A 57,671-nucleotide genomic window follows, 5' to 3' on the forward strand; every position below is an offset into this window, starting at 1 on the left:
TCCCTAAAATAACGGAAGCAAGAAGTAACGCAATAAATGGGTGCCATTTCGTTTAAGCTATGATAACGATTAAGAAAATAATTGAAATTAGCGCATAAACCAACAAACTATTATTATATCTTAGTCCAAATAAACTAGACATCTTGCATCTCTTTATGTAGTTAAAAAAAAGATTGGATCGATTGCGAAGATTGTTTGGTACTTCCCTTCCAGCTGAAATCTTTTAAATTCCTTCTATTCTTTCTATTTATATAAACTAACTGAAAATAATATTTTATATAAAATATAACAATACAGTAAATAATTATATTTTTAATACAAATAGCTCATTACTTAAATTATTGCTATGTTAATGGACATTGTTGATTTTTTCTTATTCAACTTACTACTAGGATCCCCAAATGGAATCCTTCCCTTGAAATAGGAATCAAATTTGAAAAAACCGACCAATAAAGGTCAGCTTTTTGCATACTATTTTTATCAGATGGCGCCCTATCCGGAACGCTGCCACAACTACATCCAACAATGATTAAGAGTAAAAACAAAACGACTATAAAGGCGAAACCTCCACTACCACCGTCACAACCTGAAATATAGAAACATTCACTCAATCACATTAAACCATAACGGAGATTTATCTTCAGGGTCACCATTATAATTTATGGTGATTTCCTCCCCCGCCTTAATATTAGTTATTGCATAAAAGTCTATTGATAAATGATCTTCATTATTATTAAACGTCGCATTCGGAGTGTATGAATGATTAAATAGTGCTCCATATCCTAATGCAATGGCTATGTCATTATGATCCCCCCAAAAGAAGCAGTAATTAAAGAGTATAGTCTTCTCTAGATATTTCCATTCATTTTCAGGTGATATTACAACAGGTGATGCCTCAATGAGTTCATCCTTTTTAATATCACGTGTAGAATATACCCCTCTACCATACTTTCCAGTATTTTTAATACATATTGGTGCCACAGTAGTAGCTCCTTTCTGAAATTATTAATAACTTTTCAAGTATAAAGTCTAGTATTAAGGTACTCTTTTAATCTAAATTCCCTAGGTGCTTTATAAATATAGGGACGCAAGTGTTGTACTCCATGATTCCCACCGTTGACTTACTTTACCCAAGCATCATTGTCCCAAGGAATAATTTCGAACAAACTCACTATTGCGGATACAGGGAATGGATGTGAGTAAACCCGTCATTCTTCATTGTACAAACTGTTCCAACTAGCCAGCGTAGGTATTTACCAATATTAATATGCTATTAGGCTTCATCAGGGAATTAATTAATGGGGTAATATTGATTTTTTTTGATCAAATCATAAATGAAATCATCGTCGGATTGTTTTCCAAACGCTTGTTGATAACCATACAGAAAAATCTCCCATAGCTGACTTCCATTCGCAATGTTGGTCATGTGAAAATGAAACTTTTCGAAAAATAAAAGATATATTAATCTAATTTTATTTTAGCTCGATTTTGTTAACTAACGTACATGTTAGAGCTATTTTGCATATTATATTTTATTCTTTTATAAAGGAGGGGTCTGCATGCCGAAAGGGAAAAAAGCTAGTGGCAAGTCAAATGAAGGTAAGTCAAATGAAGGTAAGTCAAATGAAGGAAAGTCTGATGGAAAATAGTCCTGATTTAGCGCGCTTTTGAAGATCCTCAATCATGATTGACGGCTGCTGGAGCGATTGCGAAGAAATCAGCTATAGAGAAAGAAATCCTAAATCAAACTTTACAGGAAGAAACCGTGAAAAACTGTTTCCTGAGTTAATCATTTACTTTGCTGAAGATCTACAAAGGGTGGTTTTATACACATAAAAAAGGAACTGCATTCCCTTACATAGGGGAAATCAGTTCATTTTTCCATTTGTTGCCTTAGCGCGGGTTTGACAAAATTTTGACGGCACCTTATGTTTTCATCGAAATATTGGCTGGACCCACGCTAAGAAATAGCAATTCACAGTGTTTCTAAAGAAGTTTAGCATAAAGATATACAAAGTGTGACCCGTACAAACCTAAATTGCAAAAAAAAGCATCTAACCAGCATTATGAACTAAACTCGATGCCTAATTAATTCAGAAAATAATCATTCACCCATAAAAAAAGAACCGGATTGGAGCTTGATTTCATCCTCCAGATGTTCAGGATAAGCAATAAGAAAGCAAGTAGATGGTCCTGACGATTTTTCGATATCGACTTGACTCCTTATATGTGCAGAAACACCTTCCCCATTTGGGTCCAGATGCTTCCATTCATTTGCTATCCCTTTTGAGCCAACAGGAAGTACCTGAACTTCTTCAAGCTCACAAAGGCTTTTATATAAAGATAACGGCGCGATCCACTCTTGTTGTTTCATAACTTCTTCCCCAACAAGTGGCCTGCCAATAAGGGCCATTTTCCGTTGAAGAATTGGCTTCATTACACGTTCATTCCTGCGTTTTCCAATCACCATAAGACCAAGTGCGGATTGAAGAAGCGGCATGTTACTTTCGGTGCTACCTGTAATAGAGAGATCCAGACCGATTTCATCCATTCCCTTCATGACGCCTATTTTCAAGGCATCCCAGGCTTCATCGCCGCAGAAATTATGAAGGACAACGGTCATTGGACTTCCGCCAGCAGCCAGGCACTCCATAACGGCAACCCGGAACGAAAAATATCCAACAACTTCGTATGGGACCTGAACGAGATCTTTTTCCTTCAACCCAATTCCGCCACTATTATCACAAGAAACGACTAATGATTGTGACTCCGTAAACGGTAAGATCAATGAATCATTCATTCTACGAATCCATCTTTTAAAATCACTTTTTTCAAAACTGGTTCTAGACGTGGAAGTAAAAGGGCCGCCAACACTACATTTATTGCTGTAGCACCTGTTAACCCCGGAACTAGCATCGTGTAAAATTCAAGGCTAACCAGAAATATGAAAGGTAGAGCTAAGATGAAGGCATTACCGATAAAAAAGAGGAAAAATGCGCCTATTTTCTTTCCATGTACATATAAAACGCCAAACATCCATACGAGGACCGCCATTTCTACCATGATCAAAAAATGGAAAGGGCCTAGTGTCATGCCACCGATGAAAGCTGAAATAATATGACCAAGTCCAGCTACTATAGCTCCGGACACCGGGCCAAGTATGACAGCCGCCAAAAGGGCCGGAAAACTGTCTAAAGCCATACTGCCTATAGGGGAAGGGACTTTAATCATTGCCCCAACCGCCGATAAAGCAATAAAAATAGCAATTGTACTAATTTTTCTTACGTTCATGTTTACTCTTTTTCCTTTCTTTTTCCTCCACTGAATACATTTGCGCTGCGGATATACTCCACATCTTTTACGCCAAGGCGGAAGTTAATCACACGTGCTACAGCAAAAAAGTAATCAGACAAACGATTTAAATATTGAAGAGATAGTGGTGAAACTGCCGCACCCGACTTAATCAAAGAAACAACCAACCGCTCCGCCCTGCGTGTAACCGTCCGGGCAATATGAATGGTTGCAGACGCTTTTGAGCCTCCTGGAAGGATAAACTTTTCTAATTCCGGTGCTTCGACGATAAAGGCATCAATTCGTTCTTCCAAATAGGTAATCGCCTCATCCGTTAGCTTCTGCGGGGCTTTCTCAGAAACTGTCGCCAAATCACCGCCACAGTCAAATAACTCATGCTGAATTTTTTCCAAGTCCGTTAGTACGTCTGCAAAAATCGCTGAGTCCAATTCAGTTACTGCAAGGCCGATATAACTGTTCACTTCATCCACTGTTCCGTAAGATTCGACACGGATGTCATCCTTGTCCAGACGTCCTCCGATTACGCTAGTTTGTCCCTTATCCCCAGTACGTGTATAAATTTTCATCTCTATTTCCTCCTCTATTTAATTTGCTGATTGATACCGTACCAAATGACATCCACACGGTTTGATAAGGAGGCTACATCTTGAAAGACCCAGCCGCAGGCATCGCGCCATTTGCGATCTTGTGCCTCCATCGGAACAATTCCTTTGGAAATATCTGATCCGATTACAATACAGTTGTGATCATCCTTTTCCTTCTCCCATATTCGCCAGTCAGCCATGATTTCCTTCCACCGTTTTCGAATCGACTCTGCATCCATCTTTTCTGCATCTTGTTGGATCCATGCATCCAAGCCATGCAATACCACTGTATTACCTTGAAAATCCGTCATAGTCGGCTGTTCTTTTTGATAACCGGATAGCCAAAGAGTCTCACTTTCCAACCCATAAAAGTGCTTTACCCATTTTGTTTTCCCATTATAGGCGCCACCTGTAACAAAGTGCAACGTTCACCCCTCCTTAAGCTGTTCCGGTCCTCCCAAATCAGCTCATATCCCATACCGTGGGAAATTCCCCAATCAAAAAAAGACTTTTCCATCGGTGCATAGCGGACAAGTAATTCACGTACTACACCCCCATGAGTCATTAATACATATTGGCTTTCCTCACCGGAAATCAATTGGCTCCAGCCATTTTGAATACGTTTGGAAAATGCCGGATAGCTTTCACCACCAGGAACCATTGCCTCCATAGGACGCTCTAGCCATTTTTGATAATCGCCATCAGTCTTCAACTCTTCATAAGTTCGCCCTTCCCAACTGCCGAAGTTCAGTTCACGGAACGCAGGGTGTTTTATCGGAACAACATCTGGAAACAACAGTCTTGCGGTTTCAATACAACGAGGCAAATCACTCGTGTGAATCTTTTCATACTGTGGGTAAGAGCCCCTTAAGTCTAGAATTTCCTTTTCTCCTTTCAGACTTAATGGAGAATCTGTCCAGCCTAAATAGGATCTTCGCTCATTTGCTTCTGTCAGCCCATGGCGAAGTAGTGTAATAGCCACAGAATCAGCCATAACCAGAGCTCAACTCCTTCCACGGATGCTCCCAATACATCCCCCGTTATCCCACCGAACCAACTAACGATTTTCCGCTTTATATACAATAGGAAGAGTAGAGCAGCCAGACACATGATAAAAAATAAAGTGACCAGCTTGAAATCGATGCTCCATGCAACCGCAAAACTCACAATAAAATACAACAAATAAATATATAAACTGTTTTTCCTTACTGCACTTTGAAAGAAAGCACCAAGTCCCTCTTTTTTTGCCAGTGGCATCCGGCTAAGTAAATAGCCCATCACACATTTACTTAAAAGTGGAAGACTAATAATTAAAAAGTATGTCCACTCATTGACTCTATCGACGATTTCATAAATAAATATAAACCGGGCGGCCAAAAGTACGATGACGGAGATGACACCGAATGCTCCTGTCCTGGAATCCTTCATGATTTCTAGACGCCTCTCTTTATCCTGATAGGAAAAGAAGGCATCACTTGCATCAATCCAACCATCGAGGTGCAAACCGCCTGTTAATGCCATCGTTAAAAACCAAACCACAAACGCAATCGAAAGGGATGACAATGGGGTCCATTCTACTAACGCGTATAAAACACCTCCCAATATCAAGCCTAGGAAAAGCCCGACTAAAGGAAAGGTTTGAATCGCACGGTGGATATATTTCTTATCCATCGGTAGCTGTTTCTTTATTGGGAACACGGTAAAGAACTGCAGGTTAATCAAGAATCCAATCCATCCGTTCATTCCTGCATGCACCCTTTCATCAATAACGGAATCCCTGATTCAACAAGATAAGCCTCATCTGCCTGTTCGACGACCGCTTGATGAAGCAGGCCAAGTATTTTTCCGTATATATGGAGGAACTCATTTTGAAAAATCGGCTCCTGTACCACTTCGTTGCTTACGATTATCAAACAGCTGGCTTGTTTTCTTATCTCATTAATTCCGCTGATTATTTTTGTGAAAACACTATGTAAAAACTCCTTTTCAAGCGGTATATTGGGACCGAATAATTCATTATCGAGTAGGGTTGTCAGGCAATCGAGTAGGATTATTGAATCTTGATTTAGATCTGCACCTATCCGTGTAATATTCGTCGAGTATTCCCAAGTCCTCCAAGCAATTGGACTACTTTTGCGATCCCTTTGGTGCCGGCGGATGCGTTCTTCCATTTCAGCATCACTGACTCGGCCACAAGCGAGGTAATGCAAGTTCCCACTCAATTGGATTGCATATTCTATTGCCTTTTTTTCTGCAAAACGGCTTTTACCGCTCCGGACACCACCGGTTATAAAACAGAGCCTAGAGTTCTCCACTGTCTTACCCCCTCCATCAGCATGGCATTATCACGCTCACTCTTCACTGCGAACCGGAGCCACATTCCATCTAACCCTGGAAAATTATACGTATGACGTGGTACGATGCCCTTTTTTAATAAAAAAGGCAAAAGGGATAAGGATTCATCTTTCACTAAATAAAAATTGACCGTGCTATTTGAGACAATCAACTCATGCTCTTCATAAAACCGGAAAAGTTTCTGCTTTTGGAATTGAATATACGCTCTTGTTTTTTCTATATATTCTTCTTCAGCAAGGCAGATTTTCCCGACTTCTAATGCCACATGATTGACGCTCCAATGCGATTTATAGGTTTTTGCCTGATTTATGATATCTGGTGCCGCCAGCAAATAACCCAACCTCAAGCCTGGAATTGCAAAAATTTTCGTCATTGATCGTAGAATCAGTAAATGAGGGAATTGCGTAATTAAAGAAGCATAAGTAAAGGCGTTTTCCGTAAAATCATAAAAAGCCTCATCCAAAACAACCAGACAATTTGCTTTTCCGCATTCTTTGATTAATTCCCTAACTGCTTCTTGCTTAAATGAAATCCCTGTCGGATTATTAGGCGTACATAAAAAAATCGCGTCATATTCAGGTAATTGAGGAATCAATCGATCGAGATCTAGTTGCCACTCAGGTGCATCAAGTTGATGAAAGTCTACCTCGCATTCGGCTGCTAAACTAGCTTCTGCATATTCCGCAAATGCAGGCTGAATGATTAAGACCTTTTTATTGGCTAACCTGTTCGCTACCAACATTATTATTTCCGCACCACCGTTACCTACCAAAACGGATTGCTCAGGAAGCGCTTCTTTTTTTGCAATTAATTTTGTCAATTCAACGGCATGCGGATCTGGGTAATTTAAGATTCCTTCGAAGAATTCGGACCACCGTTCCTTTATACATAAAGGAGGACCCAATGGGTTGATATTAGCACTAAAATCGAGAACCGATTCAGGCATTTCAATTTCCAGCGCTTCGTAAAGATAATGCGGATTAGAGCCATGAGAAGGTAATGCCAAGCGTAAGTCCCCCTAACCAAAGCATCAGTAAAAATATAAAAGATGTCCGATGCATGATGGTAATCGTTTTTTGTATATGTATTGCTTCTAATGGAACAAGTGGAACGCCCATCCTAGCACGGTCAGAAACTACTCCTTTGTACATATTCCGGCCGCCAAGCTGTACACCCAAAATTGCAGCAACGCCTGCTTCACACCACCCACTATTCGGGCTTGGGTGCTTTTTCGCATCATTGAACAAAATCTTCCATCTAGCCCCCAAGCTATGATAGCTGGATTTCGAGCTTAGCAGCATCAAGAAACCAGTGAGGCGACTAGGAATCCAGTTCACGATATCATCGAGCTTAGCTGAAGCCCAGCCAAATTGTCCATATTTATCATTTTTGTAACCAACCATTGAATCGCAGGTATTAATTGCCCTGTACATCATCGCGAGTGGAGCACCGCCGATTGCTGCCCAAAACAGTGGAGCCGTAACTCCATCACTCGTATTTTCAGCTACGGTTTCTACAGTGCCTCTGACTATTTCGGATTCATCAAGATCAGCAGTATCACGACCGACAATATAGGAAAGCTTTAGCCTCGCTTCACGAAAAGCTTGTTCATTCAGTGGATGACACACATCCATTCCTGCCTGCTTTAAGCCCTTCTGAGCAATCGTCGTAGAAATAACAACAGCTTCCCATAAAATTCCCGCAAGCGGATGGATAAGATAAGCTAAATAGACAGTTAGACCTGTTGCCAATAACACCAGTGTTAAAACAATTACCAGCATGAAGAGGCCATTTCGTTTTTTATGTGTACCTCTATTGAATGAATGATCCAACTTGCTTATCAACGTTCCAATCCATTTAACGGGATGTGGCCAATTTGGTGGATCACCTATTAATAGATCAAAGAAAAAAGCCAGTGTAACAGCAAAAAGGTGATGGTAAATCATAGTTCCTCAATCCGTTTCCGATTTTTCTTTATTGCTTCTACGGTACAATCATATACACCGCGACTGATCAACTTCCCTAGCGGAGTAATGGTGCCTGCATATTGAAGTCCCTTCCCTCTTTGGGTTGCGGCAATCAAAATACTGTCTGTCGATGTTCCTGTCGCCACTGTATTTGTCACCTTATCCAAAACACGCAAATCATGAAGCGCTTTTACTTTTGCCTCGGTCGCGGTGACAATGCTGTGGATAAAGGCCTCTTCTGCCAAGTGCCCATTTACAAAGATCCATGTATTTATGGTTCCTGGAGTGGAAATCCAAGAATGTTGGTCAGCTAAAGAGGCGTCGATGGCATTCCCTACTCCTGCCGTCACGATGATAAAAACCGAGAAATCATCATCTCTTAGAAACTTGAAGGCCACCGTATCGAGAAAGACAGCTGTCATCATTCCGACCGTTTCCTGCGGTTCAAAACCGTGTGTTTTTAAAAAGTCAGCCATTTCAGCAAAATGATCCTCGTAATTATAATCACGATGGACATGCCTATTCACGAAATATTGGTGCCAGCCCGTTCCTGAACCGGTCACACCAGAAGACATCGTTCTAAGCGGAATTGGTGAATTCAATTGAATTATTTCGGTGCCAACCGTCAAATAGGTTTCATTAATTTCCAAAGGTGCGAAATCACAGACATGCTTTTCCGGGACAATGAACATTTGCGGCTTCGGAAGGGCAGGATGCGGATGTTTTTCAATCGTCGTCCGGTATACCTCCTGGATCCGTTCCTGTTGGAGCACTTCATTCGGCACATTAATGACTTGAATTTGTCCTTTTTCAAGCAACATCAGCCGATCACAGTACAAGCCGGCCAAATTCAAGTCATGGAAGATTGAGATAACTGTTAGCTCCAGCTCCTTGGCCATTTTCCTCATTAAATCAAGAAGCTCCTTTTGATAGGAAAGATCCAAGTGGTTCGTTGGTTCATCTAAAAAAAGAATTTCCGGTTCTTGGGCAAGTGCTTGTGCCAATAAGACCCGCTGTCTCTCACCGCCTGATAATCGTTCAAAATGAAGATCCTGAAAATCCGCGACTCCCGTTTGCTTCATCACACGTTGGACAATCACCTCATCCTCAGAAGTCCAACTATGAAACCAGCCTGTTTGGTGAGCATAACGGCCAAGAGAAACAGTCTCTTTTACCGTATAAGAAAAGGCTAATGAGGAATGTTGAGGCAACACGGCTATAACTTGTGCAAGTTGTTTGGCCGAATACTCCTTCAAGTCTCTTCCCCTTATTCGTATGCTTCCTACCTTATAATCGAGAACCCCGCTAAGCATACTTAATAGCGTCGTTTTTCCGCTGCCATTTGGACCGAGAATCCCAAATAATTCCCCTTTATGTACGTCAAAAGAGACAGAGTCCAAAACAGCTTTATTGCCATATCCACCTGTTAACCCTTTAACTTCAAGCATGAATTCTACCCTTCTCTCCGTCTCTTTAATAAAATCAGGGCAAATGCCGGGGCCCCGATTAGTGAGGTAATTACACCAATCGGCAGTTCCGAAGGTGCAATGATCGTCCTTGCTACAAGGTCAGCCAAAATTAAAAATCCGCTTCCTACGAGCAAAGATAACGGCAATAAATGCTTATGATCTGGCCCCCAAATCCTACGAACCAAATGAGGAATAACCAATCCTACAAAGCCAATCGTTCCCGAAACAGCAACGGCTGCCCCAGTTAATATCGAACCAGCTATCAGAATCCACATTTTTCTCCGCTGAACATTCACACCCAAATGCTTTGCACGATCTTCCCCAAACGTCATCGCATTCAATTCTTGGGTATTCATAATCAAGATCAACGAACCAATGATAAAAAACGGCAAAATAATCGCGATATAATTCCAGCCGCGCATTGAAACGCTTCCCATCAGCCATCCGATGATTTGTCTTAATTCCTCGCCCGTCAACGCAATCATTAATGAGATGAAGGCACTTAAAAACGAGCTGAAAATGATTCCGGTTAAAATAATTGTTTCTACTTTCATCGATCGATCCATTTTTCTCGCAAAAGTTAGCACACAGAAAATCGTAAGCAATGAAAACATAATACTTAACGTCGGTAGGGTATATAAACCGATCAACGGCAATGATATATTCAAAAACAATGTCAATACAGCGCCTACTGATGCTCCTGATGAAATCCCTAATGTGTAGGGGTCAGCAAGCGGGTTCCTGAGCAGTCCCTGAAAGGCTGCCCCGGCAATCGCAAGCGAAGCCCCAACCAAACCTGCAAGTAATACACGTGGCAGGCGGATGTTCATTACGATATTCGTCAGCATCACATCTGGCTCAACTGAGATTGGTAAATGAAAAAATTCCTTGCCGATAATTTGTATAAGCGCTGGAATCGGTACTGACACCGAACCAAAGGAAATGCCAAACGTCATTGCGAAAAGCAAAAACAATAACGCAATCAAATAAGCAAACGCCCACTTAGTTGTCAAATAGGTTCGGATAGACTGATTTGGCAAGTTCCTCTACTCCCTCTATTAAGCGTGGACCAGAACGGGTCACTAAGTCAGAATGGACATCAAAGACTTGACCATCCTTAACAGCAGCTACATCTTCCCATCCTTTTCGGCCCGTCACTTCACTGACTGGATCTTTTGTATAATAACCATATGTTGTAATAATGACATCCGGATTTGCAGCAATCATAGACTCTTCGTCAATTTTCGCCCACCCGTCCAATTCGGCTGCTGCATTTTTCGCTGAAATTATGTTAAGCATTTCATTCATGAATGTATTTTTTCCAGGTGTATAAATATCCGGTGATGGCGAAACCTCTACTAGAACGGTTTTTCTTTCCTCATCCTTAACGGATTTAGCTTTTTCCTGAATTTTCTTCAGTTTCGTTTTCATATTCGCAACGATTTCTTTTGCCTTATCATGTTCTCCCGTTGCCTGTCCAATCATATCAATAGACTCATACACTTCGTCAAAGCTTTGTGCATCATTGACTACAAGGACATCTATTCCAGCATCCTTAAGCTGCTGCAATCCCTCATTCGAATTATGGGCACTGGATGCATGAGCAAGAACAAGATCAGGCTTTAAGGAAACGATTAACTCCGTGTTCATTTCCATTCCGCCAACTTTTTCAATTTCTTTCGTTTCTTCCGGGTAATTATCAATGTCGGATACACCAACAACCTTTTTACCCAAACCAAGTGCAAAGACCACTTCTGTATTACTTGGTATCAATGTAACAATTTTCTTTGGTTGTTCTTCTATCGTTACTTTTTCACCCGTTGCATCTTTTATCGTAATCGGGAAAGCTTGGTTTTCAGTATGATTCGTTTGTTGCTTTTCTTTCGTTCCTTCTTTTGATGTATCATTGCAACCAACCATAATACCTGCAGTTAGTAACATCACTAGAATCAGACCATAGATTTTCTTCATTTTACATCCCCCACAATCTTTTAATTCAATTTCCGACCACCTAAAGAAAACGCATCCTGAAGTGAAGAAGCGAATTTCAAAACAAAAGCATCTCCCGTCAAACGGAAGATGCTTGTATGGCAACAATATAATTACGGACTCAGAAGGTCTGCCACACACCTTCCCATCCGCGTAGGTTACAGGTGTACGAATCTTGGCAGGTCTCCTGGCTAATGGTCATCGTCAACGGCACCTTCCCATATCTCACATACAGTGGTACACAGCCGCTAACTCCCATTTACAGTGGCGGGACCGCGTTGGTATTTCACCAACTTCCCTTTTAAGTCATTAAGACACCAAATCGTTCATATGTATATAATTTTCACTGCTTTTCATTATACACTATGTAAGAAATGATTATTATATGATTTTTCAGACTGATTCCGAAATACCTTGTCTTCAATTAATAACGTGATGCATTTTCAATCAGCGCTGCAAATCCATCGACTGACAATCCGGGTGAAATCCGAACTCGGTGTAGTGCATGCATCCCTTGGTCCCTTGAAGCTCCACCAGCTTCGGTGGTTACTGCCATCTTGTATCCAGCTTCTTCTGACAACCTAAGGCTCTCCTCGTTATACCGACCAACAGGATATGAAAGTACTGTCGTGTCCTGTTGGAGAATACGATCGAATAAATCCTTTGACTGTACCATTTCAGCTTCCTGCTGCCCTACCGTCATACGGTTAAGCTCAAGATGGTTGATAGTATGACTTTCAATAGAAATCCCATTCTCGCTCATCTCCACCATTTGTTCTTCCGTCAGGTGATGACTTTTTTCAATAGATTTCCCGATCATAAAAACAGTAGCTTTCATATTATATTCTTTTAATATAGGAAAAGCCTCCGTGTAATTATCTGTATAGCCATCATCAAAAGTAAGCCAGACACACTTTTCACTTGGCATCCGATTTTCCGTTAAAACAAGAAATGCTTCCCTAGGGGATAATGTATAGTAATCATTCTCCCGAAGCCAGTTCATTTGTGATTGAAATTCCTCTCTTGGTACCCGAAGGTTATTACCTTCAGAAATACTATGATACATCAATATTGGAAGTTGAACCGTGGACTCGGCTCTTATCCAGTTTCTCGTATCGATCTGTTCAGGATATAATCTGTCCTCCGAATTCTGCCCGACGTCATTCTCCGCTGCTGCAACCACTTCAATGTTATCTTCCGCAATCGGTGCAGCCGTCTTTGTACCTATATTCTCTAAAACCCCTTGTGAGCATGAAGGCAAAATTAAAATTCCCAGCAATGCTACCATCAATAAAACTCTGTATTTCCTCACTATCATTCTCCTAATTTTTTCTAGCATAATAGTACCAGAAAACTAGTAAATAATAAAGTATTCCATTTAGCGAAAAAAAAGGCAACCCGGTGGCTGCCTTTTTTTAACTAGTAAATCGACAAGTACTTTGATCACGCGGAATGCCTAAATCTTTCGGCACCATCGTTTCAATCAAAAAGTTCTCATCTTCTTCATAAATAATCTTCTTCATTTCAATTCCGAAGTATTCCTTCATCCGGGATTCTGTCATTACTTCCTGGACTTCCCCGTAAACGACCGGCTTTTGTTTGGCTGTCATTAACACATGGTCAGCAAGGAAAAACGCATGGTTTGGGTAATGCGTGTTTATGATACAAGAGATTTTCTTTTCTTGTGACAAACGCTTTAATGTCTGTAAAATCACAACCTGCTTTTGAACATCAAGATGGGATTCCGGTTCATCGAGAATGAGCACTTCCGGGTCTGATACCAGCGTACGTGCAATCAACGCTAGTTGCAACTCACCACCACTGACTGTATTGCAGGACTTCCCAGCAAGATGGCCAATCCCTACAGTTTCCAGGGCTAGGTGAGCGGCTTCACGGTCCTTCACGGAAGGCTGGGCAAGCGCACTGATGTATGGGGCTCTTCCCATAATGACCAATTCTTCGAGTGTAAAACCAAATACCATTTTATGCGCCTGCGGAACATAACCAATCCGTTTCCAGACGGTTTTGCGTGAAAGCGAAGGAAGCGGCTTTCCATCAATGAGCGTTTGACCTTTTTTCCAGTCCAGAAGACCTGTGATGCATTTTAACATCGTTGTCTTTCCTGCACCGTTTGGTCCTAGTATCGCCATTATCTCTCCGTCATTCAGCGAAAAGTTAATGTCTGTTTGGTAAAGGTAAGGAACTTCTTCTTTTTTCCGAGCATAAAAGTAATTTCCTCCCTGCACCTCAATTCTCATGACCAGCCACCTCCTGTTTTTCTAAGCAATATTGCGAAAAATGGTGCACCTATAATTGCCGTCAAGATTGAGAGTGGAATTTCTGTAGCCGTTACCGAGCGAGCCAGATTATCAATCAACAATAAATAGGCTCCACCGATTGAAAGAGATACTGGTAAGACTAGTTGATTGTTATTACCAACTAGCATTCTTGCAACGTGAGGAATAATTAACCCAACCCAGCCAATGATACCGCCTATCGCAACGGAAGCAGCAGTAATAAGTGTTGCGCCAAAAATAACTGTCCACTTCAAACGTGTTACTGGAATACCAAGTGTTTTAGCTTCATCCTCAGGCAACGTCAATAAATTTATTCTCCAACGAAGGGAATATAGAATCAGAATGCCCACAAGGATAATCGGTCCCCCGATATACAAGTCCTTATATGTTGCCGTACCAAGACTTCCCATCAGCCAGTAAGTAATCGCTGGCAGTTTTGCTTCCGGGTCAGCGACGAATTTAATCAAGGAAATCAACGCCTGGAATAATGCCGATGTAACGACACCAGCCAGAACAAGCATGAAAACGGGTGAATCTTTTTTTCCGCTAATCACGAAGGTAAAGACGATTGCCGCTAGGCCGAAACCAAGTGCCATCACTTGTGTAGCGAAGCCATGACCTAGTAATAGAATCCCAAGGGAAGCGCCAAACCCGGCACCAGCCGAAACCCCAAGGATATCCGGACTAACCAACGGGTTGCCAAACATACCTTGGAATGAGGCACCTGCGATTGAAAGACCAGCACCTATTAACAAGGCAAGCAAAATACGCGGCAGGCGTATTTGCAGGACCACTGTTTCTTCCATCTGCGTCCAAGTTTGGTCAATTGGAAACACAGTTGATAGCAATATCTTGATTTGAGTCCCTAAATCCATTCCGTAACGTCCAATGCTTAGAGACAAAATAACCATGGCAATTGGTAAAATCCAGAACAGGAGCGTTTTCCATTTTTTCATATTCATTCCCTACTTTACTGTTTTGCAGCATCAGAAGAAGGGTGCAGAATATTCTCTACTTGTTCTTCCGTTACATCGTAATCATAGAATTCTGAATAATAGTCTGTGATTTCTTTCTTCATATCATAGTCAAATAGTTCAGGATGATTTTTCTGTGCCATCCACTCCAACATAAGCGGTGCATCCCCACTTGGTGGGAACCATCTGTAAATACCCAGAGGGATTTTATAAACATTTCCTGCTTGCACAGCCTTTACCTGACTCCAGTCTTGACCTTCAAATACATTGTTTGTTAGGTCTTCAGGTTGTGTAGTTGAAAAGTTTGTAATGTAAATAATATCGGGATTCCACTTATAAATTTGCTCCATATTCACTTCTTTTGTTCCGGTAACTTCTTCTGCCGTAACGTCGTATGCTCCTGTTGCGTTTAGCCATTGATTACTAAAGAAGTTTTTACCGCCAACCATAATGCTTTTATCGCTGTGTTGGTATAGTATTAATGCTCTTGGCTTATCTTTCTCTTTGATACCATCCAATTTTTCATCCAACTCAGCTTGGACCTTTTTGCCTTTTTTCAAGAACATGTCCGTTCTCTCAGTTGTTCCAGTAATGTCACTCGTCACTTTCAACCAACTGTTAAAAGTCGCTAATGGTTCAGCTGCCGCTACATCAATAGCACTTAAGGCCACCACAGAAACGCCTGCATCCTCTAATTTATCAATAGATTTTTGATTCTGTGAGTTTTCAAAATAAAGCTGCGGATTGATTTTCATTAATTCTTCTACGTTCACTTCACCATTTTTAATAAACGACGTATCCGCTTTTAAAATATCCGGCGACATGTCAGCAAGGATGGAATTCTCCGCCGCATTATAAGCATTCGGATGTAATCCAACAACCTCCTTTGTTGAGTTTGTAGCCACATACCATGTAGAAAAGTATGGAAGAATCCCACCAACCGCAATACGCTCGACTTTACCCGGTACAGTTACGTCACGGCCAAGCTGATCTTGAATGACTTTCTCCTCAGCCGTCGTTTGTTTTTCAGCTGTATCTCCTTTTGTTTCTTCCGCTGTATTGCCGCAGCCTGTAATCAAGGCTGCCACCACAGTTGTTGCCGCTAACATTGTCCATTTTTTCTTCATGATGTTCTCTCCCGTACTTCTTTTCTAAGCCATTTCGCCATCCCATGTAAAAATGGTTTGGATTGATCTATGAATCCTAATCCGATATGAAAGATTGGATCTAGTGTAGTAATAACTAATTCTCCGTTATATGACACGTCATCTGTATAAATAATTGAGCGGCCGTCCGGTGTATCCACTAGTGATTTTGCACCTTCCGGAACTTTGAACGTTCCATGATAATGCCATTTCATATCTGACAGACATACATACTGATACAACGGATGATCTATATTATTAGCTGTTAACGGCAGGTCTCCGTGCTCTTTCACCCACCAACTAAAATTCACTTCTGAATTCTCCCAATATACTCCCGGAAGCCAATTGTCCAGTACTTCGCCGAAAACGACTAATCGTTTTCCTTCCTGAAGGAATTTAATGAAATACGATTGGTATCGTTTTAAAAGTAGTAGCGACATCCGATCATTAACAATTAGCGTGTCATATTGACTTAAGTCATAGGTATGTAGCTGCCGAATTTGGAGCACATCGTCATACATATAAGCGAACTCTTCCATTTGAAAGAAGCGATGATGAAAGCTGTAACCGTTATCTAAAATTGCTACTTTCATTTCTGTTCCTCCTTGTTTGCTTCATATTCTTGACGAATCCAATTTAGCATCTGAGTGCTTAAAACGCGTGAACTATTTTCTTCAATACCGAAACGGTAAAGGTCTGTTCCAGCTCCAGCAACAATCGTGCCACCCGTCGTTTTCCGATCGATATAAATGATCGCTTTCCCATCTTGATCCTCAACAATGACTTCCGAATGTTCAGGAGCCTCTAAGTATCCTCTTGAGAAAAAGCCCCGAACTCCTTTTTTATGATTCAAATCATAAGGATCAATTCCATAGAACATTGGATGCACGGGCTCGGTAAGACGGATTTCACGGTCTCGCAAGGAAACAGGAGAACGCTTCCAATTCTCACAACCAGGTAGCCAAGGAAGGAAATTTTCAGCTTGTGAAAAAATGACGCCACCATCATTTAAATAGTCTTCAAGGATGTTTTTATGATCAAGTAAGAAGGCCTCTTCTACAAAATTCGTGATTAGGATTCCCGCATATGCAGATAAATCAGCGTATGGAATATCATATAATTGCAGAAATACTAACCCTCTTTTGTAGTCAATCTCCTGAAGCCTTGTAAATTGAATATCCGTACTTATATATGCAATAGGTTTCATAACTCACTCACTTTTCTTATATTAATATAATATATTCATTTGGTAATAATTGAAAAATCGCCACTCTTCTAATGTCTATTACTAATTTTATTTTCTTGAAATAGAGTATTTACTATGGGTTCAGTATAGTTGATAATGATTATCAATGTCAATGAATATATTATGAATCTTCAGGAAACATAGTCTCTTTTTGCTTTAATAAATGGCTTGCTTCCCCTTCTGAACTCAAGCAAGGTTCTTATATTAGACACCATCATTACCAAGCTTTCTCCGACTATTAACACTGAACATCATCACTTGTTAAGCTATTATGATGAATATTTTCATAAGTATAAGCTATTAACTTGAAAAGTTTGCCTATAAGAAATATAATGAATAGGTCGTTGAACTTTTTATATGTCCCAGTAGCTCAGTAGGATAGAGCGACAGCCTCCTAAGCTGTAGGTCGTAGGTTCGATTCCTATCTGGGACGCTAATTTTAAAACCCTGTTACAATGCGGTTCTTCTGCGTCGTAACAGGGTTTTTTCTTTTGGTATGGCTCTATCCAAATTTTAGTTATCGATCGTGCAGCCTCTCATGGTTTTACATTTCAAGTGATCTTTCTTTTTGAAATTATCAAAGATATGCAAAAAATCGACTATTTTATGGTAATGTAAAGCAAAAAGGTTAGGGGAATCATTTTATGGAAATGGTAAATTTCATTGAGTTAAAGCATTTTTCAGATGAATATTCCGAAAAACTAAATCATTTTGAACTCCCTGAAGAACAAGGCCTATTTACTACCTTGCCCAACAATTTTACTGAAGTAACAAAAGGACAGCATCGTATCGTCATTTTAAGTGATGATGAACCTGTAGGTTTCTTTTTACTGCATTCAACAGATCGCGTAATTGAATATTCGACTAATCCGAATGCCATGTTGCTGACTGCATTATCAGTTGATCATGCTAAGCAGGGAAAGGGCTATGCAAAACAAGGCATGCTCCTACTGGCCGAGTTTGTTAAATCAGAATTTCCTAATTGTGATGAAATTGTATTAGCTGTTAATCATAAGAACATCCCCGCACAAAAACTATATATAAAGGTTGGATTTCAAGATACCGGTATGAGAAGGGTCGGAATGATTGGCGAACAATACATTATGAAATTGACCATTTAATTCATCTTTACCTTTTTGAATATATATCTGCTGAAAATTAATGGATATACCTTACATCGAATATATAATTACACCTTTTTTTGAAAATAAATGTTTTAACCTGTCCTAGCCGGGTATACAAATACTGTAAGACATTCTCACCAAAGGAGATGATGTGCACGATGAGTACAATCAGAAGCCAATGGAACAAAGAGAATGACGCAGCGGTGTTTAGTCCCGGTGATCAGCGTTAGAGTTAATTGAAAAGTTAGATGATAATCAAGAAGGGAATTACTAGTCTTCTCACCCAAAGGAGGATACAGATTATGAGTATTTACAGCCTATGGAATCCAGAGAATGATGAAGCGATTTTCAGTCCAGGTGATCAGCAGCCATTCAGTACGCTCATACGAGTAGATTCGGATAAACACACACAAAAAATGGACAACACACTTGAATATGAATTACATGGCACCGTACTGAATGAAATTTAGTCGAAGCAGTAATATAAAGAAAAAGGATGGAGCGATTGCTCCATCCTTTTTCTTTTATTTATCGAATTTCAGTTTAGCCAGGGCATCCGCCAGGGCTGTGTTGATCGGTTCTTCTTTATTTTGCTTTTTCATATAATTGGAGACTTCATTTTTCGATACCCGCTGGTTTTTATTTTGCCCTCTCCGTTTATTGTACGAAGAAAGTTTTTCGTGAAAACCGCATTTACAGGTGAATGTTTGTGCTTCTCCTTGACCGCGCATTTCCATCTTTTTGTGACATTGCGGGCATCTGGCATTTGTTACACGTGAAACACCTTTTTTGTGTCCACATTCACGATCCTGACAGACAAGCATTTTCCCCTTTTTACTATTCACTTCAAGCATCAGCTTGCCGCAATCCGGGCATTTCGTTCCTGAAACATTATCATGCTTGAATTTTTGATCACTATTTTTGATTTCATGAACGATATTTTTGGCATAGGTACGCATATCGCCGATGAAAGCTTGTTTTGGCAGCTTTCCTTTTGCGATGGCCGTTAGCTTTTGTTCCCATTGTGCTGTTAATGCCGGAGAACGTAAGTCTTCAGGAGCCAACTCGAGGAGCTGCTTCCCTTTCGACGTAACATGAAGACCCTTCCCTCTCTTTTCAATCAGGAAGCTATTGAACAATTTTTCAATAACGTCAGCCCGGGTCGCAACGGTACCAATCCCGCCTGTTTCTCCCAAAGTCCTGATGAGTTCCTTGCTTTCCCCTGCCATGAAGCGAGCAGGGTTTTCCATTGCTGATAGCAATGATCCTTCATTGAATGGTTCCGGTGGTTTTGTTTCTCCATCTGTTTGTTTCACAGTTAAGATAACTAAATTGTCACCTTTTTGAACGGCAGGAAGCAGTTGCTCAACAAGGCCATCCTTAGCCTCTTCTTCATCGAAGTGATGATCATAGACTTCCTTCCAACCTGATTTCAAGACGACCTTCCCTTTAGCAATGAACGTTTCTTGACCTATCTTAGCGGTGATAGTCGTTTGTTCATATTCAAACGGAGGCATTAATACAGCCAGGAATCTTTTGACAACCAAGTCATAGATCTTCGATTCTTTGTCACTCAGTTTCCCCGGAAGCGGCGTTTGCTCAGTCGGGATGATTGCGTGGTGATCGGAAACCTTGCTATCATCCACAAACGATTTATTGGCCTTGATCGGGCTGCGCAGAATTCTCGAAGCATACTGGGCATACGGCTTGATGCTGACCGCCTGCAATCGTTCTTTTAGCGTATCAACCAAATCCGTTGATAAAAAGCGTGAATCCGTCCTTGGATAAGTCAAGACCTTATGGCTCTCATATAAGCGCTGCATGATCGATAACGTTTCTTTCGCCGAATAGCCGAATTTCTTATTGGCTTCCCGTTGAAGCTCCGTTAAATCATATAAAGAAGGCGCAAAGCTTTTCTTATGGGATTTGTTCACTTCCACCACTTCCGCCTGTTTCCCTTTAACAGCTGTAAGAACCTTTTCTGCCTTCGCTTTATCAAATGTGCGGACATCTTTTGATTGAGCATCCTGCCAAACGAGTCGCAACTTAGACTCTGCTGTTGCCGAAACACCATAATATTTCTTAGGCTGGAATTGTTTGATTTCCTCTTCTCTTTTGGCAATCATCGCAAGCGTTGGCGTTTGAACCCGACCGCAGGATAGCTGGGCATTATGCTTGGTTGTGAGCGCCCGTGTTGCATTCATACCTACGATCCAATCTGCTTCCGCTCTAGCTACCGCAGAGGCGAATAGGTTTTCATACTCTTTTCCCTCTTTGAGCTTTTTAAAGCCATCTTTAATAGCTTTATCCGTTACAGAGGAGATCCAAAGCCGCTTGATGGGCTTCTTCACATTCGCTTTCTCGAGAATCCAGCGTGCAACAAGTTCTCCTTCACGACCTGCATCAGTCGCAATGATGACATCCTTGACATCATTACGGTTCAATTGCGTTTTAACCGATTGAAATTGCTTGCCTGATTGTTTGATCACGACTAATTTTAAGGAAGGAGGCAGCATAGGCAGGTCCTCAAGACGCCACGTTTTATATTTTTCATCATAAGTTTCCGGGTCGGCATGGGTCACCAAATGACCGAGTGCCCAAGTAACGATATACTGATCGCCTTCAAAAAAGCCATTACCCTTTCTTCCGCAATTCAGCACTTTTGCTATATCTCTTCCGACCGATGGTTTCTCGGCCAGTACGACTGTTTTACTCATAATAACATCCTTTCCCTTTTAAACTGCTTCCCTCATTATCTCATATAATTTATGCAGGAGCGATAAAGTACAAAGACATAAGACGCAAAAAACATGATTCCCAATACTGTTTCATGTTCATTATTAAGAAACAATTATTCCTCAGCCACTGTTTGCCTGAAGATTCGTAACCCGTTTTTCGATTGGTCAAGAGTCAGTAGTTATAAGCCAATCTATATAAGTTTTCGAACATGATCCTTTCACTCACTCCGTTTAATAGAGGGCTCATATGTAAATAAGATTAGATAGCAATCTAGTACAGATTTTAGTATGATGAAACGTAGAGATTTTTTCAAATTAATTGGGAGGTTCAATATAAATGAGCTTACTTTCTATAGATAAATTAGCACACAGCTTTGGCGATCGTACCTTATTCAAGGATGTTTCCTTCCGTCTAATGGCTGGCGAGCATGTAGGTCTAGTCGGGGCAAATGGTGTTGGGAAGTCAACAATGATGAATATCATTACAGGACAACTGATTCACGATGAAGGACGGGTTGAGTGGACACCTGGTGTCGAATACGGCTATCTTGATCAACATACGATTCTTTCAAAAGGTAAATCGATTCGCGACGTCTTAAGGGATGCGTACTTACCGTTATTCGAGCAAGAAAAAGCATTGAATGAAGTAACAGAGAAAATGGGGACAGCTACTCCTGAAGAACTTGAAGAACTTTTAGAACAAATGGGTGAAATCCAGGACAAGCTTGAAGCCGGTGGTTTTTACAATCTAGATATTAAAATTGAAGAGGCAGCACGCGGTTTGGGATTAGATGCAATCGGATTGGACCGTGACGTTTCTGCCCTAAGCGGTGGACAACGGACAAAAGTTTTACTTGCCAAGTTACTTTTAGAACAGCCTGAAGTACTGCTCCTTGACGAACCGACGAACTACTTGGATGTGGAGCATATCCGCTGGTTGAGCAGCTACTTAAAGGAATATCCTAATGCATTCTTATTAATTTCACATGATACCGAGTTCATGAACGGGGTCGTCGACGTCATTTTCCATCTTGAATTTTCAAAATTGACTCGTTACACGGCAACTTATGAAAAATTCCTGGAGCTTGCCGAATTGAATAAAAATCAGCACATCAATGCATATGAAAAACAGCGTGAATTCATTAAAAAGCAGGAAGATTTCATTGCAAAAAATAAAGCCCGCTACTCAACGACCGGTCGGGCAAAGAGTCGTCAGAAGCAATTGAACCGCATGGAACGCATCGATCGTCCGGAGACTGCAATGAAACCGACTTTTGACTTCAAAGAATCACGTGCGAGCAGCCGTTATGTATTTGAAGGGGAGGATTTGGAAATTGGCTACGACCGTCCATTGCTTCCAAAGCTATCGATGACCATCGAACGAGGGGAAAAAATTGCCGTAGTCGGCTGTAACGGAGTAGGAAAATCTACGCTGTTAAAAACGATTCTTGGTAAAATTGATCCTCTAAGCGGAAAAAGATCCCTTGGCGATTTCCTTTTCTCTTCTTATTTTGAGCAAGAAGTGAAAGCAGGCAACACGACACCGATCGATGAAGTATGGAATGCATTCCCACATCTCGATCAACCACAGGTACGCGCCATCCTTGCTCGAGTTGGTTTGAAAAACGAGCACATTACACGTCCAATGAGCCACTTAAGTGGTGGTGAACAATCGAAGGTCCGCTTGTGTAAGCTCATGCTTACAGAAAGTAACTGGCTGCTTTTTGATGAACCGACGAACCATTTGGATGTTGTCGCGAAAGAAGAACTAAAACGTGCATTAAAAGAGTATAAGGGAACGATTATCCTTGTCTGTCATGAACCTGATTTCTATGAAGATTGGATTACCAAAGTATGGGATGTAGAAGAATGGTCGAACCAAAATTAATTTTTTTTAGAGGGTGCCCGCTTGAGAAGGGGCACCTTCTTTGTATGTCAAAAAAAAGACTGAAATGGTTATAAAATCCCCTTTCAGTCAGCATCACTTTTTATTATTTATTTTTGTTCATGTTTTGTTTCGCCAATTCGGATCCTAGAAACTTCGCTAATTCAAGCATGCCATATTGGCCTGCTGCTTCCTCAGCGTCATTGTTATAATTCGTATTGGTATTGATGTCATAAGTATAGATTTCACCATCGCTGTTACGAATGAATTCAATTCCTGCAATCGAAATTTCATTTGCTTGTAAAAACGCTTCATATTTTTCAATAATCGGATCATGAAAATCTTGCACAATTTGAAATTTTGGTTTTTCTACTACCTCTTCACCGATCGGGCAGAACAAGTCACCAATTTGGCAGGCATCTGCCGGACAAAGCTCGAAACCTTCGGATGTATCAACCTCTACCGCATACATAAACTTGCCACCCACGAATTCACAACGGGTGATGAATGGCTCCGGTGCTTTTATGTATTCCTGAATTAATGTAATCCCATCAACTGGCTCATCGAATTCTGGACCTTCCACATAATGTTTCAATGCTTCTACTGAGTGAAATAATTGAACACCGAGTCCCTTACCTGCACGGTTATGTTTCGTGATAAACGAAGCGGCATTTAATTTCTCTGCTGCTTTCATGATATTTTCCTTGCCTACAGCTGCGATCGTTTGCGGAGTCTTAATTCCAGCCTTTGTCAGTGCCGTATATTGATTGACTTTGCTGACCTCCAAACGAAGCGCTCGTGTCCCATTGAAGACTGTACGATTATGCTGTTCAAGCCACGCTAGCACAGATTCTGTCATTTCAGGAGCAAATCGGTGCCCACGAGTATGTGAGCTTGCACTCATACGGCTATAAAAAACGCCCTCTGGCGGTTCCTCTGTTAAATCCACCACACCCTGATCAAGATGCCATTCTTCATAGGGAAGTTCTAACTCATTCATTCTTTTGGTTAAATGGGCAGTCCATTCCTCATTTTCATGAATGATATAAATTTTACTCATAAAAGGTTCCTCCTGATTGTTTAAAATTTAATGTTTTTATCTGAGGGCATAGAGACATTAATACAAACATCCTTTTTATATGCATAACACTTTTAACTGCATCCTTACACTCGTTCCGCTACCAAGGTATATGTTTTCGGAAGACCGATATCGTGGATCTTATGGTTTGGTTCTTCCTCAAGCACCTTGATTGCAAGCCCTGATTGACCTACTGCCGTTATAAGTTCTCCTATTGTCCATTTACGCTGAACCACTTTTGAAAGGCTCTCTTTTTCTTCATCCGGCATATGCTTGGAAAAAGCGACCTCGTTGTTTTCAATTGCTGGAGCAAAATAGTTGCCTGCCACCTTATGCTTTTTACCATTAGAGGTAATGAGTTTTGTTGAAATCGGGTGGAATTCATGTAAAATGAATCGTCCACCTGGCTTTAAAATCATTTTAATTTTTTCGAATAATGGTTGAAGATCAATTAGGTAGTGAAGCACACCCAGCTCCATTAAAACCAAATCCTGTTTCTCAGATACATGTTCTGATGATAATGACAGCACATCAGAGATGATATACTCAATCGAAACATCGGCCTCTTTTGCCAATTCATTTGCAAAAGTCGCGTTTTCCTGAGAAAAATCAACTACCTTGACATTGGCCCCTATGATGGCCATGGCAACCGCTTTAACGCCATTTGACCCCATTAAATGAGTGATTTTTTTGCCTGTTACATCTCCCATATATTTATAAAATGGATGCAGTCTCCATTTGGGATTTTGTCTGATTTTAGATGCCAGTTCTTTGGGTTTTCCGTAACGATTGACAAGCGCTAAATAATTATTCTGGTTCCATGCCTGTTCATTTTCAGCTGTGAAGCCCTGCTGCTCGGCAGATAAGTAGGCATGAATTTCAGCACTGTACTTCTTCATTTCCTCGTCGTATAAATAACTGTACAATGACCGGCACCAAATCTCCATTTCTCCAATCTTTATAGACAATCGATAAGGATCTGTTTTAATAGTCATGTTAAACAAACAGCGAACTGTGACTGTAACCCCATCAATCTCCAATAGAAAAGAAGAACTCTCAGGATTTTTTTCAGGCTGCGTAGGGGCGAATTTGGAAAACAGCTCAAAAACCTCATTAAAGACATCCCATTGCACATCAATGGTGATGTTCTTATACTCATCAACCTCCACTCCTTGCACAAACAGAGCAGATTGACCTGTATATTGATAAGGAACGTTAGATTTATCCAACATTTTCCCAATTAACGTAATTGTATGAAAATAACTTGCTTTCATATTAACCTCCCAATCATTAAAAGAAAGTAACAATTATTCTTCTATAGCAAATTTCAAACCAGTGCTCGTTATAGCAATCAGCTTTTCATCCTGACGATCAATGCCATAAACGAGTAAAGTAACAAGCATATATATTGCTCTGAACCGGGCCAAGCACTCCATCTCTTTATCGATGTCACCATAAATCCCAAAAAATACTTGGCGTGCTTCTTTTGGAAAATAGCTGTATAAAAAGGAAAAATCAATAGCTGGGTTTCCGATATGAACATCTCCCCAATCAATAATTCCAGCGAGAACACCTTTTTTATCGAGTAAAACGTTCCGGATATGAATGTCTCCATGAACGAGTGAGATTGGATGATGAACATTCAATGGTTTGAGTTTTTCAAAAAAATCCTTAACGGCATACGCCTGCTCAGAGTAACCTAGTTTTAATAGAGTTGAGACATTTTCCATTAGCATTTTCTGGCGAAAGGATATATCGAGCCTCATCATTCCATCAGGCTTTACACCTAATCGCTTCGCTTTTTCAACAGGAAAACTATGAAGTTCTTTTAAAAAATGGGCAAATCTTTTTGCCGATATAATCTTATTTTCAACTGATTCTTCCACAGGCAAGTATCCCTTTACCATTTTATAACCTGTAAAGGGATATGGATAAATGCTACTTGGTTTTCCAAAAAAAATCGGCTCAGGTATAGCAAGTGGAAAGTTACCTGCTATCGAGGGCAGAAGTTGATTTTCCACTTGGATTAACGTAACTGCAATAGGGCGTCGAGGGAAACGGAATACATATTGCTCATTAATTTGAATGACCGTGTTATCAAACCCCTCCCCAAGTTGGTTTATCTCTTTCAACTCAATTTCTGGAAACTGCAGCCTGATTAATTTCTCTGCTAGCTCTAAGGAAACTGGATATTCCGCCAACCAAGGCTTTTCCACTTCCATCGCCTCCTTTTACCGGTTTCTTCCTCTATTTGAAAAGCCCCCAGACCCGCCTCTCCTATTACTTGGCCCTTGGGTATTTCCCCCTTTTGCTCCCCGGCTGTCTCCTTGGCGGTCACCACGGGTATTATCACGCTTCTGTCCACGGCTGTCTTCTGGGCGTCCTCCCCTTGAATTCTCACGTTTCGGCCCGCGACTGTTTTCCGTACGACCTCCACTTGGATTCTCACGTTTCGGTCCACGACTATTTTCCGTACGACCTCCGCGTGGTTTCTCTAGCTCTAATTCACGGTTGTCTGCTTGATTAGCAGAACGGTGACTTCCTCGATTAGGCCCTCTTGTATCTATACGCTCTCTGTGGCGGCGACCTCCTCCTGTACGTGGGCGACGAGTTCCCTCTTCTGAAGATTCTTCATAACGCTTCTTTTTATGACCCGTCTCATCAGGTTGGAACATTTTGACGCCTTCAATTGTTCTTCGTTCAATTTTCATTGAAATTCCTTTTTCGATATCACTTAACAGCTGCAAATCCTTAGTGGCAATAAAGGTTACGGCTAGACCATTCTCACCCGCTCGTCCTGTACGACCAATTCGGTGGATATAACTTTCCGCATCCTCAGGGACATCATAGTTAAATACATGGGTCACTCCTTCTACATCCAGCCCCCGCGCCGCAACGTCCGTTGCCACTAAATATTGGAGCTTTGCATCTCTGAAGTTTTTCATAACACGTTCTCGTTTAGCCTGTGAAAGGTCCCCATGAAGTTCCTCAGAATTAAAACCAGCGGATTTTAGAGCATCATTCAAGACTGAAACACGGCGTTTAGTGCGGCAAAAAATAATGGCTAGGTAAGGCTGTTCTTCTTTTATTATGGTAATTAATGAAGACTGTTTGGCACGATCTGTCGTCTCGATAACAAGTTGACGGATTTGCTCGACTGTAACTTGATCAGCCTTTACTGCCGCAGTTAATGGTTTATTCATGTAGCGTTTAGCTAGCTGATGAACTTGTTCAGGCATTGTGGCAGAAAAGAGCAATGTCTGCCGTTCTTCTGGAAGCTGCCCCATAATCTCTTCTACTTCCGGTAAAAAGCCAATATGAAGCATTTGGTCAGCTTCATCCAGAACGAGTGTCTGTGTTTGCGATAAATCAATGGTGCCTCTTCGTAAATGATCTAAAAGCCGCCCTGGCGTGGCAACCACGACAGAAATATTTCGTGTCAACTTTTTCATTTGCTGTTCGACATCCTGTCCACCATATACAGCAAGCACCTGCAGCTCCTCAATTTCATTAGCAAACTTTTTCAGTTCCGCTGTGATTTGCAAAGCTAATTCCCTAGTTGGTGTAACAATTAACGATTGGATGTGGGATGCTGTCGGATCTACTTTTTCTAAAATCGGCAACAAAAACGCCAAGGTCTTCCCAGTCCCTGTCTGTGCCTTCGCGATGACGTCCCTTCCCGCAAGAATATCTGGTATGGATTTCTCCTGGATAGGTGTCGGGTTAGAAATTCCTATTTGTTTTAATATCGCGTTAATCGCCGGGCTAACGCCCAAGTCGATGAAATTTGTCATATATAAACCTACTCTCTAAATTTGTCATTCCCTTGTTTTTCCCATTAAAAAACTTGTAAATCGTCTTAAGGAACGTTGCGGAGTTATACTCTAAGGGAAACTTCCTTAATCTAAGCTATTTGTTAGTATATCATTATCTAATTTCGAGAAAACCTGTCACTGTAAATTTTACACGCTATTGTACTTTAGTTGTTTTTCTAATATAATTTATAAGATTTTATTATCAAATAAATTATACTACCGAGCTACTTACTTGAAAAAAGGGTAAGCACCTCCTCCTTGTAATGATTAGTACAAGGATTTTTTGTATATAAAAAGAGGAGTAACCGCATGTTTAAATTAAAAGAACGGAATTCAAATATTAAGACGGAAGTACTTGCGGGGCTTACAACCTTTTTAACATTAGCTTATATCATAGTTGTAAACCCAATGATTCTTTCTGATGCCGGGGTCCCCTTTGACCAGGCCTTCACAGCAACCATCATCGCAATCATAGTAGGTACTCTTTGCATGGCTCTTTTAGCCAATTATCCAATTGTCATAGCACCTGCGATGGGGTTGAATGCCTATTTTGCGTACTCAGTGCTAGGCACTCATAATATCTCATATACAGTTGCCTTTTCGGCAGTCTTTGTTACAGGGATTATTTTTATCTTTTTATCACTTACCTCTTTCCGATCAAGATTGATTGAAGCCATCCCCAATAATTTGAAGCACGCAATCAGTGCTGGAATTGGACTTTTCATCACCTTTATTGGACTTCGTTTGTCAGGCGTTGTTACAAGTCATGAATCCAATCTAGTTACCCTTGGAAGTTTTAGAGACCCTAGTGTGGCACTTACGTTAATTGGTTTGGTTATAACGATTGTGTTAATTGTACGTAATGTGCAGGGAGCAATATTCATTGGAATGATCGTCACAGCCATTATCGCCTTCTTTACTGGACAGTTAAAAATTGATGGCTTTGTTTCGACACCGTCATTACCTGAGGGAATAATCGTCGCTAATCCAATCACATCTATTGCAGATGTCATTAACTACGGGCTATATGGAGTTGTCTTCTCAATCTTACTTGTCATGCTATTTGATACAACCGGAGCGTTACTTGGAATTGTACGTCAAGCTGGATTGTTGAAAAATGGGAAGCTTGAGAAATCTGGGAGTGCCTTCTTTGCAGACTCCATTGGTACAACTGTTGGTGCCATGTTCGGTACAAGCCCTACCGCTGCCTCAGTTGAGTCTTCTGCTGGCGTAGGTGCAGGCGGTAAAACAGGATTAACAGCTCTTGTCGTAGCTATTCTTTTCTTAATAACCGCCTTCTTCAGCCCCCTTATCGGAGCTGTCTCAAATGTAGCGGCAATCACCGCACCAAGCCTGATTATTGTAGGAAGTATGATGATTAAAAGCATTAACGAGATTGACTGGACGCATTTTGATGAATCTTTCCCAGCCTTTTTGGTCATTGTCGCAATGCCGTTAACATCAAGTATCGCCAATGGGATAGCACTTGGATTCATCACTTATCCTATTTTAAAAATGGCTAGAGGAAAGTTCCGAGAAGTGCATCCGTTAGTGTACATGTTTGCAATTCTTTTCCTCTATCAATTAATTTTCCTAGCTTAATTCATTCAAGAGGGGGCCCTGAGGTCCTTCTTTTTTTGAAAGTCCCCGTTAATAAAAAAGAAGGATATCCAACATGTTGTCAGATACCCTTCTACATACTTATTGATTCATTTGATCAAGAAAATCACCAAGAAGATCATCAAGGTTTTCCTCTTCAGGTTCTGGTTCCTCCACTTGTTGTGTGGTTTCATCCAAACTCCAATCAAAGTCATCCAAATCTTTCTTAGATATTTCCTTCTGCACCACTTCAGTATCCTGTTCCTGTTCTTCGGGCCCATCCTGCAAATAAATCTCCTCATTAATTACATTACTGTTCAATGAGGCTAGCAAGGCAGTCGCGCGTAAAGGATCGGATAAAAGATGGTACATAATCGTTCCAAGCATAGCTTCTGAGTGGGAATGCTTGAGCCAGTCACGCTGAGATTTGCTAAGCTTGTTCGGCATGGGTAGAGCAATCATTTCCCGTTCCTGATGGGTGGATTGTCCGATTCCATCGAGAACATACTCGGCAATTTTACTGGAAAAATTCCTTCTTTCTGTTTCCTTCAATTTCTGCAGCTGTCTTAACGTATAATCTGATACATCTGAAGGGATACGAAAAGTGATGGCTTGTCCTCTTTTGATTTCAGAAGAAGCTGTTTTTTTCATTCTCTCACCTATTTAACAGCACCTGATCTATGTTCTTTCTTCTTTTGCTGGGATTGATGTTGTTCCTTTGAATTCCGGCGATTAAAATCCGAAATCAATTTATAATAGGCGTTGGCCATCATCCAAACGCTTTCCCGTTCATCTTCAAAAAAGTCTATATTGTAGCCATCAAAATTTTGATTTAGCGTTTTCAGATAATCTTTCAAGACAATCGATCCTCCGCCGACAAAATAGCAGATTTCCGTTTGCGAGTTTTTCTGCCATACGTTACGTAGGTGACGGTATTGCTTTTTCGCAAGTTCTCCTAAAATCCGGTCGATGATATCATGGACGCTTGTCCGGCTTCCGCGAACCATAATATGATTACGGTCGTTTTTCTTCGTGATGATTTCAACGACATCGCGTCTGCTATCCAACTCGACACCGTGTTTTTTTCTGATTTCTTCACGAATAGATTCAAGAGCCTCAGCTACTCCAAGATTGAATCCTTGCGCCTTATCATCGTCAACTTTACGGTTTTTAATGACCGCGATATCTGTCGATAGTCCGCCAATATCTTGAATGAGAATTCTTCTGTCTATTAATTCACGGTTAATGATATTCAAATCATTGTCCATGACTAAATTAATGTATGCGGCGAAGCCCTCTGGATAGACTTTCACTTCATCAAATTTGATATTAACCTTCATACCTTGGTATTTGGGTGTAATTAAAAATTCTACTTGGTGAACGGAACCCAGTAACTTCGAACGGTATCCAACATCTTTCCCTTCCTTAACTTCCCGAAGAGGTAGACCTGTGCCCAGCGTATAATTCGCTTCGACAACGTTATTTACTTTTTTGAACTTATCATTATTCCCTTGCTTGGCAGCATCCAATGCAAGAGCCGCAAAAAGCATTACTAATGTTTGGTCTTCCTCTGATTTACTGCTCCCCAAATCTAGTTCTGCTGGGTTATCACTTTTTGTCGCTAAATTTCCCACACGATAAATGGCATTATTGTCTTGCAGGGCAGGTGAATGGACTCTAATATGTATCCCTTCTAATGGGTTTTTTTCATCGAGTTCTTCGATTCCTATGACCGGCCGATCTTCAATGTCTTTTGCAATGACATTTGGTATATATAATTCAGACTCTAGCTTTCCAAAAATAGCTTTAATTGCATCATTTCCTACGTCTACTGCTGCGATTCTAGAACTCATCTAAAAACATCCCCTTTTATAAAAAAATTTAGGTGGAGCACTCTATTAAGCATAGAAAAGGTTTCTATAATAGTCAATCCATCATAAGTTGTAGCTTTATTTGTCGAATTGTATTCATTTTTGTGTACATTAGGAACAAATATGTACACACGTTATATATAACCATGTGTACTCATTTGTAAACCTGTTTACTTTTTCGTGTACAAACCATCTACTTTTGTTTACTTGCATACATAATTGTAAACAAATAAAATAACTAACTTTTAAAAATCTTCTTCTTATAAAAGCTAGCGTATATATAAAAGAAAATTTTGGGAGCGGTAATAAATGGAGATATTAAAAATGACCGAAAAAAATACAGAACTCCCCCAATATCCGGAGCCATATTGGCGCAGTACTTTATCTTTCCTTCGTTTTCTAAGCTAGAAACGGATATAACAGCTGATGTCTTAATTGTTGCTGAAGGAATTTCTGGTATCACCTCAGCCTATCTATTAGCCAAGCAAGGTGTGAAAGCCACACTCATTGAGGCAGGCGAAATACTTAATAGAACAACTGGCCAGACAATCGCAAAAATCACGGCCCATCATGGCTTGATTTACGACCAGTTGATTACTGACCACGGTGAGGAAAAGGCTAGACTATGAAGCCAACACTGAAGGAATGGGGCTTATCAAAGGATTGATAGAAGAACATTCTATTGAATGTACAAGATGTTTAGTTTACGCAAATACTAATGTTTGGTCTCCCTCTGATTTACTGCTCCCCAAGTCTAGTTCTGTTGGGTTATCACTTTTTGTCGCTAAATTCCCACACGATAAATGGCATTATTGTCTTTTAGTGCTGATGAATGGACTCTAATATGTATCCCTTCCAATGTTTTTTGCAATGACATTTGGTATATATAGTTCACAGACTCTAGCTTTCCAAAAATAGCTTTAATTGCATCATTTCCTACGTCTGCTGCTGCGATTCTAGAACTCATCTAAAAACATCTTCTTTTTCATAAAAAATTTAGGTGGAGCACTCTATTAAGCATAGAAAAGGTGTTTCTATACTAGTCAATCCTTCATAAATTGTAGCCTTATTTGTCGAATTGTATACATTTTCGTATACATCAGTAACAAATATGTACACACCATATATATAGCCATGTGTACTCATTTGTAAACATGTTTACTTATTTGTGTACAAACCATCTACTTTTGTTTACATGTATACAATATTGTAAACAAGCACAAAAACTAACTTTTAATAGTCTTCTTCTTATAAAAATAAGCGTAAAAAAAGAGAATTTGGGCATGGTAATAAATGGACAAACCACTAATGAAACGTATGGAGGTATTCAAATGACCAAAAAAAATACAGAACTTCCTCAATATCCGGAGCCATACTGGCGCAGTACTTTATCCTTTCCTTCGTTTTCTAAGCTAGAAACAGATATAACAACTGATGTCTTAATTGTTGGTGGAGGAATTACGGGTATCACTTCAGCTTATCTATTAGCCAAGCAAGGTGTGAAAGTCACACTCATTGAGGCAAGCGAGATACTTAATGGAACAACTGGCCATACAACCGCAAAAATCACGGCCCAGCACGGCTTGATTTACAACCAGTTGATTACTGATCACGGTGAGGAGAAGGCCAGACTTTACTATCAGGCCAACACTGAAGGAATGGAGCTTATCAAAGGATTGATAGAAGAACATTCTATTGAATGCAATTTGAATGTTCAAGATGCTTATGTATACGCAAATACCGATGAATATAAAAGTAAAATCCAAGAGGAACTAAAGGCCTATCAAAAACTTGGCATTCGAGGGGATTATGCAGAAAAGATCCCTTTCTCTATTCCATGTAAAGCTGCTGTGATTATGAAGGACCAAGCCCAGTTTCATCCATTAAAATATTTAACAGCCCTCATCCCCCCTATTCTGGAAGCTGGAGGGAATATCTATGAACGTACAACGGCTATGAAAATTGAAGACGGCAAGCCACCAACCGTTATAACTGAAACGGGGCATACAATCAAAAGCAACCATATAATAGTTGCCTCTCACTTCCCATTTAATGATGAAATGGGATTATACTTTGCTCGTACTCATATAAAAAGATCCTATGTTCTTGGAATTAAGACCGAACAGGAATACCCCGGTGGTATGTATTACAGCGCTGACAACCCTACCCGTTCCCTTCGTTATACAGAGGACAATGGGGAAAAACTTATACTTGTAGGCGGGGAAGGCCATAAAACCGGTCAGGGTATCTCGACAATTGAACATTATGAAGCCTTACAGGACTTTAGTTCCCAATATTTCAATGTAAAAGATATTCCTTATCGCTGGTCAGCACAAGATATTGTGACACCAGATAATCTGCCATTCGTCGGCCCAGTAACATCTAATCATCCAAACGTTCTCATTGCAACCGGCTATGCGAAATGGGGTATGACGAATGGATCAATTGCTGCAAAAATCTTAACTGATCATATTCTGCAAAAGGACAACCGATATGCAGATCTATATAATCCAGCCCGTATAAAAGGAATGAAAAATATAGTCGAAGACAACGCTGATGTAGCGAAGCATTTGATTAAAAGTAAATTGGCAGTTATTCATAAAACGCCAGAAGATTTAGGGATAGATGAAGGTGCCATCGTCAAGGTAAATGGAGATAAAGCCGGGTGTTACCGAGATCATGAAGGCCAGCTTCATATTGTAGATTCCACATGCACTCATATGGGTTGTGAGGTGGCGTGGAATAGCGGCGATCGCACCTGGGACTGTCCATGTCATGCTTCTCGTTACTCTATCACTGGTGAAGTATTAAATGGCCCTGCTGTCGAGCCGCTTAAAAAGATTAAATAGAGCTTTGCGAGATTGTTATCTAAAAGTCGACTAGGTCTGCTGTTTTCCTTATACTGAAGTTACTGCACTATCAAAGGTTGCAAATAACTCTAAAAAGGACTGAATTAAACATGAACGGTCAAAATCGAAAAGATATTACTCCAGGTACCTCTGTGGACATTGTTCTTAAAGCAGATCAACGCAGCGGAAAGCTAACACGTGGAACAGTAAAAGATATTTTAACCAACTCCAGCAGCCACCCGCATGGAATTAAAGTAAGATTGACAGATGGCCAGGTTGGCAGGGTTCAAGTCATTCATAAATAAAACGCACTCGGTTTTAGGCCGAGTGTTTTTTTGTATCTTTTTTTAAGCTAAAACAGATTAAAAAACATTCTGTTAGACATCCCTTTTTTCTTTAAATGTGCCGAAAGAATTAATAGCAGCCGGGATATTTCATATTTCAATCATGTTTCCCCCTAATACTTCGTACAATAGGGTTGAGATTATCTCTTTAAAAAGGTTGGTGTCAAAATGAATCAAGAATTTATTGTTCCTGACCGGGATTATCAACATAGCAGGAATCATACTTTGAAAGTTTCCGGTTCAGAAACGCTCCAGGCTGCTCCTGACCAAGCCGTAATCACCCTTGGAGTTATATCCGAGGATGTGGACCCTCAGGTAGCTCAGCAGGCCAATTCTCAAGTAATAGCGAAAGTCATTGCATCTCTTAGATCCATTGGCATTCCAGAAGAGCAATTAAAAACAAGTGATTACAGAATTGATCCACAATATGATTATATCGAAGGAAAAGAATTGTTTAAAAACTATAAAGTCCAGCACATTATCCAGGCCAAAACGACTGACATTGAAAAAATAGGCAGCATAATCGACACAGCAGTCAGAAGTGGTGCCAATTCCATTACAAGCATTCGCTTTTCCTTATCCAATCCAGAAGCTTACTATAACCAGGCACTTTCGCTTGCTTTAAAAAATGCATACGAAAAGGCCCTTTCCATGGCTCGAACGTTAGGAATCTCATTGAATCCAGTCCCTAATCAGGTTGAGGAACTCTCAGAAACTTCGCCACCCGCCCTTTTCCAAACCAGTTCCTATACAAAAATGGCCTCTACCCCTATTCAGCCTGGAGAATTAAACATCACGGCCTCAGTAAGGGTAGAATATACGTATTAATCATTACTTATTCAATACAAAAACCCCCCTTCGGCAAATTTCAATGCCAAATGGGGGGCTCTTATTAAAAGACTACTGTTTTATTTTCATGAACAAGTACACGGTCCTCCAAATGCCATTTAACAGCACGGGCAAGTACCCTGCGTTCAGCTGAACGACCGACTTTCTTCATATCTTCTGCAGAATCACGGTGATCGACACGTTCAATATCCTGCTCGATAATTGGACCCTCATCCAAATCGTTTGTTACATAATGCGAAGTTGCCCCAATCAGCTTAACACCTCGATTATAAGCTCTTTCATAAGGTCGGGCCCCGATGAACGCAGGTAAAAACGAATGGTGGATATTGATGATTTTATTCGGATGTGCAGCCACAAAATCAGGCGTCAATATCTGCATATATCTTGCTAGTACAATTAGGTCGACATTAAATTCTTCCAGAAGTTTAAGCTGTTGTGCTTCCACTTCCTTACGTATGTCCTTATTAGCAGGAATATAATAAAAAGGAATGTTCATGGATTCGACAATTTGCCTCGTATCTTCATGATTACTGATGACAAGCGCAATATCAGCCAATAGATCTCCGCTTTGCCACTCCCATAGCAATTCCAGAAGGCAATGTGGCTCCTTAGAAACGAAGATTGCCGTCCTCTTTAAATCACTCACATAGTTAAATGTCCATTGCATCGAAAATTTTGTCGAAATTTCTTGAAAGGCTACTTCCATATCCAAAGCCTTTTCCTTTAAGCCCGGGCAATCAAATTCTATCCTGGTAAAAAAGGTGCCGCCCTCTGGGTTCATGGAATACTGGCTCAATTCAACAATATTAGCTCCATGTTCTTTAAGGAGTGCCGTAACCGTCGCAACAATTCCTGGTTGGTCCGGACATTTTATAATTAAACGACCTCTATCTTGATTTTTCACACGAAATTCCTGTAACTGTTCTTGCACAAAGTTGCTCACTATTTTCCCAACTGCCCTTCTGCTATTTTGCTATATTATACTTCAACACATAGGCAAAGTTAAAGTCAGTCTATTCAGAAAAACCCTGCCTGAAGCTAACTTGCCCCCTTAACTTTTAGAATAATTGTGTTTTTTTATAAAAAAAGGTAACAAAAGAAGGCTCATTATCCTTCTTTTGTTACCTTTTTTAAAAGCTCTTTTTCGTTGTTGTTATCTACCACAATAATGTAATCTTCTGTTCCCTTAACAGAATAGATTTTCGATCCAACTTCAAAATAATTTGATTGATTTTCTTTTGGCATTTCATCTGGTTTTGTTTTCTTTTCTACTGTACCAATCTCTTCTCCAAGCTCTTTACTCTTGTCTAGTTTATCTTCAGTTCCGTTATATTCTTTATTATTAACTATAACAATTACAGCAGAACTACCTGAGTCTGTGCTTTCTTGATTGCACCCAGTTAAAATAACTAGATAAACAATCAATAAAATAAAAAGTGCTTTTTTCATATTTGCCTCCAAAATAGAATTTTAAAATGTAATATATTTGATATTTTACCTTTTATTACTTTATCATTAAATTTAAATATTCAGAACAAATAGTATTAATTTATAAATATCGAATACTTACAACAAATACTTTCCATTAACTATATATAATTGTATAAGCAGGTCTTAGGTCTATTATGTTTTTGCATTTAGGCAATACATTATTCTTAGAATTTTGTCTCTTTTAATGAATGTATGTTAAGTGTAAATATCATACATTCAAATCTTTGATTTCATTGACCTCACGTTTATTCTCTTTATACTCAAAATAGAAGAAAAATCGTACATTCAAACCGCTGGTTGAAAAGGATTTATAGTTAAAGAAAGGTCGATGAAAGATGACTCAATCAAAAGACGTGCAGCAGTTAGAAGATATGACGGTAATTCAGTTAAAAAGGACTGAATTACCGTTTTTTACGTTTTAGAGAAATACCTAAAAAGAAGCCATTTTTACTGCATGAGTTAGATAACTATCCCAAAGAAATTAACCAATAATTAAAATTAATCCAATTCCTTCAATCCATATTAAAGGTTTACATATGGTGTGATTTCTCCATCTTTGTAATCTTTAATTATCGTTAAATCAAATGAAGTACAAATCAATATTATCCTCATTAATTTGCATATTAAAAAGGAATTAATCATTGAAAAGTCGGCCTATTCAGGGTCGACTTTTTATTGATTTGGTTTATTTTTCCTGTAAAATAAGGTTATTCACGATCTCATTAGGGTATAGACCATTCTATTAGTTTTTTTCAAAGGGGGAAATGAAATAATCATGAAATTATCAGTTAAATTCATTCTAGTATTACTGATTATTCTTGGTCTTCTGTCCGGCTGTGCTGAAAAAGATCAGCTAGAGGATGGTAGTAAGCTGATCAATAAGGACCAGTTTGTATTCGCTGCCTCAGGTGAATTCAAGCCATTTAGTTACGTTAATGATGACATGACCGTAACAGGATTTGATATTGAAGTCGGAGAAGCAATCGCGAATGAACTTGGTCTAGAACCGGTCCCAAAGCGGATTAAATTTAAGGGAATCGTCGAGGGTGTCAAAACCGGTCGGGCAGATGCCGCGGTTGCCAGTCATACAATTAATGAACAACGAAGTAAACATGTTGCTTTTTCCACCCCGTATTACTACTCAGGTCCACAAATTTTCGTCCGATCCGATAGTGATATCAAAACAGTCGAAGATTTAAAGGGAAAGGAAGTTGCCGCTTCTAAAGGCTCCACATACGCAACCACAGCAGAAAAGTATACAACCAATGTAAAAACCTACGACAGTGACATCACCGCTCTTAAAGCATTAAGCGGAGGTCGTCATGATGCCGTTATTACCGACTTTGTAACCGGTAAAGAAGCGACCAAAGAAGGATTCGACATCAAAGGGCGTCAATTGATAGAACGCAGTGAGCAGGCCATAGTTCTACCGAATGATAACCCCCAGCTGCTGATACGCATTAATGAAGCACTTGAAAACCTCCGAGAAGATGGAACACTTGCAGCAATTAGCAAAAAGTACTTTGGGGAAGATATCACTACTAAACCTGAATAAAGATTGATAGAAAGGGAGTTTTTACATTGCCAAGCTTTTCTCATTTTTTTGATACATTATTTAGCTCATCGGATGTGTTTATCCGAGCCATGCTCCTCACATTGGAGCTTACGGTGGTTTCCATATTAGTAGGAATTATCATCGGGTTACTCTTCGCACTTTTAAAAATTTCTAATATAAAAATTCTTGCTTGGATTTCAGATACATACGTATTCCTGGTACGAGGAACACCGCTTATCGTACAGATATTTATTCTCTATTTTGGTATCAGCAATCTCTTCCTCCTACCAGACTTCTGGGCAGCGTCACTTGCCCTAGCCTTTCATAACGGAGCTTATATCTCTGAAATTTTACGCGGTACAATTCAATCCATTGACAAAGGCCAAATGGAAGCTGGACGTTCCCTTGGAATGAGCAATGCACTCGCATTAAGAAGAATCATCCTACCACAAGCCTTCCGACGCGCATTGCCGCCACTAGGCAACCAATTCATCATCGGACTGAAGGATTCATCACTAGCCGCCTTCATATCCATGAATGAGTTGTTTAACGTAGCCACTACGTTAGGTTCAAATAATTTTGATGAAATGACATATTTATTGATTGTAGCGGTCTACTATTTAATTCTTGTGGCATTCCTGACCATTATCGTCAATACATTTGAAAAGAAACTGTCCATTAGTGATCGATAGGGGGAATTGAAATGGAACAAAAAGAAATGATTCGCATTAGGAATTTAAATAAATCTTATGGAAACCTTCACGTGCTAAAAGATATTGATATGAAGGTATTAGATAGTGACGTTGTCTGTCTGATCGGGCCTAGCGGTTCCGGAAAAAGCACCCTGCTCCGTTGCTTGAACTACTTGGAGAAGAAAGACAGCGGACAAATCCTTATCGAAGGAACTGAAGTAGAGCCGGGTACCCACGATATTAATAAAATTCGTGAGAAAGTTGGAATGGTTTTTCAGCATTTCTATCTCTTCCCGCACATGACCGTACTCGAAAATGTTATTGAAGCACCGACTCACGTCAAAAAAATCCCTAAGGCCCAAGCCATCGAGGAAGCAAAAGCGCTACTGGCTAAAGTTGGGTTATCAGATAAAGCAGATGTCTATCCAAGCAAGCTCTCCGGTGGCCAAAAACAGCGGGTTGCGATCGCTCGAGCTCTCGCCATGAAGCCCGATATCCTACTCTTTGATGAGCCCACCTCTGCTCTCGATCCTGAACTTGTCGGTGAGGTACTAGCTACGATGAAGGAACTTGCCTTAGAAGGGATGACAATGGTAGTCGTTACCCATGAAATGAGCTTTGCCCGTGAAGTTGGGGATTGGATTGTCTTCATGCATAATGGACGGGTTGTAGAAAGTGGCCCACCAAAAGAATTTTTCTCCAATCCAAAAGAAGAGCGAACGAAGGAATTTTTACAAACAACGGTATTTTAACTATAATCCTTTATTAAGCAATGCAGGCTTGATTCCTGTATTGCTTATTTTTTATAAAAGTGATTCGATAAAACCCATCAATAGGTTTCGTTTTTTGTTTATTAAATACTAGTTAGATAGTTTCCTCACATAAATGATTAAAGTTTCAGGGATATTTCCGATCTGATTGTGCAAACTAAATACTAGATGAATTGTTTAAGAACGTATTCTAAAACCCTGATTCCGGCTCGAACATGGAAAAATATCTGTATTTATGGTATATATACAGGTAAAATTAAAAGAAGTATATAAATGAAAGAGGTCGAATTCAGTTGGAAAATAACTCTTCGAATTTTATTAAAAATATTATAAAAGATGATCTAGAGTCCGGAAAACATGATCATATTATCACCCGCTTCCCTCCTGAGCCAAACGGATATTTACATATTGGGCACGCCAAATCAATTATTTTGAATTTTGGAGTGGCTGATGAATTTAATGGTAAAACCAACCTTCGATTTGATGATACCAATCCATTGAAAGAAGATATTGAGTATGTCAATTCTATCAAGGAAGATGTGAAATGGCTCGGTTACGATTGGGATAACCTTTTTTTCGCGTCCGATTATTTTGACGAAATGTACAAAAGAGCTGTACTGCTCATCAATAAAGGACTGGCATACGTCGATGACCTGAATGCCGACCAAATCCGCGAATATCGTGGAACGTTAACAGAGCCGGGAAAAGATAGCCCGTACCGCAATAGATCAGTCGAGGAAAACCTTGAGTTATTTGAAAAGATGCGTAGCGGCGAATTCGAGAACGGTACAAAAGTACTGCGAGCAAAAATCGATATGAGCTCACCTAACATCAATCTGCGCGATCCCGTTATTTACCGAATCTCCCATACAGAACACCATAATACCGGCGACAAATGGTGCATCTACCCAATGTACGCCTTTGCCCACCCTATTGAAGATGCAATTGAAGGAGTCACACACTCCATTTGTACGCTTGAATTTGAAGATCAACGCCCGCTTTATGATTGGATTGTTGAAAACTGCGAAATGGAAAGTAAGCCACAGCAATACGAATTTGGCCGTCTAAACCTGACAAATACCGTAATGAGCAAGCGGAAACTGAAGCAACTTGTCGATGAAGCCTTTGTGGACGGCTGGGACGACCCACGTATGCCTACCGTATCCGGATTACGAAGACGCGGTTATACACCCGAAGCTATTCGTGCATTCTGCCTTGAAATAGGCGTTGCGAAAACTAGCGGTGTCGTAGACTCTCAAATGCTCGATCATTTCGTTCGAGAAGATCTAAAACTGAAGGCGCCACGGACCATGGCTATTCTAAAGCCTCTTAAAGTAGTTATCACCAACTATCCAGAAAATGAAGTTGAATGGCTGGATGCTGAGGTCAACCCAGAAGTTCCGGAGATGGGTACGCGACAAATTCCATTCTCACGTGAAATATATATCGAACAGGACGATTTCATGGAAAATCCCCCGAAAAAGTATTTCCGTCTTTTCCCGGGCAATGAAGTCCGTTTAAAACATGCTTATTTCATTAAATGTGAAGAAGTGATAAAAGACGAAGCCGGAAACGTCATTGAACTTCGCTGCACTTACGATATTGAAACAAAAAGCGGCTCTGGTTTCACTGGTCGTAAGGTGAAAGGAACACTGCACTGGGTCGAGGCTACACAAGCTGTTTCAGCAGAATTCCGTAACTACCAACCTTTAATTTTGGATAAGGAAAGTGAAGAAGAAGAAGAAAAATCATTCTTGGAGCGGGTAAACCCTGAATCCATAGAAATTTTACAAGGGTTTGTTGAGCCCAACATGAAAAATGTTAAGCCTCAGGATAAATTCCAATTCTTTAGACACGGCTATTACAATGTTGATTCAAAACTCACTGCAGCTGATCACTTGGTCTTCAACCAAATTGTTGGATTGAAGAGTTCATTCAAGTTATAAAATCACTAAAAAGAACCAGATCCCTTATTGGAATCTGGTTCTTTTTCACTCTATACACCCTTGAGTCATTTTCTTTCATATAGTTTGATTCCTTGCTTGGAAAGTGCCTGCTTAAGAGTACTGTGAGTCGAAACGTGACTAAAATCCAATCCTAGCTGAATGGACATCTGTGCTACTTCAGGACGAATTCCGGAAATTGTAGATTGAATGCCTAATAAATTAAGGGTACTTATCAATTGATAGATTTGATGAGCAACCATCGTATCTAAAAGGGTCACACCCGATAAGTCGATAAATAAGTGAGAAACATTTTTACTAATACATTTGCCTGGAGTAGTATTCAAAATCCCCTTTGCCCGAAAGGTATCAATTTCCCCGATTAATGGCAATACCGCAATAGCATCAACAATAGGAATAACTGGAGCACCTAATTCATTAATCAGTTCCTGTTGCGCTAGTAAACGTTCTTTTGTCAAAAGATAATACTGCTCAGTGAACTCATGGTTCAATTGATCAAATGCGCTATTAATAAGCCGACTCCATCGGATAATTGTCCCCTTTGAAATCCCCGCATCAACCTGGAGCATATAGCCAGCGATAAAATCCCAGTATGCTCTCCGTACTTTATTAAGCGCTTCTAACACTTCGTATATGGGCGTATCCGACTCAACCCTACTTTTCGCTACCAATGTTGCCCACTGCTCCATAGTTTCTACAAAAACAGTTTTATCCTCTAGTAAGACACTTGTCACTGTCTTGATAGTCAACGTATTCTGCTTCCTAAGAATCTCCTCAACTTCTTCATGGGTATCAACTGAATAGATGGATCCATCTTGTTTCTCTCGTAAAGCCAGCCAGTTTTCCGTAATTGTGGAAGAGTGATCAAGGATGTATCGATATAACAATTCATCTTTTATATCCATTTGTGTTCCCCTATCTCAACTAATTATTTCATTGAAAAAAGCAACAATAAATCTCCATAGCCTTCCCGCTCCATTTCATTTCTAGGAATGAATCGAAGGGCGGCAGAATTGATGCAATAGCGCGTGCCCTTAGGACCAGGACCATCCGGAAAAACGTGACCAAGATGTGAGTCAGCTTCCCTGCTGCGTACCTCCGTCCGGGTCATCCGATGGCTTAGATCCATTTTTTCATTGACGCTTGCCGACATGATCGGCTTTGTAAAGCTTGGCCACCCACATCCGCTATCATACTTATTCCGTGAACTGAAAAGGGGCTCCCCTGAAACGACATCCACATAAATGCCTTCTTCAAAGTGATTCCAATATACATTATCGAAAGGTGGCTCTGTCCCATTTTCTTGGGTGACATGAAACTGACTCTCAGTTAAAGTTTCTCTGAGATGAGCTTTATCATTAGGCCAATTTTCTTTTATAAAAGCATCGCGTCCTGAGCTTTTACGATACAATGCATAACGAAATTGATTTTTCCGATAGAATTCCTGATGGTATTCCTCGGCCTCATAAAATTCCCCTGAGGGTAAAATACCCGTAATAATAGGCTTTTTAAACCGCCCGCTCATCATTAAATTTTCCTTTGATTGCTCCGCTTCCATTTTTTGCTGATCATTTAGAAAGTAAATTATTGCCCTGTATTGCTTACCTCTATCCGAGAACTGTCCACCATCATCTGTCGGATCAATTTGCTGCCAAAATATCTCTAATAGTTCTTTATAGGCAATGATTGATGGATCAAATACCACTTGAACAGCTTCTACATGATCAGTCGTACCTGAAATCACTTGTTTGTAACTGGGATTGACTACATTACCACCTGTATAACCCGATGTTACTTTAATAATCCCATCCATATCATCAAAGGGAGCAACCATGCACCAAAAACAACCTCCTGCAAAGATAGCCGTTTCACTCTTATTCATTGTCATCTCCACTCCCTTTTCATGGCTAGTTATGCTGTTTATGTATTATATACCAGCATGCTAATCCCCTTCAATTCCCATCAAGAAATAGGAGTTTCCCAATCCGCCGAATAATAAAAGGCACTTGGGATATACCCAAGTGCCTTGAATGTTAGTCAGTATATTGATGAGCTGTCTAATCCCGTGATTTAAAGAATCACACTGACGATGATTGCTGATAGAATGCTGACAAGAGTCGCACCGTATAGCAACTTCAAGCCGAAACGAGCCACAACATTACCTTGTTTTTCATGTAGGCCTTTAACAGCACCTGCAATGATTCCGATAGATGAAAAATTCGCGAATGAAACCAAGAAAACCGAAACGATTCCTATCGTCCTATCGCTCAAGGCTGCTGATGCATCCCCTAAGCTCAGCATGGCAACAAATTCATTAGTTACTAGTTTTGTCGCCATGATTCCGCCTGCAGTCACGGTTTCTGAAATCGGTATCCCCATGATAAAAGCAAACGGTGCAAAAATATACCCCAAGATGTCTTGGAAACTGATGCCGATAATCATATCGAATAAGCTGTTAATTCCTGCAATTAGTGCAACGAAACCAATTAACATCGCGGCTACAGTGATAGCAACCTTAAATCCATCCATGATATATTCCCCAAGCATTTCGAAGAACGACTGCTTCTCTGCCCCTTCTTCAACAGGGAGAATATCATCTTCATCCGTTACCGTATAAGGGTTAATAATGGATGCAATGATAAATCCACCAAACATGTTAATAACAATAGCCGTCACAACATACTTTGGTTCAATCATAGTCATATAAGCTCCGACAATCGACATCGATACGGTTGACATGGCTGACGCACAAAGCGTATACATACGTGATGGCGGAATGGAACCGAGTTGCTTCTTCAAGGTTATGAAAACCTCGGATTGGCCGACAATTGCTGATGCTACCGCATTGTAAGATTCCAATTTCCCCATTCCATTCACCTTACTAAGCAGGTAGCCGATCCACTTCATGACGAACGGAAGGATTTTGAAGTGCTGTAAAATCCCGATTAATGCCGAGATGAATACGATAGGAAGAAGGACATTTAAAAAGAACGGCGATGCTCCTTCGTTTACAATCCCACCAAATACAAATGTAATCCCTTCATTTGCCCATTCTAATAGTTTTCCAAAACCATCGGCAATCGAATTGATTATCACTAAACCAAACTTCGTATTTAATAATAGATAAGTTAAAATAAGCTGCATGATCACCATGAGGATAATCGGTTTAACTTTGACTTTCTTTCGGTCACTGCTTGCCAACAAGGCTAGTCCAAAAACAATAAGCAACCCTAAAATTGCTATCAGAAATTTCATGTATTCTGCCTCCACTAAGGTGAATTTTAATGATCGTGCATTAATAGTAGGATACCCTCAAAAATTTTATGCAAACGTTTTCTATTTAATCCATATTACATTACTTGTACGTACATCTTCAAATTTATATATTATACTAATATTTTTTCAAGTGCAATTATTTTCTCTCTTTTTCAAAATGGGAATTTACGGGAATGCTAACTCTCCAAACATAAAGAAAAGGCTCCTTTATATAAGGAACCCTCTCTTTACATGCTTTGATTCCTATCACAAACACTAAAGACGTATAGTTTTTTGCAGAAATGTTCTTATAAAAACCTCTACTTGCTATAAACAATTAGGCAACAGTGTTCACTTATCATCTATTCATAAAACATGTAGTTTACCGTAATCTATATGTATATATAATAATTTCTTTTAAGCTGCAGATTTTCTGGACATCACCGACGTGACTAATCCAGCTCCTCCTATGACAAGGACGATAATAGATGTGGCCAAACCACCCACCCCTTGATAAAAGTTGATAACTTTACCTGCTAAAGAGTCTCTTCCTTGAAAGCCCCCACCGCTCGGCATCTCACCTGGAGTTCCAGATCCGTTAGGCCCCCCCTGAGGAGGTGTCCCCATATTACCCTGTCCACCATTAGGGGTCGTAGCGGTAGTTGAATCATCGGTCGCTGCCGTATCGCTATCCGTTGAATCTTCTGTTGTCGAGTCATCGGTTGTAGCCGAGTCAGTAGTGTTGTTGTTAGTAGGCTGGCCCATCATCCTTTGTCCGGCCATCTCCTCCTGTATGTCACCGCCATTCACATACATCATGATGCCGAAAACTGCTTGAACAACTAAAAGGACTGAAGCTACTATCCCAATCAAAAAGTGTAACTTACTAAATTTCACCATATACAATTCTCCTTCGTAACAAAATGTATTATTTCTTATAAGGAGATTATCTAAAAAGACCCTTAATTTTTCCTTAAGTGACTGGGAAAAATAAGAGTCTTTTTTATTTCTATATTTTAATAAAAAGTATTTTAAATCTATTTCTGTTATAGGTCTTTTTAAAACCATTATTTATTTTTTTGGTTTCTAGGAAAAGTTATTTCAAAACGAGTGCTTGTATTCGGTTCACTAGTCACTTTGATAGTCCCTTGGTGGGTGTTGACAATCCATTTAGCAATAGACAGGCCTAATCCTGAACCTTCATTTGCGGAGCGAGACTGCTCAATTTGATAAAATCGATTAAAAATCTTTGGAATCTCTTCCTGGGGGATGCCTTTTCCATTATCCTCTACAGAAAGAATAATCGAAGATGAATTTTTAACGCAGGAAATGGAAATTACACCACCCTCATCCGTGAATTTCATGGCATTATCCACTAATATCACCAGTAACTGGTGTATTCTTTCTTTATCGCCAAGGAAAACAACCTGATTAGGAGCATAACTAGTAATTGTTTTTTCTTCGAAAGAAGCTATATCCGTATACTGTTCCACAATTTCCAAAAGTAAGTCATCCAGGAAAAAGTTTGCCTTTTTGACCTCCATTTGATTCGAATCCGTCCGAGTCAAGGTTAAAAGACCATTTACCAGCTTATTCAACCTCCTGACTTCTTTAGATATAATCGATATATCAACCGCTTTTTCCTCGATTGTCGCGTTCGGTGATTGAAATAGCAAATCAGCTCGCGATTGAATGACGGCAAGCGGCGTTCGAATTTCATGTGAGGCATCCGAGACAAACTGCTGCTGCTGATCCCAAGATTTCTTGACCGGGATCAGGGCCCGCCCTGCCAGAAGATAGCCTGCACCTACCGCCACTAGGCTTCCAATTCCTCCACCAACAAACAATATGAGCAACAAGCGATCGAGCATTTCCTTTTCTGTATCCACATTCCTGATGAATTGTACGGCCATCTCTCCATACTCCGTATCGACCTTGGTGGAAAGAGCCCGATACGTGTATCCATTCACCGATATTTCTTCAATCTCATCAAAAATTTCAGGGAAAAATTGTTGTTCATTGACCTTAAAAAAATGATCCTCACTCAGTCTTGGCTCAATGATCGTTTCATCCGGTCCCCAAACGATGACACTCGGTCCCGGTCCTAAGAGAAACTCACCTTGCGGACGTCCGCCTGGCATTCCTCCATTATTGAAATCCCTGTAATCCTTTTTAAGTGAATCATTGACATCCTTATAGATCTGATTTTCAGTATAGAAATAAATCGTTCTGCTTAATATGGCTATTAAGACAATAAAGACGACAGAATTCAATAATGTTAGTTGAAGCCGCGTTTTTTGGAACATAATGATCCCCTTATGGTTGTTTTAGCATATAACCAATACCCCGAACAGTTTGAATATCTTTATGATAATTGAAAGGTTCCAATTTTTTTCTAAGGTGATGGATGAACACTTCCACAATGGCAATCGTCGTATCTGAATCAAACCCCCAAATGCGGTCGAAAATCTGCTCACGGGTCAATATTTTCCCATTATTTTGAATTAGGTACTCCAATAATTCAAACTGTTTCAAGGTCATTTTAATGACCTTTCCATCAACCAAAATATCCTTTTCCTTTTCCAACAGTTCAATATTACGGTATTTCACATGCTGCTCAAGCGATATAATGCCACTCCTTCGAAGCAGGGCACGAATCCTGGCCTTAAGTTCCGGTGCCTGAAACGGCTTGACTAAATAATCATCGCCACCCATTTCCAATCCTCTGACACGATCCTCAAGCGCATCTTTTGCCGTCAAAAACAAGACACTTGTATCTATTTTTGCATCCCTGATTTTCCGTACGATTTCAAATCCATCGATTCCCGGAAGCATTACATCCAAAATGATGATATCGTATATACTTTGCTTGGCCATGAATAGACCATCTTCCCCATTATCTGCTGTATCGACTTCATATTCATCCGTCAAAATTTGTCGGATCGATTCTAATAATGAAACATTATCTTCTACCACCAAAACCTTCATACAGGGTACCTCCCAACCGCTTCAATTGTGATATATGTTGATTTTATCCTTTTTCATATGCAAAAGAAAGCGGGCTTTTAATCGCCTGCTTTCTCTCAAATTGTATGTTCATTCGTGACGCAGTGCTTGGATTGGATTTAGCTTGGATGCCTTATTCGCAGGAAATACCCCAAAGACAACACCAATAAATATGGAGAATAGGAAGGCCATTATGGTCACCGACCACGAATAACTGATTGTTAAGCTTGAAACAACTGAAACCAATTTAGCGATTCCAAGCCCAATTCCTACTCCTAATAACCCACCTAAGCAGCTCAAGACAACCGCTTCAATTAAAAATTGAAGTAGAATGGATTTCCGGTTCGCCCCAATAGCCTTTCTGATTCCAATCTCTTTCGTCCGTTCTGAAACGGATACCAGCATTATATTCATAATTCCAATTCCACCTACAAGTAATGAAATACTTGCGATACCACCAAGCATGAGCGTAAACGTATCTGACACCGAGCTCATTGTATCCATTAAATCCTCTTGATTGGACACGGAATAGTTATCACTCTGGCCTGGGAATAATGTCGTCATTGTACCTTGTACTTGATACATCGCACGCTCTACAATATTCTCGTTCTCTGCTTTTAAATACACTGTTCCGATGGTCGTGCTACTCGTAGCACGCTTTGCAGTTGTGATTGGTGCAATGATTACATCATCACCGCTTGATCCCATCGAGGTACCTACTGATTTCAACACGCCGATTACTCGATAGGAAACACCGCCAATAAGAACGTTTTGATCCACCGCTTTTTGATTTTCAAAAAGCGTGTCAGCCGTATCAGACCCTAAGACAACCACCTTAGAGCGTAATTCTGTTTCCATATCCGTTAAAAAACGGCCTTGGCTAAGCTCTAAATCCCTCACTGAAATATAGGAGGACGTCGTACCGGTCATTGAAACCTGTGTAGAATTTTCACCGTTTTTAGCATAAACACGGCCTGTGACCACAGGTGCAACTTCTGATATCCCGCTCAGTTCTTTAAACTGTTCAATTGTGTCATCCGTCAGCTCTACAGAATCTGTATCTGAGACACTGACCGTTAACAGGTTAGTCCCCAAGCTATTGATCTCCTCCTGAACGGACTGTGAAGATCCCTGCCCAATCGAAACAAGAACAATCACGGAGGCCACTCCAATAATAATTCCAAGCATAGTTAAAAAAGCACGGACTTTATTGGTTTTGATACTGCGTATAGCCATCTTCATTGATTCGCTCAGACTCAATCCAATCACCTCCGTTTTCAAATAACTGACCATCATGTATCCGAACGACCCGTGTTGCCTCTTTTGCAACTTCCAAGTCATGGGTAATCAAAATGATTGTTTGTCCCTTTTCATTAAGATTCTTCAGCATTTGCAGTACTTCCTTACTTGTTTTACTATCAAGAGCTCCCGTCGGCTCATCTGCCAATAAAACAGGAGGGTTACCTGCAAGGGCACGGGCAATCGCAACCCTTTGCTGCTGTCCACCTGAAAGTTGGGTTGGTAAATGGTTCATCCGGTCATTGAGGCCGACCTTATCTAGACAGGCATTGGCAACTTCTTTTCTTTCCTTTACACTTACACCTCGGTAAACAAGGGGAAGTTCGACATTTTCCAGCGCCGTCAATTTCGCTAACAGGTTAAAGTTTTGAAAGATAAAGCCAATTTTTATGTTTCGAATGGCGGCTAGCTCATTATCTTTCATCTTTTCTACTTCTTTTCCATCCAAAAGATATTCGCCTGTGTCGGGCTTGTCGAGACAGCCAATCATATTCATAAACGTAGATTTCCCTGAACCAGAGGGTCCAATGATAGAAACGAAATCCCCTTTATTTATTGTAAGACATACTTCTTGCAGCGCCTTGACGGTTTCACCGCCCAATTCATACGATTTGGACATGTTTTTAATTTCAATGATGGGTGTCGTCATGTTACTGACCTCCCCTGCCGCCGCTTGGCATTCCACCACTGCTTGGCATTTCATTGCCACCCGGCATTCCGCCACCGCTCGGCATTCCAATTCCACCACCGCCTTGGCCTCCTCCCATTCCACCGCCACCTGTAGAGCTTTCATTGGAAATGGTAATAGGCAAGGAAACATACTGACCTTCTTCAAGTCCAGATGTTATTTCGATATACTTATCATTACTAATACCCGTCTTAACCACTGTCTTTGTAGTATTAGTTGTTGCATCTTCTGTTGAAGCGGATTGTTGGATATTCACATACTTCTCTTCTCCATCGATTTGGACTGCTTCAATTGGAACATAAAGAACATCTTTTACACTATTCGTCACAATACTCACTTCTGTCGACATCCCAATTTTTATATCTCCTGGTTTGTCAATTTTAATCGTTACATCGAAAGAAGAAACACCATTCTCATATGTACCTTCCTTTGCTACACTTGTTACTTTCCCTGTGAATGTTTCATCTTCAAAAGCACTAGCTGTAATTTCAACTGTTTGTCCTTTCTTAACACTTGAAACATCTAATTCATCAACACTGATCGTTGTTTTTAATTTTTTATAATCCGTCACATGGGCAACCACTTCACTACTTGAAACACGATCCCCTTCTTCTACATCCAACGTAGTTACTGTTCCATCAAATGGGGCAGTTATTGGGTCGCTTCCATCCGTGAAGGTAATAAGTTCATCACCTTTTTCAACTATTTCATTTTTCTCTACAAGGACTTCATCGACTTCATCCGTTACGGAAGATGTGATGTCCTCGCTATTTATCGCAGCAACCGAACCGGAACCACTGATTTGAACTTCAAGGTCTCCCTTTTCAACTGTAGTTGTCATCGCCTTAGCAATAACGGGCTGACCATTGTCCTTCATAAAGAACCAAATGCATCCCCCTATAGCTACCACTAAAACTGCCCCTATCGTTATCCATTTTTTCATCATTTTGCTCCTTTCAGATTTCCTTCAATTAAATCAGTATCGTGAAAGAAGCTTAATTTTTCCTTAAGGATTGTTTTTAATTTTCATGGAAGACTGTGTTAAGCAAACGCTTCCCTTTTCATTACCTTTTTAATAATTAACACTACGTCGGACGAAAAAACATTTATTTGAAAATTTTAAATTTACAATATATTCTAATAAATATATACTATAACTGTTATCAGATACATTGAGTGATGAAAACCAAATTCATATTCAAAGGGGGAACCACATTGGCATTGAACGATTCAGGAGCAAAAGAATCTCAAGTAAGCGCCTCCACGGATTACACCCAGATTGTCCAATCACCATCATTTCAAGAACTCCTAAGAAAAAAACGCAATTTCATCGTCCCACTTTCCATTTTTTTTATGGTCTTTTATTTCACCTTACCTATCTTAACTTCCTATTCTAAAGTTCTTAACTCTTATGCCTTTGGAGCAATCAGCTGGGCTTGGATTTTTGCCTTCGCGCAATTTATCATGACATGGACCCTATGCATTCTCTACTCCAAGAAGGCTGCGACTTTTGACCAATTAGTTGAAAAAATCGTGAAAGAAGCGAAAGGGTAAAGGTGAATATACAATGAATACACTTGCTTTTATTTTATTTTTAATCATTGTTGGTTTAACATTAGTCATTACCTACTTTGCTTCACGTCGCACTAAAACAACGGCTGACTTTTATACGGCAGACAGCAGCCTTACTGGATGGCAAAATGGCTGGGCTATTGCCGGTGATTATATGTCCGCCGCTTCATTTTTAGGAATCGCTGGAATGGTCGCGCTCGCTGGATTTGATGGTTTTTTCTACAGCATCGGTTTCCTAGTCGCTTACCTGGTCGTTCTTTATATCGTGGCCGAGCCGCTTCGTAACCTTGGTAAGTACACACTTGCAGACATGATTGCTGCACGTTTTAATGAAAAGAAGGTGCGCGGTGTCGCTGCCCTGAATACCATTTCCATTTCAACCTTTTATATGATTGCACAGCTTGTCGGTGCAGGTGCCCTTATAAAGCTATTGCTTGGAATCGATTATCTATACTCCGTTATTATTGTAGGTATTTTAATGACCGTCTACGTCGTCTTTGGAGGTATGACTGCTACCAGTTGGGTACAAATCGTAAAAGCTGTTTTATTGATGGCTGGGACATTCATTATCTCGGTTATTGTACTGGCGAAATTCGACTTTAGCGTTATGGAAATGTTCAGGCAGATGAAAACAGCAACCCCTCTAGCCGGGGATTTCCTCAATCCAGGTAACAAATTTAAGGATCCATTGGATACCTTATCACTCAATTTAGCACTTGTACTCGGTACAGCTGGATTACCTCATATCCTGATTCGTTTCTTTACGGTAAAAGACGCTATCACCGCTAGAAAGTCCGTTGTATATGCAACTTGGATCATTGGAATATTTTATATCATGACCATTTTCCTTGGCTTTGGAGCAGCAGCTTTCGTTGGATATGACAAAATCATTGCCTCGAATGCGGCTGGAAATATGGCCGCTCCTTTGCTTGCCGAAGCTATTGGCGGTGACTTCTTATTCGCATTTGTGTCAGCTGTTGCTTTCGCTACCATTTTAGCGGTTGTCGCAGGTCTCGTTCTATCCGCAGCCTCTGCATTTGCCCATGACTTTTATGGCCATATTATTCGTAAAGGTCAAGCCACTGATAAAGAACAAGTGGTTGCTGCTCGTTGGGCATCGGTCGGAGTATCCATTCTCTCCATCATCCTTGCTTTATTTGCTCAAAACATGAATGTAGCCTTCCTTGTGTCACTTGCCTTTGCCGTCGCTGCCAGCGCCAATCTACCAATTATTATCTTCACGGTATTCTGGAAACGTTTTAACACAACTGGAGCTGTCACAGGTATGCTCGTAGGTCTGATTAGTTCTTTATTACTTGTGTTTCTAAGCCCTAATGTCTGGTCTCCAGTAGAGAACGAGGCTATATTTGTTGGGGAACCACTATTCCCACTAGCTAACCCTGGCATCGTCTCCATCCCTATTGGTTTTATCGCTGCAATCGCCGGAACACTGTTATCCAGCAAAAAAGCTGATGCCAAAAAATATGACGAAATCGTCGTAACAGCTAACACGGGAATAAAAGATTCTATTTAAAGTTTTTTGACCTATTAAAATTTTATAGTGTAATTATGAGAAGTATAATCCTTTTATCTTCCCAACCAATATAAAAGGAGAGGCAGCTATTCCTAACTGCCTCTCCTTTTTCTGCATCTCAATTATAATTTTGTTCTCTACCTGTTTCTCGAAGATTGAAAACCCTCAGGATTAATTCTTAAAGCAATAAAAAAGAGGGATAAAGATATATCTCTTCATTCCCTCTAGTTTCTCATTCTCAATTTCCTTCTATTATATTTAGTTATCAACTGATTTATAACTTCTGCAAAGATCAGTCCCAACGCAATCGCCCCTGCCAGCATGAATGCCTTGGTAGCCAACTGAACAGCTATATTAAAATCATTTTCTACAAAATGCTTCATTGCGTCATAAGACAAACCCCCTGGTACGAGCGGGATGATTCCTGAGACATTAAAAACCGTGATTGGTGTTTTATACCTTTTAGCAAAATACTGACTGATTACTGCTACCATAAATGCAGCAGCAAGCGTTGCAATTATGCTATTTATCTCATTTTCGACCAAAAAAAAGTATAAAGCCCACCCTAGCATCCCTACACAACCGCATTGAATCAATGAATTTTTCGGTACATTAAAAATGACTCCAAAGGCGGCTGAGGCAATGAAACTTGTAATAAGCTGTGCAAACATCCTTTTTCCTCCCCTAAAATCATAAAAGAACAAATGCAACCGATATTCCTGTTCCAATGGCTAAAGCAGTTAAACCTGCATCTGCCCCCTTGGACAGACTGGAAACTAAATGCCCTGCAATTAAATCCCTGACCGCATTCGTAATTAACAGTCCTGGCACCAGCGGCATCACCGCTCCAATAATTATAGTATCCAAGTTACTACCCACACCGATTTGGACAAACAACATTGCTACTAATCCCACTACTAGTGAGGCTATAAATTCAGCAAAAAAGCGAACCTCCAATAACCAATGCAAGTAAAGCAGACAAGAAAATCCAAGTCCTCCGGCTATACAAGACCAGATAAAATCACTCCATTGCCCTTGAAACATGATTAAAAAACAACCGCTCGCAATAAAGGCAGCGAAAACCTGAACCCACAAGGGATATCCCATACCTGCCTTTTCAATTTGTTTTAATCGGGAAAAAGCTTCCTGTGGCGTCATTTCCTTACTAGAAATGCTTCGAGATATACTGTTAACAAGCGTTACCTTGTGTAAATCCGTGGACCGTTGGGAAACTCGAATTAATTTTGAGGCTGGGTGCATACCATCCAGAGAAAAAATAATCCCTGTCGGCGTTGAAAAGCTGTGTGAATCCTCGCATCCAAATGCAGCCGCAATTCTGACCATCGTATCTTCTACCCGAGAGGTTTCTCCTCCGTTTTGAAGCATTATTTTCCCCGCAAGCAAACATACATCTATAATTTCATTGTAATGTAACTGATCATTCATTATATCCTCTCCATCACTTTTAACGTACGAGCTTATATCGGGTAACAAACTTACCAGTTTAAATCCATCTCATAATAGCCCAATTTTCATGAAAAGGATATAAAAATATTTCCTCATTTAATTAATTATTTCCACCAATGTCGTTCTGACTGTCTTAGTTCCAGTATTCCCTTTATTCAATGCTAAAACCGCTTAGATAATTGAATGATTCGGTAGTTCTCTATTGTCCAATAGGAGAGGAATAGTTCGGCAACACTTTTTTCTACAATAAAAAAGGAATGCGGCACAAAACCTGCATCCCTCTTTATTGTTAGTTATTGCTGACTCTTTTATATTGTTAATTTCACCGGTTTGAATGTACCAGTGCCCTGCACTACAATATTGGTGCGTTGCACTGAAATTTAAGACCCCAGCATCTACCTCTATATTACTTTTTGAATAAACGCATCTACTGTTTTATTAAACAAACCACTTTCTTCTATAAAAGGGCAATGACAACTATCTTCAAAAATAACAAGTTCAGAATTCGGAATGTTCTTCTCCAAATGTACTCCTGCCGCAACAGGAATGACCTTTTCATGCCTTCCAAAGCAGAGAAGTGTAGGAACGGTAATTTCAGGCAAGAAATCACGATAGTCAACAATTGATTGATCAAATAGGATGGCACTGGCAATGGATGCCGGCATTTTCGTTACTTCCTCAAGCATCCAGTTTGCATCCCCTGCGGATAATTCATCTTTAAACATAGATGTAAGAAAGCCTTGTAAAAAGTGGGAACGATTCGTTTGAATCTCAGTCATGAAGGCAATCAATGTGTCGATATCAAAAGCCCCAATATCAAAATCGGGCCATTTAAAATCTGATGCCAATTCATCCACAATTACAGTTGAATGGACATTATCCTCGCCGAATTGCTTGAGATAATCCCATACGACGAAAGCCCCCATAGACCAGCCTACTAGTATGACATCCTTTAATCCTTGTTTATCAATGAACGCATGAAGATCTTTTGCATAAACAGAGACCGTATTTCCGTTATGAACGTGGGTTGACTGACCATGGCTTCTTAAATCAAGGAAGATAGTTCTGTACTTCTCTGAAAAGTACGGAAGCTGTCTTGTAAAGAACCGACTACTCATCCACACTCCGTGGATAAAAATAATCGGCCTCCCTTGACCCTTTTCTTCATAATATAACTGGACGTCCTTTTCAACCTCAATAAATGCCATCGTAACCCTCCTCCACAACATTTTTACAAATAATTCCTTCTTATTATTTATTGCGTTTCATCTTTTAACATTCCTTCCTATAAAAAAATATTGTCAAACTTCATTCTAGAGCTGATAATGAAGTTTAATATTTATTGACACCTTCATCCTGAAAGGACGGAATTTTTCATGAAGAGCTTTTTTAAAAACTATCGATCCTCTTTAGTATTACTCTCTGCAATTATTATTGGTGGGATAGCGGGCGTCGTTTTCGGTGAGAAAACCTCAGTCATACAGCCTCTAGGGGACTTATTTCTAAATCTAATGTTCACAATCATCGTTCCATTGGTATTTTTCAGCATTTCTTCTGCTATTGCTAATATGAGCGGGATGAAGCGTCTCGGGAAAATCATGGGCAGTATTGTTGTCGTTTTCCTGACTACAGCCGCTTTAGCTGCCGTAATTGGTTTTATTGGGACAACTATTATTAATCCTTTGGAAGGCACTGATACGACAGCTATTAAAGAACTGATGGAAAGCAGTTCCTCTGAAGAAACCATTGAAGAAGTTTCTTTCCTTAGTCAACTGGTTAATACTGTAACCGTGTCCGATTTTCCAGACCTGTTTTCTAGAAGCAATATGCTTCAACTTATCGTTTTCTCTGTATTAATTGGATTATCCACCGCACTGGTCGGCGAGAAAGCGAAACCGATTACTGAGTTTTTAACAGCGGGTACAGCTGTTATGATGAAAATCGTAAAAATTGTTATGTACTATGCACCAATAGGACTTGGCGCTTATTTTGCGGCTATTATCGGCCAGCTAGGACCGCAGATTTTAGAAGGCTATGCACGTGCCTTCATTCTTTATCTAGTTTTAGCTTTAATTTATTACTTCGGCTTTTTCACCCTATATGCCTTTATCGCCGGTGGGAAAGAGGGAGTTAAACTATTTTGGAAAAATGCCTTCACACCATCTATTACAGCCATTGCTACCTGTTCAAGTGCCGCGTGCATTCCGGTCAATTTGGAAGCCGTCAGAAAAATGGGTGTGCCAAAGGACATCGCAGAGACGGTCATCCCGCTTGGAGCCAACACTCACAAAGATGGTTCTGTATTTGGCGGGGTGTTGAAAATTGTTTTCCTATTCAGCTTATTTGGCAAAGATATGACAAGCATCTCCAGCATTTTAAGTATACTGGCTGTTGCCTTTTTGGTCGGCGCTGTTATGGGGGCCATTCCTGGAGGTGGCATGATAGGAGAAATGTTGATTCTAAGTGTATTCGGCTTTCCTGTTGAAGTTCTGCCGATTATTGCTGTTATCTCCACGATTATCGATGCACCTGCTACACTACTTAACTCAACAGGAAACACCGTTTGCACCATGCTTGTCACACGACTGGTCGAGGGGAAAAACTGGTTAAAACAGGCGTTTGTTAAGGAAGATTCTGTGGTGTGATTATCTAATATCGAACTGACTCCAAGACAATCTGGAGTCAGTTTTTTTTACTATTTTCAATAATTGTCTTTCTAGTAGTTTTTTAATCGGCAAGGAGTTCTGTATCCTTACATAGAATTAAAGAATGAGGAGGGATTTAATGTTAAAATGGTTGCCTGCTGTAATCCTTTTCATGGGACTGCTATATATTTTCTTTATACCTGAAGAGCCTTTAGTAATAAAAATTCTTTTCAAGATTATTCC

The 57,671-nt window shown here is 40.2% G+C and carries 56 protein-coding genes, 1 tRNA gene, 3 pseudogenes and 1 riboswitch (2 of these 61 cut by a window edge); of the genes and pseudogenes, 17 read left to right on the forward strand and 43 right to left on the reverse strand.

Features of this window, described 5'->3' with window-relative positions; translation table 11 throughout:
- From JFV29_RS27390 to JFV29_RS27490, 21 genes and pseudogenes are all read right to left on the reverse strand, one after another.
- Nucleotides 1-142: pseudogene (locus JFV29_RS27390) on the reverse strand (GntT/GntP/DsdX family permease); it reaches 1,001 nt to the left of the window's first position.
- Nucleotides 143-509: 367 nt separating this feature from the next.
- Nucleotides 510-593, reverse strand: a pseudogene (locus JFV29_RS30830) (YjcZ family sporulation protein); the annotation flags it as partial.
- A 10-nt stretch (nucleotides 594-603) separates the two neighbouring features.
- Nucleotides 604-981 carry an SET domain-containing protein gene (locus tag JFV29_RS27400; protein ID WP_201187557.1) on the reverse strand — a complete coding sequence of 126 codons (378 nt, stop codon included), beginning with the start codon at nucleotides 979-981 and terminating at the stop codon, nucleotides 604-606.
- 1,123 nt (nucleotides 982-2,104) lie between these two features.
- Nucleotides 2,105-2,800: an ATP-binding protein gene (locus tag JFV29_RS27405; protein WP_201187559.1), complete on the reverse strand. Its 696-nt coding sequence runs from the start codon at nucleotides 2,798-2,800 to the stop codon at nucleotides 2,105-2,107.
- On the reverse strand, nucleotides 2,797-3,291 hold the full coding sequence (locus tag JFV29_RS27410) for an ECF transporter S component (protein WP_201187561.1): 495 nt from the start codon (nucleotides 3,289-3,291) through the stop codon (nucleotides 2,797-2,799). The genes JFV29_RS27405 and JFV29_RS27410 overlap by 4 nt, the downstream gene beginning before the upstream one ends.
- A 2-nt stretch (nucleotides 3,292-3,293) precedes the next feature.
- Nucleotides 3,294-3,878, reverse strand: coding sequence for a cob(I)yrinic acid a,c-diamide adenosyltransferase (locus JFV29_RS27415; protein ID WP_201187563.1), 585 nt, complete (start codon nucleotides 3,876-3,878; stop codon nucleotides 3,294-3,296).
- 14 nt (nucleotides 3,879-3,892) lie between these two features.
- The gene (locus JFV29_RS27420; RefSeq protein WP_201187565.1) at nucleotides 3,893-4,321 is read right to left on the reverse strand and encodes a bifunctional adenosylcobinamide kinase/adenosylcobinamide-phosphate guanylyltransferase; all 429 of its coding nucleotides are present in this window, start codon (nucleotides 4,319-4,321) and stop codon (nucleotides 3,893-3,895) included.
- The gene (locus JFV29_RS27425) at nucleotides 4,273-4,890 is read right to left on the reverse strand and encodes a histidine phosphatase family protein (RefSeq protein ID WP_201187567.1); all 618 of its coding nucleotides are present in this window, start codon (nucleotides 4,888-4,890) and stop codon (nucleotides 4,273-4,275) included. Before JFV29_RS27425 ends, JFV29_RS27420 begins: the two co-directional genes overlap by 49 nt.
- Nucleotides 4,848-5,639: an adenosylcobinamide-GDP ribazoletransferase gene (gene cobS / locus JFV29_RS27430; protein ID WP_201187568.1), complete on the reverse strand. Its 792-nt coding sequence runs from the start codon at nucleotides 5,637-5,639 to the stop codon at nucleotides 4,848-4,850. The genes JFV29_RS27425 and cobS overlap by 43 nt, the downstream gene beginning before the upstream one ends.
- On the reverse strand, nucleotides 5,636-6,211 hold the full coding sequence (locus JFV29_RS27435; RefSeq protein ID WP_201187570.1) for a bifunctional adenosylcobinamide kinase/adenosylcobinamide-phosphate guanylyltransferase: 576 nt from the start codon (nucleotides 6,209-6,211) through the stop codon (nucleotides 5,636-5,638). Before JFV29_RS27435 ends, cobS begins: the two co-directional genes overlap by 4 nt.
- The gene (gene cobD, locus JFV29_RS27440) at nucleotides 6,184-7,257 is read right to left on the reverse strand and encodes a threonine-phosphate decarboxylase CobD (protein ID WP_201187572.1); all 1,074 of its coding nucleotides are present in this window, start codon (nucleotides 7,255-7,257) and stop codon (nucleotides 6,184-6,186) included. The genes JFV29_RS27435 and cobD overlap by 28 nt, the downstream gene beginning before the upstream one ends.
- Complete coding sequence (gene cbiB, locus JFV29_RS27445) at nucleotides 7,232-8,197, reverse strand: adenosylcobinamide-phosphate synthase CbiB (protein WP_201187574.1); 966 nt, start codon at nucleotides 8,195-8,197, stop codon at nucleotides 7,232-7,234. Before cbiB ends, cobD begins: the two co-directional genes overlap by 26 nt.
- A complete protein-coding gene (locus JFV29_RS27450) occupies nucleotides 8,194-9,666 on the reverse strand; it encodes a heme ABC transporter ATP-binding protein (protein WP_201187576.1) in 1,473 nt (490 codons plus the stop codon). The genes cbiB and JFV29_RS27450 overlap by 4 nt, the downstream gene beginning before the upstream one ends.
- A 5-nt stretch (nucleotides 9,667-9,671) precedes the next feature.
- A complete protein-coding gene (locus tag JFV29_RS27455; RefSeq protein ID WP_242486957.1) occupies nucleotides 9,672-10,727 on the reverse strand; it encodes a FecCD family ABC transporter permease in 1,056 nt (351 codons plus the stop codon).
- Nucleotides 10,690-11,658, reverse strand: coding sequence for an ABC transporter substrate-binding protein (locus JFV29_RS27460; RefSeq protein WP_201187578.1), 969 nt, complete (start codon nucleotides 11,656-11,658; stop codon nucleotides 10,690-10,692). The genes JFV29_RS27455 and JFV29_RS27460 overlap by 38 nt, the downstream gene beginning before the upstream one ends.
- Before the next feature lie 178 nt (nucleotides 11,659-11,836).
- A riboswitch (cobalamin riboswitch) is annotated at nucleotides 11,837-12,013 on the reverse strand.
- 87 nt (nucleotides 12,014-12,100) lie between these two features.
- Complete coding sequence (locus JFV29_RS27465; protein ID WP_342366590.1) at nucleotides 12,101-12,988, reverse strand: polysaccharide deacetylase family protein; 888 nt, start codon at nucleotides 12,986-12,988, stop codon at nucleotides 12,101-12,103.
- A 103-nt stretch (nucleotides 12,989-13,091) separates the two neighbouring features.
- Nucleotides 13,092-13,934 (reverse strand): ABC transporter ATP-binding protein, encoded by an 843-nt coding sequence (locus tag JFV29_RS27470; RefSeq protein ID WP_201187580.1) that lies wholly within the window; start codon nucleotides 13,932-13,934, stop codon nucleotides 13,092-13,094.
- On the reverse strand, nucleotides 13,931-14,929 hold the full coding sequence (locus tag JFV29_RS27475) for a FecCD family ABC transporter permease (RefSeq protein WP_201187582.1): 999 nt from the start codon (nucleotides 14,927-14,929) through the stop codon (nucleotides 13,931-13,933). The genes JFV29_RS27470 and JFV29_RS27475 overlap by 4 nt, the downstream gene beginning before the upstream one ends.
- 14 nt (nucleotides 14,930-14,943) lie before the next feature.
- Complete coding sequence (locus JFV29_RS27480; protein WP_201187584.1) at nucleotides 14,944-16,074, reverse strand: ABC transporter substrate-binding protein; 1,131 nt, start codon at nucleotides 16,072-16,074, stop codon at nucleotides 14,944-14,946.
- Complete coding sequence (locus tag JFV29_RS27485; protein ID WP_201187586.1) at nucleotides 16,071-16,685, reverse strand: hypothetical protein; 615 nt, start codon at nucleotides 16,683-16,685, stop codon at nucleotides 16,071-16,073. The genes JFV29_RS27480 and JFV29_RS27485 overlap by 4 nt, the downstream gene beginning before the upstream one ends.
- On the reverse strand, nucleotides 16,682-17,299 hold the full coding sequence (locus JFV29_RS27490; RefSeq protein WP_201187588.1) for a hypothetical protein: 618 nt from the start codon (nucleotides 17,297-17,299) through the stop codon (nucleotides 16,682-16,684). The genes JFV29_RS27485 and JFV29_RS27490 overlap by 4 nt, the downstream gene beginning before the upstream one ends.
- 398 nt (nucleotides 17,300-17,697) lie before the next feature.
- Here JFV29_RS27490 and JFV29_RS27495 point away from each other — a divergent pair.
- From JFV29_RS27495 to JFV29_RS27505, 3 genes are all read left to right on the forward strand, one after another.
- Nucleotides 17,698-17,771: transfer RNA gene (locus tag JFV29_RS27495), tRNA-Arg, on the forward strand.
- A gap of 211 nt (nucleotides 17,772-17,982) precedes the next feature.
- Nucleotides 17,983-18,459 (forward strand): GNAT family N-acetyltransferase, encoded by a 477-nt coding sequence (locus JFV29_RS27500; RefSeq protein WP_201187590.1) that lies wholly within the window; start codon nucleotides 17,983-17,985, stop codon nucleotides 18,457-18,459.
- Nucleotides 18,460-18,764: 305 nt separating this feature from the next.
- Nucleotides 18,765-18,932 (forward strand): hypothetical protein, encoded by a 168-nt coding sequence (locus JFV29_RS27505; RefSeq protein ID WP_201187592.1) that lies wholly within the window; start codon nucleotides 18,765-18,767, stop codon nucleotides 18,930-18,932.
- A gap of 54 nt (nucleotides 18,933-18,986) precedes the next feature.
- On the opposite strand, the gene JFV29_RS27510 is transcribed toward JFV29_RS27505, so the two are convergent.
- Nucleotides 18,987-21,179, reverse strand: coding sequence for a DNA topoisomerase III (locus JFV29_RS27510; protein ID WP_201187616.1), 2,193 nt, complete (start codon nucleotides 21,177-21,179; stop codon nucleotides 18,987-18,989).
- 358 nt (nucleotides 21,180-21,537) lie between these two features.
- Between JFV29_RS27510 and JFV29_RS27515 the strand changes: the two genes are divergently transcribed.
- Entirely contained in the window at nucleotides 21,538-23,088 is a 1,551-nt protein-coding gene (locus JFV29_RS27515; protein ID WP_201187617.1) for an ABC-F family ATP-binding cassette domain-containing protein, read from the forward strand.
- Between the two features lie 103 nt (nucleotides 23,089-23,191).
- On the opposite strand, the gene JFV29_RS27520 is transcribed toward JFV29_RS27515, so the two are convergent.
- The 4 genes from JFV29_RS27520 to JFV29_RS27535 form a co-directional block, all read right to left on the reverse strand.
- Nucleotides 23,192-24,145, reverse strand: a complete 954-nt coding sequence (locus tag JFV29_RS27520; RefSeq protein WP_201187619.1) for an ATP-grasp domain-containing protein — start codon at nucleotides 24,143-24,145, stop codon at nucleotides 23,192-23,194.
- Between the two features lie 104 nt (nucleotides 24,146-24,249).
- Nucleotides 24,250-25,437 carry a class I SAM-dependent methyltransferase gene (locus JFV29_RS27525; protein ID WP_242486958.1) on the reverse strand — a complete coding sequence of 396 codons (1,188 nt, stop codon included), beginning with the start codon at nucleotides 25,435-25,437 and terminating at the stop codon, nucleotides 24,250-24,252.
- A gap of 33 nt (nucleotides 25,438-25,470) precedes the next feature.
- Nucleotides 25,471-26,379: a phosphotransferase gene (locus JFV29_RS27530; RefSeq protein WP_201187621.1), complete on the reverse strand. Its 909-nt coding sequence runs from the start codon at nucleotides 26,377-26,379 to the stop codon at nucleotides 25,471-25,473.
- A gap of 15 nt (nucleotides 26,380-26,394) precedes the next feature.
- On the reverse strand, nucleotides 26,395-27,957 hold the full coding sequence (locus tag JFV29_RS27535; protein ID WP_201187624.1) for a DEAD/DEAH box helicase: 1,563 nt from the start codon (nucleotides 27,955-27,957) through the stop codon (nucleotides 26,395-26,397).
- A 330-nt stretch (nucleotides 27,958-28,287) separates the two neighbouring features.
- On the opposite strand from JFV29_RS27535, the gene JFV29_RS27540 reads away from it, so the two are divergent.
- A complete protein-coding gene (locus JFV29_RS27540) occupies nucleotides 28,288-29,580 on the forward strand; it encodes an NCS2 family permease (RefSeq protein ID WP_201187626.1) in 1,293 nt (430 codons plus the stop codon).
- A gap of 99 nt (nucleotides 29,581-29,679) precedes the next feature.
- Here JFV29_RS27540 and JFV29_RS27545 read toward each other — a convergent pair whose 3' ends face one another.
- Both JFV29_RS27545 and JFV29_RS27550 read right to left on the reverse strand, forming a co-directional pair.
- On the reverse strand, nucleotides 29,680-30,228 hold the full coding sequence (locus JFV29_RS27545) for a hypothetical protein (protein ID WP_201187628.1): 549 nt from the start codon (nucleotides 30,226-30,228) through the stop codon (nucleotides 29,680-29,682).
- A gap of 8 nt (nucleotides 30,229-30,236) precedes the next feature.
- On the reverse strand, nucleotides 30,237-31,430 hold the full coding sequence (locus JFV29_RS27550; RefSeq protein WP_201187630.1) for a ParM/StbA family protein: 1,194 nt from the start codon (nucleotides 31,428-31,430) through the stop codon (nucleotides 30,237-30,239).
- 311 nt (nucleotides 31,431-31,741) lie between these two features.
- Between JFV29_RS27550 and JFV29_RS27555 the strand changes: the two genes are divergently transcribed.
- Nucleotides 31,742-32,077: an FAD-binding oxidoreductase gene (locus JFV29_RS27555; protein ID WP_201187631.1), complete on the forward strand. Its 336-nt coding sequence runs from the start codon at nucleotides 31,742-31,744 to the stop codon at nucleotides 32,075-32,077.
- An 84-nt stretch (nucleotides 32,078-32,161) separates the two neighbouring features.
- Here JFV29_RS27555 and JFV29_RS27560 read toward each other — a convergent pair.
- Nucleotides 32,162-32,415, reverse strand: a pseudogene (locus JFV29_RS27560) (ParM/StbA family protein); the annotation flags it as partial.
- A 364-nt stretch (nucleotides 32,416-32,779) separates the two neighbouring features.
- Here JFV29_RS27560 and JFV29_RS27565 point away from each other — a divergent pair.
- From JFV29_RS27565 to JFV29_RS27575, 3 genes are all read left to right on the forward strand, one after another.
- Nucleotides 32,780-34,297 carry an FAD-dependent oxidoreductase gene (locus JFV29_RS27565; protein ID WP_201187633.1) on the forward strand — a complete coding sequence of 506 codons (1,518 nt, stop codon included), beginning with the start codon at nucleotides 32,780-32,782 and terminating at the stop codon, nucleotides 34,295-34,297.
- A gap of 110 nt (nucleotides 34,298-34,407) precedes the next feature.
- The gene (locus JFV29_RS27570; RefSeq protein ID WP_053348380.1) at nucleotides 34,408-34,602 is read left to right on the forward strand and encodes a YwbE family protein; all 195 of its coding nucleotides are present in this window, start codon (nucleotides 34,408-34,410) and stop codon (nucleotides 34,600-34,602) included.
- 207 nt (nucleotides 34,603-34,809) lie between these two features.
- A complete protein-coding gene (locus tag JFV29_RS27575) occupies nucleotides 34,810-35,469 on the forward strand; it encodes an SIMPL domain-containing protein (RefSeq protein WP_201187636.1) in 660 nt (219 codons plus the stop codon).
- A 64-nt stretch (nucleotides 35,470-35,533) separates the two neighbouring features.
- On the opposite strand, the gene purU is transcribed toward JFV29_RS27575, so the two are convergent.
- Nucleotides 35,534-36,433, reverse strand: coding sequence for a formyltetrahydrofolate deformylase (gene purU, locus JFV29_RS27580; protein WP_201187638.1), 900 nt, complete (start codon nucleotides 36,431-36,433; stop codon nucleotides 35,534-35,536).
- Nucleotides 36,434-36,597: 164 nt separating this feature from the next.
- Nucleotides 36,598-36,939 (reverse strand): hypothetical protein, encoded by a 342-nt coding sequence (locus JFV29_RS27585; protein WP_201187641.1) that lies wholly within the window; start codon nucleotides 36,937-36,939, stop codon nucleotides 36,598-36,600.
- Between the two features lie 817 nt (nucleotides 36,940-37,756).
- On the opposite strand from JFV29_RS27585, the gene JFV29_RS27590 reads away from it, so the two are divergent.
- From JFV29_RS27590 to JFV29_RS27605, 4 genes are all read left to right on the forward strand, one after another.
- The gene (locus tag JFV29_RS27590) at nucleotides 37,757-38,536 is read left to right on the forward strand and encodes a transporter substrate-binding domain-containing protein (RefSeq protein WP_201187644.1); all 780 of its coding nucleotides are present in this window, start codon (nucleotides 37,757-37,759) and stop codon (nucleotides 38,534-38,536) included.
- Nucleotides 38,537-38,562: 26 nt separating this feature from the next.
- Nucleotides 38,563-39,228: an amino acid ABC transporter permease gene (locus JFV29_RS27595; protein ID WP_053348376.1), complete on the forward strand. Its 666-nt coding sequence runs from the start codon at nucleotides 38,563-38,565 to the stop codon at nucleotides 39,226-39,228.
- An 11-nt stretch (nucleotides 39,229-39,239) separates the two neighbouring features.
- Nucleotides 39,240-39,980 (forward strand): amino acid ABC transporter ATP-binding protein, encoded by a 741-nt coding sequence (locus tag JFV29_RS27600; RefSeq protein WP_056522118.1) that lies wholly within the window; start codon nucleotides 39,240-39,242, stop codon nucleotides 39,978-39,980.
- Between the two features lie 311 nt (nucleotides 39,981-40,291).
- The gene (locus JFV29_RS27605; RefSeq protein ID WP_201187647.1) at nucleotides 40,292-41,944 is read left to right on the forward strand and encodes a glutamine--tRNA ligase/YqeY domain fusion protein; all 1,653 of its coding nucleotides are present in this window, start codon (nucleotides 40,292-40,294) and stop codon (nucleotides 41,942-41,944) included.
- Nucleotides 41,945-42,009: 65 nt separating this feature from the next.
- Here the strand turns inward: JFV29_RS27605 and JFV29_RS27610 are convergent, their stop codons facing one another.
- From JFV29_RS27610 to JFV29_RS27650, 9 genes are all read right to left on the reverse strand, one after another.
- Nucleotides 42,010-42,867, reverse strand: coding sequence for an STAS domain-containing protein (locus JFV29_RS27610; protein ID WP_201187650.1), 858 nt, complete (start codon nucleotides 42,865-42,867; stop codon nucleotides 42,010-42,012).
- A 23-nt stretch (nucleotides 42,868-42,890) separates the two neighbouring features.
- Nucleotides 42,891-43,850, reverse strand: coding sequence for a peptide-methionine (R)-S-oxide reductase MsrB (gene msrB / locus JFV29_RS27615; RefSeq protein ID WP_201187653.1), 960 nt, complete (start codon nucleotides 43,848-43,850; stop codon nucleotides 42,891-42,893).
- A 182-nt stretch (nucleotides 43,851-44,032) separates the two neighbouring features.
- Nucleotides 44,033-45,217, reverse strand: a complete 1,185-nt coding sequence (locus tag JFV29_RS27620; protein ID WP_201187656.1) for a NupC/NupG family nucleoside CNT transporter — start codon at nucleotides 45,215-45,217, stop codon at nucleotides 44,033-44,035.
- 417 nt (nucleotides 45,218-45,634) lie between these two features.
- Complete coding sequence (locus JFV29_RS27625; protein ID WP_201187659.1) at nucleotides 45,635-46,117, reverse strand: hypothetical protein; 483 nt, start codon at nucleotides 46,115-46,117, stop codon at nucleotides 45,635-45,637.
- Nucleotides 46,118-46,284: 167 nt separating this feature from the next.
- The gene (locus JFV29_RS27630) at nucleotides 46,285-47,523 is read right to left on the reverse strand and encodes a sensor histidine kinase (RefSeq protein WP_201187661.1); all 1,239 of its coding nucleotides are present in this window, start codon (nucleotides 47,521-47,523) and stop codon (nucleotides 46,285-46,287) included.
- Between the two features lie 10 nt (nucleotides 47,524-47,533).
- Nucleotides 47,534-48,205 (reverse strand): response regulator transcription factor, encoded by a 672-nt coding sequence (locus JFV29_RS27635; protein WP_201187677.1) that lies wholly within the window; start codon nucleotides 48,203-48,205, stop codon nucleotides 47,534-47,536.
- A gap of 108 nt (nucleotides 48,206-48,313) precedes the next feature.
- Entirely contained in the window at nucleotides 48,314-49,465 is a 1,152-nt protein-coding gene (locus tag JFV29_RS27640; RefSeq protein WP_342366591.1) for an ABC transporter permease, read from the reverse strand.
- On the reverse strand, nucleotides 49,431-50,171 hold the full coding sequence (locus JFV29_RS27645; protein ID WP_057216221.1) for an ABC transporter ATP-binding protein: 741 nt from the start codon (nucleotides 50,169-50,171) through the stop codon (nucleotides 49,431-49,433). The genes JFV29_RS27640 and JFV29_RS27645 overlap by 35 nt, the downstream gene beginning before the upstream one ends.
- Nucleotide 50,172: 1 nt before the next feature.
- A complete protein-coding gene (locus tag JFV29_RS27650) occupies nucleotides 50,173-51,153 on the reverse strand; it encodes an efflux RND transporter periplasmic adaptor subunit (protein WP_201187679.1) in 981 nt (326 codons plus the stop codon).
- A gap of 335 nt (nucleotides 51,154-51,488) precedes the next feature.
- On the opposite strand from JFV29_RS27650, the gene JFV29_RS27655 reads away from it, so the two are divergent.
- A complete protein-coding gene (locus JFV29_RS27655; protein ID WP_377375636.1) occupies nucleotides 51,489-51,764 on the forward strand; it encodes a DUF485 domain-containing protein in 276 nt (91 codons plus the stop codon).
- A gap of 13 nt (nucleotides 51,765-51,777) precedes the next feature.
- Nucleotides 51,778-53,316 carry a solute symporter family protein gene (locus JFV29_RS27660; RefSeq protein WP_201187681.1) on the forward strand — a complete coding sequence of 513 codons (1,539 nt, stop codon included), beginning with the start codon at nucleotides 51,778-51,780 and terminating at the stop codon, nucleotides 53,314-53,316.
- A gap of 224 nt (nucleotides 53,317-53,540) precedes the next feature.
- Here JFV29_RS27660 and JFV29_RS27665 read toward each other — a convergent pair whose 3' ends face one another.
- From JFV29_RS27665 to JFV29_RS27675, 3 genes are all read right to left on the reverse strand, one after another.
- Nucleotides 53,541-53,987 (reverse strand): threonine/serine exporter family protein, encoded by a 447-nt coding sequence (locus JFV29_RS27665; protein WP_201187683.1) that lies wholly within the window; start codon nucleotides 53,985-53,987, stop codon nucleotides 53,541-53,543.
- A gap of 19 nt (nucleotides 53,988-54,006) precedes the next feature.
- Nucleotides 54,007-54,762, reverse strand: coding sequence for a threonine/serine exporter family protein (locus tag JFV29_RS27670; protein ID WP_053348362.1), 756 nt, complete (start codon nucleotides 54,760-54,762; stop codon nucleotides 54,007-54,009).
- 422 nt (nucleotides 54,763-55,184) lie between these two features.
- Nucleotides 55,185-55,991, reverse strand: coding sequence for an alpha/beta fold hydrolase (locus tag JFV29_RS27675; protein ID WP_201187685.1), 807 nt, complete (start codon nucleotides 55,989-55,991; stop codon nucleotides 55,185-55,187).
- A gap of 168 nt (nucleotides 55,992-56,159) precedes the next feature.
- Here JFV29_RS27675 and JFV29_RS27680 point away from each other — a divergent pair, with 168 nt between their 5' ends.
- Together JFV29_RS27680 and JFV29_RS27685 are read left to right on the forward strand one after the other, a co-directional pair.
- Nucleotides 56,160-57,428, forward strand: coding sequence for a dicarboxylate/amino acid:cation symporter (locus tag JFV29_RS27680; RefSeq protein ID WP_201187686.1), 1,269 nt, complete (start codon nucleotides 56,160-56,162; stop codon nucleotides 57,426-57,428).
- Nucleotides 57,429-57,567: 139 nt separating this feature from the next.
- Nucleotides 57,568-57,671, forward strand: partial view of a lysoplasmalogenase gene (locus JFV29_RS27685; protein WP_201187688.1) — the start only. 577 nt of this gene lie beyond the right edge of the window; 104 of the gene's 681 nt are visible here — the first part of the coding sequence; the start codon lies at nucleotides 57,568-57,570; its stop codon lies off the right edge, out of view.

The organism is Peribacillus sp. TH16 (genome assembly GCF_016651095.1).
Taxonomy (GTDB): domain Bacteria; phylum Bacillota; class Bacilli; order Bacillales; family DSM-1321; genus Peribacillus; species Peribacillus butanolivorans.

Coding starts and splice junctions, on each gene's coding strand:
- JFV29_RS27405 (WP_201187559.1), bottom strand. CDS start 2,800: ATGAATGATTCATTGATCTTACCGTTTACGGAGTCACAATCATTAGTC.
- JFV29_RS27410 (WP_201187561.1), bottom strand. CDS start 3,291: ATGAACGTAAGAAAAATTAGTACAATTGCTATTTTTATTGCTTTATCG.
- JFV29_RS27415 (WP_201187563.1), bottom strand. CDS start 3,878: ATGAAAATTTATACACGTACTGGGGATAAGGGACAAACTAGCGTAATC.
- JFV29_RS27425 (WP_201187567.1), bottom strand. CDS start 4,890: ATGGCTGATTCTGTGGCTATTACACTACTTCGCCATGGGCTGACAGAA.
- cobS (WP_201187568.1), bottom strand. CDS start 5,639: ATGAACGGATGGATTGGATTCTTGATTAACCTGCAGTTCTTTACCGTG.
- cbiB (WP_201187574.1), bottom strand. CDS start 8,197: ATGATTTACCATCACCTTTTTGCTGTTACACTGGCTTTTTTCTTTGAT.
- JFV29_RS27450 (WP_201187576.1), bottom strand. CDS start 9,666: ATGCTTGAAGTTAAAGGGTTAACAGGTGGATATGGCAATAAAGCTGTT.
- JFV29_RS27460 (WP_201187578.1), bottom strand. CDS start 11,658: ATGAAGAAAATCTATGGTCTGATTCTAGTGATGTTACTAACTGCAGGT.
- JFV29_RS27470 (WP_201187580.1), bottom strand. CDS start 13,934: ATGAGAATTGAGGTGCAGGGAGGAAATTACTTTTATGCTCGGAAAAAA.
- JFV29_RS27475 (WP_201187582.1), bottom strand. CDS start 14,929: ATGAAAAAATGGAAAACGCTCCTGTTCTGGATTTTACCAATTGCCATG.
- JFV29_RS27480 (WP_201187584.1), bottom strand. CDS start 16,074: ATGAAGAAAAAATGGACAATGTTAGCGGCAACAACTGTGGTGGCAGCC.
- JFV29_RS27485 (WP_201187586.1), bottom strand. CDS start 16,685: ATGAAAGTAGCAATTTTAGATAACGGTTACAGCTTTCATCATCGCTTC.
- JFV29_RS27490 (WP_201187588.1), bottom strand. CDS start 17,299: ATGAAACCTATTGCATATATAAGTACGGATATTCAATTTACAAGGCTT.
- JFV29_RS27500 (WP_201187590.1), top strand. CDS start 17,983: ATGGAAATGGTAAATTTCATTGAGTTAAAGCATTTTTCAGATGAATAT.
- JFV29_RS27505 (WP_201187592.1), top strand. CDS start 18,765: ATGAGTATTTACAGCCTATGGAATCCAGAGAATGATGAAGCGATTTTC.
- JFV29_RS27510 (WP_201187616.1), bottom strand. CDS start 21,179: ATGAGTAAAACAGTCGTACTGGCCGAGAAACCATCGGTCGGAAGAGAT.
- JFV29_RS27515 (WP_201187617.1), top strand. CDS start 21,538: ATGAGCTTACTTTCTATAGATAAATTAGCACACAGCTTTGGCGATCGT.
- JFV29_RS27520 (WP_201187619.1), bottom strand. CDS start 24,145: ATGAGTAAAATTTATATCATTCATGAAAATGAGGAATGGACTGCCCAT.
- JFV29_RS27525 (WP_242486958.1), bottom strand. CDS start 25,437: ATGAAAGCAAGTTATTTTCATACAATTACGTTAATTGGGAAAATGTTG.
- JFV29_RS27535 (WP_201187624.1), bottom strand. CDS start 27,957: ATGACAAATTTCATCGACTTGGGCGTTAGCCCGGCGATTAACGCGATA.
- JFV29_RS27540 (WP_201187626.1), top strand. CDS start 28,288: ATGTTTAAATTAAAAGAACGGAATTCAAATATTAAGACGGAAGTACTT.
- JFV29_RS27545 (WP_201187628.1), bottom strand. CDS start 30,228: ATGAAAAAAACAGCTTCTTCTGAAATCAAAAGAGGACAAGCCATCACT.
- JFV29_RS27550 (WP_201187630.1), bottom strand. CDS start 31,430: ATGAGTTCTAGAATCGCAGCAGTAGACGTAGGAAATGATGCAATTAAA.
- JFV29_RS27565 (WP_201187633.1), top strand. CDS start 32,780: ATGACCAAAAAAAATACAGAACTTCCTCAATATCCGGAGCCATACTGG.
- JFV29_RS27570 (WP_053348380.1), top strand. CDS start 34,408: ATGAACGGTCAAAATCGAAAAGATATTACTCCAGGTACCTCTGTGGAC.
- JFV29_RS27575 (WP_201187636.1), top strand. CDS start 34,810: ATGAATCAAGAATTTATTGTTCCTGACCGGGATTATCAACATAGCAGG.
- JFV29_RS27585 (WP_201187641.1), bottom strand. CDS start 36,939: ATGAAAAAAGCACTTTTTATTTTATTGATTGTTTATCTAGTTATTTTA.
- JFV29_RS27590 (WP_201187644.1), top strand. CDS start 37,757: ATGAAATTATCAGTTAAATTCATTCTAGTATTACTGATTATTCTTGGT.
- JFV29_RS27600 (WP_056522118.1), top strand. CDS start 39,240: ATGGAACAAAAAGAAATGATTCGCATTAGGAATTTAAATAAATCTTAT.
- JFV29_RS27610 (WP_201187650.1), bottom strand. CDS start 42,867: ATGGATATAAAAGATGAATTGTTATATCGATACATCCTTGATCACTCT.
- msrB (WP_201187653.1), bottom strand. CDS start 43,850: ATGACAATGAATAAGAGTGAAACGGCTATCTTTGCAGGAGGTTGTTTT.
- JFV29_RS27620 (WP_201187656.1), bottom strand. CDS start 45,217: ATGAAATTTCTGATAGCAATTTTAGGGTTGCTTATTGTTTTTGGACTA.
- JFV29_RS27625 (WP_201187659.1), bottom strand. CDS start 46,117: ATGGTGAAATTTAGTAAGTTACACTTTTTGATTGGGATAGTAGCTTCA.
- JFV29_RS27630 (WP_201187661.1), bottom strand. CDS start 47,523: ATGTTCCAAAAAACGCGGCTTCAACTAACATTATTGAATTCTGTCGTC.
- JFV29_RS27635 (WP_201187677.1), bottom strand. CDS start 48,205: ATGAAGGTTTTGGTGGTAGAAGATAATGTTTCATTATTAGAATCGATC.
- JFV29_RS27640 (WP_342366591.1), bottom strand. CDS start 49,465: ATGAAGATGGCTATACGCAGTATCAAAACCAATAAAGTCCGTGCTTTT.
- JFV29_RS27645 (WP_057216221.1), bottom strand. CDS start 50,171: ATGACGACACCCATCATTGAAATTAAAAACATGTCCAAATCGTATGAA.
- JFV29_RS27650 (WP_201187679.1), bottom strand. CDS start 51,153: ATGAAAAAATGGATAACGATAGGGGCAGTTTTAGTGGTAGCTATAGGG.
- JFV29_RS27660 (WP_201187681.1), top strand. CDS start 51,778: ATGAATACACTTGCTTTTATTTTATTTTTAATCATTGTTGGTTTAACA.
- JFV29_RS27665 (WP_201187683.1), bottom strand. CDS start 53,987: ATGTTTGCACAGCTTATTACAAGTTTCATTGCCTCAGCCGCCTTTGGA.
- JFV29_RS27670 (WP_053348362.1), bottom strand. CDS start 54,762: ATGAATGATCAGTTACATTACAATGAAATTATAGATGTATGTTTGCTT.
- JFV29_RS27675 (WP_201187685.1), bottom strand. CDS start 55,991: ATGGCATTTATTGAGGTTGAAAAGGACGTCCAGTTATATTATGAAGAA.
- JFV29_RS27680 (WP_201187686.1), top strand. CDS start 56,160: ATGAAGAGCTTTTTTAAAAACTATCGATCCTCTTTAGTATTACTCTCT.